32 protein-coding genes and 1 pseudogene are annotated in these 44,196 nt (G+C 71.8%); 11 read left to right on the forward strand and 22 right to left on the reverse strand.

Translation table 11 applies throughout. From position 1 onward, the window contains the following. Nucleotides 1–693 (forward strand): hypothetical protein (locus ACFTZL_RS03750; RefSeq protein ID WP_382577834.1); only part of this gene is annotated, 693 nt, incomplete at its 5' end. Then, nucleotides 681–932, forward strand: coding sequence for a twin-arginine translocase TatA/TatE family subunit (locus ACFTZL_RS03755; protein WP_382577837.1), 252 nt, complete (start codon nt 681–683; stop codon nt 930–932). The genes ACFTZL_RS03750 and ACFTZL_RS03755, both read left to right, overlap by 13 nt. Nucleotides 933–967: 35 nt before the next feature. On the opposite strand, the gene htpG is transcribed toward ACFTZL_RS03755, so the two are convergent. The 4 genes from htpG to ACFTZL_RS03775 form a co-directional block, all read right to left on the reverse strand. Beyond that, entirely contained in the window at nt 968–2,866 is a 1,899-nt protein-coding gene (htpG, locus tag ACFTZL_RS03760; protein WP_382577840.1) for a molecular chaperone HtpG, read from the reverse strand. Nucleotides 2,867–2,952: 86 nt separating this feature from the next. Then, nucleotides 2,953–3,642 carry a class F sortase gene (locus tag ACFTZL_RS03765; RefSeq protein ID WP_382577843.1) on the reverse strand — a complete coding sequence of 230 codons (690 nt, stop codon included), beginning with the start codon at nt 3,640–3,642 and terminating at the stop codon, nt 2,953–2,955. Between the two features lie 134 nt (nt 3,643–3,776). Continuing rightward, the gene (locus ACFTZL_RS03770; RefSeq protein WP_382577846.1) at nt 3,777–4,352 is read right to left on the reverse strand and encodes a hypothetical protein; all 576 of its coding nucleotides are present in this window, start codon (nt 4,350–4,352) and stop codon (nt 3,777–3,779) included. A gap of 266 nt (nt 4,353–4,618) precedes the next feature. After that, nucleotides 4,619–4,906, reverse strand: a complete 288-nt coding sequence (locus tag ACFTZL_RS03775; protein ID WP_382577848.1) for a DUF3040 domain-containing protein — start codon at nt 4,904–4,906, stop codon at nt 4,619–4,621. Between the two features lie 336 nt (nt 4,907–5,242). Between ACFTZL_RS03775 and ACFTZL_RS03780 the strand changes: the two genes are divergently transcribed. Further along, nucleotides 5,243–6,208: a HAMP domain-containing sensor histidine kinase gene (locus ACFTZL_RS03780; protein ID WP_382577850.1), complete on the forward strand. Its 966-nt coding sequence runs from the start codon at nt 5,243–5,245 to the stop codon at nt 6,206–6,208. Next, nucleotides 6,205–6,864, forward strand: a complete 660-nt coding sequence (locus ACFTZL_RS03785; protein WP_359895586.1) for a response regulator transcription factor — start codon at nt 6,205–6,207, stop codon at nt 6,862–6,864. The genes ACFTZL_RS03780 and ACFTZL_RS03785 overlap by 4 nt, the downstream gene beginning before the upstream one ends. Before the next feature lie 20 nt (nt 6,865–6,884). On the opposite strand, the gene ACFTZL_RS03790 is transcribed toward ACFTZL_RS03785, so the two are convergent. The 3 genes from ACFTZL_RS03790 to ACFTZL_RS03800 form a co-directional block, all read right to left on the reverse strand. Beyond that, nucleotides 6,885–8,144, reverse strand: a complete 1,260-nt coding sequence (locus ACFTZL_RS03790) for a cation:proton antiporter (protein WP_382577854.1) — start codon at nt 8,142–8,144, stop codon at nt 6,885–6,887. Between the two features lie 246 nt (nt 8,145–8,390). Then, a complete protein-coding gene (locus ACFTZL_RS03795) occupies nt 8,391–9,872 on the reverse strand; it encodes an arabinose isomerase (protein WP_382577856.1) in 1,482 nt (493 codons plus the stop codon). A 32-nt stretch (nt 9,873–9,904) separates the two neighbouring features. Then, a complete protein-coding gene (locus tag ACFTZL_RS03800) occupies nt 9,905–11,161 on the reverse strand; it encodes an MFS transporter (protein WP_382577858.1) in 1,257 nt (418 codons plus the stop codon). A gap of 208 nt (nt 11,162–11,369) precedes the next feature. Between ACFTZL_RS03800 and ACFTZL_RS03805 the strand changes: the two genes are divergently transcribed. Beyond that, a complete protein-coding gene (locus ACFTZL_RS03805; RefSeq protein WP_382577911.1) occupies nt 11,370–15,347 on the forward strand; it encodes a glycosyl hydrolase in 3,978 nt (1,325 codons plus the stop codon). On the opposite strand, the gene ACFTZL_RS03810 is transcribed toward ACFTZL_RS03805, so the two are convergent. The 6 genes from ACFTZL_RS03810 to ACFTZL_RS03835 form a co-directional block, all read right to left on the reverse strand. After that, a complete protein-coding gene (locus tag ACFTZL_RS03810; RefSeq protein ID WP_382577861.1) occupies nt 15,344–16,363 on the reverse strand; it encodes a LacI family DNA-binding transcriptional regulator in 1,020 nt (339 codons plus the stop codon). The genes ACFTZL_RS03805 and ACFTZL_RS03810 overlap by 4 nt on opposite strands. A 115-nt stretch (nt 16,364–16,478) precedes the next feature. Beyond that, complete coding sequence (locus tag ACFTZL_RS03815; RefSeq protein ID WP_382577863.1) at nt 16,479–17,246, reverse strand: carbonic anhydrase; 768 nt, start codon at nt 17,244–17,246, stop codon at nt 16,479–16,481. A 156-nt stretch (nt 17,247–17,402) separates the two neighbouring features. After that, nucleotides 17,403–17,894, reverse strand: coding sequence for a pyridoxamine 5'-phosphate oxidase family protein (locus ACFTZL_RS03820; protein ID WP_382577865.1), 492 nt, complete (start codon nt 17,892–17,894; stop codon nt 17,403–17,405). A gap of 62 nt (nt 17,895–17,956) precedes the next feature. Further along, entirely contained in the window at nt 17,957–19,138 is a 1,182-nt protein-coding gene (locus ACFTZL_RS03825; protein WP_382577868.1) for an exo-alpha-sialidase, read from the reverse strand. Next, nucleotides 19,135–19,926 (reverse strand): HpcH/HpaI aldolase/citrate lyase family protein, encoded by a 792-nt coding sequence (locus ACFTZL_RS03830; protein WP_382577871.1) that lies wholly within the window; start codon nt 19,924–19,926, stop codon nt 19,135–19,137. Before ACFTZL_RS03830 ends, ACFTZL_RS03825 begins: the two co-directional genes overlap by 4 nt. Nucleotides 19,927–19,958: 32 nt before the next feature. Further along, complete coding sequence (locus ACFTZL_RS03835) at nt 19,959–20,939, reverse strand: aldo/keto reductase (protein ID WP_382577874.1); 981 nt, start codon at nt 20,937–20,939, stop codon at nt 19,959–19,961. Between the two features lie 346 nt (nt 20,940–21,285). Between ACFTZL_RS03835 and ACFTZL_RS03840 the strand changes: the two genes are divergently transcribed. Continuing rightward, entirely contained in the window at nt 21,286–22,182 is an 897-nt protein-coding gene (locus ACFTZL_RS03840) for an endonuclease/exonuclease/phosphatase family protein (protein ID WP_382577877.1), read from the forward strand. Between the two features lie 8 nt (nt 22,183–22,190). Here the strand turns inward: ACFTZL_RS03840 and ACFTZL_RS03845 are convergent, their stop codons facing one another. The 7 genes and pseudogenes from ACFTZL_RS03845 to ACFTZL_RS03875 all read right to left on the reverse strand — a co-directional run bounded on the left by ACFTZL_RS03845 (nt 22,191) and on the right by ACFTZL_RS03875 (nt 37,129). Beyond that, nucleotides 22,191–23,303, reverse strand: coding sequence for an ABC transporter substrate-binding protein (locus tag ACFTZL_RS03845; protein ID WP_382577880.1), 1,113 nt, complete (start codon nt 23,301–23,303; stop codon nt 22,191–22,193). Between the two features lie 37 nt (nt 23,304–23,340). Then, complete coding sequence (locus ACFTZL_RS03850) at nt 23,341–24,852, reverse strand: aromatic amino acid ammonia-lyase (RefSeq protein ID WP_382577914.1); 1,512 nt, start codon at nt 24,850–24,852, stop codon at nt 23,341–23,343. 113 nt (nt 24,853–24,965) lie between these two features. Further along, on the reverse strand, nt 24,966–26,459 hold the full coding sequence (locus tag ACFTZL_RS03855) for a tryptophan 7-halogenase (protein WP_382577883.1): 1,494 nt from the start codon (nt 26,457–26,459) through the stop codon (nt 24,966–24,968). Next, complete coding sequence (locus ACFTZL_RS03860) at nt 26,456–34,504, reverse strand: SDR family NAD(P)-dependent oxidoreductase (protein ID WP_382577885.1); 8,049 nt, start codon at nt 34,502–34,504, stop codon at nt 26,456–26,458. Before ACFTZL_RS03860 ends, ACFTZL_RS03855 begins: the two co-directional genes overlap by 4 nt. 82 nt (nt 34,505–34,586) lie before the next feature. Further along, the gene (locus tag ACFTZL_RS03865; protein WP_382577888.1) at nt 34,587–35,108 is read right to left on the reverse strand and encodes a DinB family protein; all 522 of its coding nucleotides are present in this window, start codon (nt 35,106–35,108) and stop codon (nt 34,587–34,589) included. 491 nt (nt 35,109–35,599) lie between these two features. Continuing rightward, nucleotides 35,600–35,739 (reverse strand): annotated as a pseudogene (locus tag ACFTZL_RS03870) (aldo/keto reductase); the annotation flags it as partial. 4 nt (nt 35,740–35,743) lie between these two features. After that, nucleotides 35,744–37,129 carry an LLM class flavin-dependent oxidoreductase gene (locus tag ACFTZL_RS03875; RefSeq protein ID WP_382577891.1) on the reverse strand — a complete coding sequence of 462 codons (1,386 nt, stop codon included), beginning with the start codon at nt 37,127–37,129 and terminating at the stop codon, nt 35,744–35,746. Nucleotides 37,130–37,394: 265 nt separating this feature from the next. Here ACFTZL_RS03875 and ACFTZL_RS03880 point away from each other — a divergent pair, with 265 nt between their 5' ends. The 4 genes from ACFTZL_RS03880 (at nt 37,395) to ACFTZL_RS03895 (ending at nt 41,033) form a co-directional block, all read left to right on the forward strand. Then, complete coding sequence (locus tag ACFTZL_RS03880; protein WP_382577893.1) at nt 37,395–37,856, forward strand: LLM class flavin-dependent oxidoreductase; 462 nt, start codon at nt 37,395–37,397, stop codon at nt 37,854–37,856. A gap of 389 nt (nt 37,857–38,245) precedes the next feature. Next, the gene (locus ACFTZL_RS03885; RefSeq protein WP_382577896.1) at nt 38,246–39,193 is read left to right on the forward strand and encodes a glutathione S-transferase C-terminal domain-containing protein; all 948 of its coding nucleotides are present in this window, start codon (nt 38,246–38,248) and stop codon (nt 39,191–39,193) included. A gap of 178 nt (nt 39,194–39,371) precedes the next feature. Next, the gene (locus ACFTZL_RS03890; RefSeq protein WP_382577899.1) at nt 39,372–40,466 is read left to right on the forward strand and encodes a hypothetical protein; all 1,095 of its coding nucleotides are present in this window, start codon (nt 39,372–39,374) and stop codon (nt 40,464–40,466) included. A gap of 141 nt (nt 40,467–40,607) precedes the next feature. Beyond that, nucleotides 40,608–41,033, forward strand: a complete 426-nt coding sequence (locus tag ACFTZL_RS03895; RefSeq protein WP_382577901.1) for a hypothetical protein — start codon at nt 40,608–40,610, stop codon at nt 41,031–41,033. Nucleotides 41,034–41,063: 30 nt separating this feature from the next. Here ACFTZL_RS03895 and ACFTZL_RS03900 read toward each other — a convergent pair whose 3' ends face one another. Together ACFTZL_RS03900 and ACFTZL_RS03905 are read right to left on the reverse strand one after the other, a co-directional pair. Beyond that, complete coding sequence (locus ACFTZL_RS03900; protein ID WP_382577903.1) at nt 41,064–42,416, reverse strand: flavin monoamine oxidase family protein; 1,353 nt, start codon at nt 42,414–42,416, stop codon at nt 41,064–41,066. Between the two features lie 58 nt (nt 42,417–42,474). After that, nucleotides 42,475–43,263: a 2-keto-4-pentenoate hydratase gene (locus ACFTZL_RS03905; protein ID WP_382577906.1), complete on the reverse strand. Its 789-nt coding sequence runs from the start codon at nt 43,261–43,263 to the stop codon at nt 42,475–42,477. 409 nt (nt 43,264–43,672) lie between these two features. Between ACFTZL_RS03905 and ACFTZL_RS03910 the strand changes: the two genes are divergently transcribed. Then, nucleotides 43,673–44,196, forward strand: a 524-nt coding sequence (locus ACFTZL_RS03910) for an MFS transporter (RefSeq protein WP_382577908.1), incomplete at its 3' end; no start/stop codon positions are given.

Genomic DNA, 44,196 nt, shown 5'->3' on the forward strand with positions numbered 1-44,196 from the left:
GGCCGCACCAGCAACCGACCGGGAGACCATGTGGCCGAATCGTCCCGCCTCCGCCCCGAGGACCGCGCGGATTTCGAAGCGGTACTGCACCTGGCGCTGAACACCGCGGACATCCGCGGTGCCCTCGGCGCCGACCCGACCGGCCGGACGGCCGCGCGCCTGCGCGCCCACACGCTGGCCCACGCCGACGACATCGCGGCGGCGGCCGGCGAGCCGTACCGCGCCTATCTCGCCGTACGGCGGGCGGCCCGGCACGAGGCGCGGGGCCCGCTCGGCACCGGCAGCCTGCTGCCCGCCCTCGCCGTGCTCACGCCCCTCGTGGCGGCCACGTCCGCCGGGGTGCTGCTCCTGCTCGGCGGCATGCTCCAAGTGGCCGACGCCCCGGGGCCGTTGCCCGGATCGCTCCTCGCGGCCGGCTGGACCCTGGCGCTCGTGGCGGCCCTGACCGGCCTCCTCGCCCTGGCCGCGCTGCTGCGCACGGCCCTGGGCCGACGCGGCGTACCGACGGCGGGCCGTGTGGAGCACGCCCGGCTGGCCTGGCGGCAGGCACTGCTCGACCTCGGCATGCTGCCCCACCTGCGCGGGCAGCTTGCCCCGCGGCCCGAGGCGGCGATGACGCCGAGCTCCCCGCCCGATACGCTCGCGCCGTGCCCGGCCCGGGCGGGAAAGGACAGGACACCATGTTCGGACTGAGCGAGCTCGCGATCATCCTCATCGTCGTCATAGCCGTGATCGGAGCGAAGAAGCTCCCCGAACTCGCCCGCTCGGCCGGCAAGTCGGCCCGCATCCTCAAGGCCGAGGCCCGCGCCGCGAAGGACGAGGAGGCCGGGTCGGACACCGCGCCGCGGGTGGTCCAGGGCGAGGTCGTCCCTCCGGGCACCGGAACGACCCCGCCCGGCGCGCGGGCGGCGGGCGCCCCGGACCACCCCTGATCCGTCCTGCGATCCGTCCGTGATCCGTCCCGTGGCTACAGCGTGCGCTCCAGGCGGTCCGCCACCAGCTTGACGAAACGGGCGGGATCCTTGGGCTGACCGCCCTCGGCGAGCACCGCCAGCGTGTGCAGCAGCTCGGCGGACTCGACGAGGCCCGAGCGGTCCTCGCGCTCCTTGTACGCCTGGTTCAGGCCCTTCACCAGCAGGTGGCCCGGGTTGAGCTCGAGGATCCGCTGGGCGCGCGGCACCTCCTGGCCCATCGCCCGGTACATGTTCTCCAGGGCCGGGGTCAGATCGTGCGCGTCCGAGACGACACAGGCGGGAGAGACGGTGAGCCGGGCCGACAGGCGCACCTCCTTGATGTCCTCGCCGAGCTGCTCCCGCATCCAGCCGAGCAGCCCGGCGTAGTCCTCGGCCTGCTTCTCCCGCTCCTCGTCGGCCTTCTCGTCCCCCTGGGCGTCCAGGTCGATCTCGCCCTTGGCGACGGACCGCAGCCGCTTGCCCTCGTACTCGCCCACGGCGTCCACCCACACCTCGTCGACGGCGTCGGTGAGCAGCAGGACCTCGATGCCCTTGTCGCGGAACGCCTCCATGTGCGGGGAGTTCTCGATGCTCTGCCGGGACTCGCCGGTGAGGTAGTAGATGTCGTCCTGGCCGTCCTTCATCCGCTCCGCGTACCGGGCCAGGGTGGTCGGCTCGTCGTCGGCGTGCGTGGTCGCGAACGAGGAGACGGCGAGGATGGCGTCGCGGTTCTCGGAGTCGGTGACCAGGCCCTCCTTGAGGACGGTGCCGAACTCGCGCCAGAACGTGGCGTAGCGGTCGGCGTCCTTGGTCATGAACTCCTTGACCGTGGACAGGACCTTCTTGGTCAGCCGGCGCTGCATCATCCGGATGTGCCGGTCCTGCTGGAGGATCTCGCGGGAGACGTTGAGCGAGAGGTCCGCCGCGTCGACGACGCCCTTGACGAAGCGCAGGTACGGCGGGAGCAGCTCCTCGCAGTCGTCCATGATGAAGACGCGCTTCACATAGAGCTGGATGCCGCGCTTGAAGTCCCGCGTGAACAGGTCGTGCGGGGCGTGCGCGGGGACGAAGAGCAGGGCCTGGTACTCGAAGGTGCCCTCCGCCTGGAGCCGGATCGTCTCCAGCGGCTCGCGCCAGTCGTGGCTGATGTGCTTGTACAGCTCGTGGTACTCGTCGTCGGACACCTCGTCGCGCGAGCGCGCCCACAGGGCCTTCATGGAGTTCAGCGTCTCGGGCTCGGGGGCGCTGTCGCCGTCGCCCGCCTCCGGGACCATCCGGATCGGCCAGGTGATGAAGTCCGAGTACCGCTTGACGATGTCCTTGATCTGCCACGGCGAGGTGTAGTCGTGGAGCTGGTTCTCGGGGTCGGCGGGCTTGAGGTGGAGCGTGACGGACGTGCCCTGGGGCGCGTCGTCCACCTTCTCCAGCGTGTACGTGGCCTCGCCGCGCGACGTCCAGCGGGTCCCCTGGCTCTCGCCGGCCCGCCGGCTCACCAGTGTCACCTCGTCCGCCGCCATGAAGCCGGAGTAGAAGCCGACGCCGAACTGGCCGATGAGCCCCTCGGCCCCGGCCGCGTCCTTGGCCTCCTTCAGCTCCTGCAGGAACGTGGCGGTCCCCGAGTTGGCGATGGTGCCGATGAGCTGCCCGACCTCCTCGTACGACATCCCGATGCCGTTGTCCCGCACCGTGAGGGTGCGGGCCTCCTTGTCGACATCGATCCGGATGTGCAGATCCGACACGTCGGCGTCGAGCGAGTCGTCCCGCAGCTTCTCCAGACGCAGCTTGTCGAGCGCGTCGGAAGCGTTGGAGACGAGTTCCCGCAGGAAGACATCCTTGTTCGAGTAGACCGAGTGGATCATCAGCTGGAGGAGCTGACGCGCCTCTACCTGGAACTCAAACGTTTCGGTCGTCATGGTTCGCGTATACCTCACAGGTCCCACAGTCGCCTGAACTCGTGGCAGCAACTGTAAAACACCAAGTCAGGCCGCAGACCCTGAAGTCAGACGAGGTGGGCGAAGACCACCAGGTTCTCGGTGTAGTCCCGGGCCTTGCGGTCGTAGGTACCCGAGCAGGTGATGAGCCGGACCTGGGCCTCGGCCGTGTCGCCGTACACGCGCTCGCTGGGGAAGCCGTCCTTCTCGTACGACTCCGCTCCGTCGACCACGAAGGTCGCCAGGCGGCCGTCGGCTCGCGTCACATGGAACCGGTCCCCCTTCTTCAGCTCGCTGAGCCGGGCGAACACGGCCAGGGACGTCGCGGTGTCCACGTGCCCGGCGATGATCGCGGTGCCGGTCTCTCCGGGCGAGTGGCCCTTGGCGTACCAGCCGACGAGGTTGGTCTCGTCGGGCGGCGGGGGCGCGAGCTGACCCGAACGGTCGATGGCGAGGCCGGTGAACGGCGCGTCGACCGCGATCTTGGGGATGCGGAGGCGGACCGGCCGGGACCGGGGCAGACGCGGTCGGGCCTTGGACGATCCGGACCGGTGGATCTCCGCGGAGGTGGAAGGCACGGCCGGCGGGGCGTGCGGCGGGCCCGCGGTGTCGGACGACTCATCGCCGCCGCCGACCAGGCACAGGGTCAGGACCAGGGCGGCCACCGCCCAGAAGGCCGTCACGGCTGTGCGGAATCGCCGTTTCGACTTCTGCGGCTCGGGGCCTGGGTCGGCGGGGGTAAGGGGGCTGGCTGCCATCGGGGACCACCTCATTCGGGCACGGCAGCGCGTCGGGCAGGGCAGCGGGCACGACACGCGTGGACGACGAGCCGGGCCGCCGCGACGCGAGGGGCACGTGCGGCGGCCACGGCGGCTATGTGGTCAGGCATGGGTCAGGCCACGCCCCGCGAGCCCCTCTGGCGTCGCAGCGCGTACAGGCCGGTGCCGGCCACCGCGAGCACGGCGAGACCGCCGGCGGTGACAGCCGGCCCGGCCAGCGCGCCACCACCGGTGTGGACACCGCCGCGCGGCTTGTCGTGCCTGCCGTCCTCGTGGTGCCTGCCGTCCTCGTCGTGCTTGCCGTTCTCGTCGTGCTTGCCGTTCTCGTCGTGCTTGTCGCCCCACTCCTTGTCGTTCTTGTCGCCCCAGTCCTTGTCGTGCTTGTCCCCGTAGGGGTCGTCGTGCTTGTCGCCCCAGGGGTCCTCGCCGCGCTCGCCGTCCTTGTAGGTGTCCGGGTCGTGCTTGGGGTTGTCCCAGTCGTCGTCGGCGTTCACCGCGGCCAGCGCTCCGCCACCCGTGTGTACCCCGCCGCGCGGCTCGTGGTGTCTGTCGTCCTTGTGGTGCTCCTTGCTGTTAGAAGTGGTGTCGTGGTCCCGGTCACCCATGGCCTCGGCACAGGCGGTGGGTGCGGCGATCGCGAGGGCCGCCGTGGCGGTTGCCGTCGCGAGCAGAATGCGGGCAGAGCGCATCGGTAGTCCTTCCGTCGCGGGCCGGGCAGCTGACTCCTCGCCAGCTCAGGAGACCCGGCCTCGACGTGAACCACCGTCAGTCATGCCGGGCCGTCCCACCATCCAGGACGTTCACATGGGTTACGACCGCACTCTGACGGCGGCATTCTCATGGCCCTGGTCGGCCTGTTCCGGATCGGCGGGGACTCGGTGTACGTGGGGCCGCCGAGCCCGCGGGAGCGGCCTCCGGGATACGGCTGTCCGCTGCCACACCGCTCAGGGTGGCGTCACCGCCTCCTGGGGCCCTGACGCCCCAGGCGGCTCGGGTCCGGGTCGACGAGCTGGGCCGACATGCCGACCAGGACCAGCCCGGCCGCGATGAGGAGCCCCTGGGCCAGGGCGATGCCGGAGCCCAGGACGGCCACGCCGAGTGCCAGTCCCCACCAGGCTCCGGTACGCCGGTACTCCCGGGGCCGGGCCGGGCGGCCGGATCGCAGGGCCCGGGCGAACCTGGGGTCCTCCCGCTCGAGTCGCGCTTCGAGGTCGACGAGACGTTCGTCTCCGGACTGGGGCACGGCTTCTCCTTCCCGGAACCCGACAGCGCTTCGAGGCAGGGCACGGCCGAGGCCATGGCAAGTCCTGGGGTGTCGGGCCACGTGACGGTGCGGAGGGAGACGGCCCGCCGATGCGCTGCCGGCCGGTCTCACCGGGGCTTCAGCTTCTCCCCCCTCCTGCGGCTTCCGCCATCAGGCCCCACCCTCATCCTTCCCGGTGGCCGCACTGTACGAACGCCGTGCCGGGGAGCCGGTGTTCGCCTCGAGGATGGGTGGTGTCACGGATGGCGTCGGGGCCGGGCAGCGCACACGCTGGAGGGATGACGGAGGCTGACAGGTCGGTGGAGGCGGTACGCGGTGCCCTTGTTCTGGCGGATCTTCCTGCTGAACGCCCTCGTGCTGATCACGGCGACCGCGCTGCTGCTGGGGCCCGTGACCGTCTCCACGCCGGTGCTGCTCACCGAGGCCGCGGTGCTGACGGTGGGACTGGCCGCGATGCTCGTCGCCAACGCCCTGCTGCTGCGGGTCGGGCTCGCCCCGCTCCAGCGCCTGACGCGCGCCATGACGACGACCGACCTGCTGCGTCCGGGGCGGCGTCCGGCGGTCGGCGGCCAGGCGGAGGTCGCCGAGCTGATCACGACCTTCAACACCATGCTCGACCGGCTGGAGGACGAGCGGGCCACGAGCAGCGCCCGGGTCCTGTCCGCCCAGGAGGCCGAGCGGCGCCGTATCGCCCAGGAGCTGCACGACGAGGTCGGTCAGACCCTCACGGCCGTTCTGCTCGAACTCAAGCGGGTGGCCGGTCATGCCCCGCCCGATCTGCTGGAGGAGCTGCGCCAGGTGCAGGAGACCACCCGGGCCGGTCTGGACGAGATCCGTCGTATCGCCCGCCGGCTGCGCCCCGGTGTGCTGGACGAACTCGGTCTGGCGAGTGCGCTGAAGTCCCTCGCCACCGACTTCGGCGGGCCCTGTCTGTCCGTCCGGCACCGCCTGGACGCGGATCTGCCGCCGCTGGGCCCGGAGGCCGAACTCGTCCTCTACCGGGTGGCGCAGGAGGGGCTCACCAATGTCGCCCGGCACGCGCACGCCCGGCACGCCGAGCTGGCCCTGCGGCGGACCGCCACGGGCGTGCGGCTCTGCGTCCGTGACGACGGCCGGGGCACCGGTGACGCGCCGGAGGGAGCCGGCATCCGCGGCATGCGGGAACGTGCCCTGCTCGTCGGCGCCGACCTCAGCCTGGGCCCCGGCCCGGAGAAGGGCACCGAAGTACGCCTGACCGTCCCCGTGCCCGTACGCGATCCCGACCGGAACGGCCGACCATGACCGACTCCTCCCCCACCCGCATCCTGCTCGCCGACGACCACGCCCTGGTGCGGCGGGGTGTCCGGCTGATCCTGGACGCCGAACCCGATCTCACCGTGGTCGCCGAGGCGGACGACGGTGCCGAGGCCGTCGCCCGGGCCCGCGAGCACCGACCGGATCTGGCCGTCCTCGACATCGCCATGCCCCGGCTGACGGGGCTCCAGGCCGCCCGGGAGCTGTCCCGGACCTGCCCCGGGACACGGATCCTCATCCTGACCATGTACGACAACGAGCAGTTCTTCTTCGAGGCGCTCGGTGCCGGTGCCTCGGGCTATGTGCTCAAGTCCGTCGCGGACCGCGACCTGGTCGAGGCGTGCCGGGCCACCATGCGGGGTGAGCCCTTCCTGTATCCCGGTGCCGTCGACGCGCTCGTCCGCGACTACCTCGACCGCGCCCGGGAGGGCGGCGCACCGCCCTCCCGGGCCATCACCGACCGCGAGGAGGAGATCCTCAAGCTCGTCGCCGAGGGCCACACCTCGCAGCAGATCGCCGAGCTGCTGGTCATCAGCCCCAAGACGGTGGAGCGCCACCGCGCCAACCTGCTCCAGAAGCTCGGCCTGAAGGACCGTCTGGAGCTAACGCGCTACGCCATCCGCGTCGGCCTGATCGAGCCCTAGAAGCCCTGAGGCCGAGACCGCTATCGTTCGGCCTCGGCGGGCTGGGGAGCGGACGGTACGGGGTCGGCTTGGGGCTCGATGTCGTACGCCGGGGCCGTGCGGCCCGGCAGGAGGCCCTGGGCGGACCGGAGCGCGCGGGCGAGCAGGGAGGAGCGCCCGGCGGCGATGGGGCCGAGGACCGCGAGGACGAGGACGTATCCGGCGATGAACGGGGCGAGGCGGTTGTCGAGTCCGGCGCTGGCGGCCATGGCGGCCAGGATCAGCGCGAACTCCCCGCGGGCCACGAGGGTGGTGGCGATCTCGGCGGCGGGCTCGGTGCCGTAGCGGTACACGCGGGCGACGAGGAGTCCGGCGATGATGTTCATGACGACGGTCAGCGCGGCCGCCGCGGCGACCGGGCCGACGACGGACAGGATGTCACCGGGGTCGATGGAGAGTCCGAAGGCGAAGAAGAAGATCGCCGCGAAGGCGTCGCGCAGCGGATGCACCAGTTCCCGGATGCGCGGGCCGGAGGAGGTGCCGGCCAGGATCAGGCCGACCATGAACGCGCCGATGGCGTCGGCGACTCCGAGGACCTCGGCGACTCCCGCCACGAGGACCGCGGCGCCCAGGAAGCTGATGACGAGCAGTTCGCTGTCGCGGGTCACGATCAGGCGCCCGGCCAGCTTCGTGCCGTAGCGGGCCGCGGCGGCCAGGACCAGCAGGAAGCCGAAGGCCTTGCCGCCCTGGAGGACCATGTCCCCGAGGCCCTGGGCACCGCTGATGACCGGCTGGAGCGCGGCGAGGTACAGCGCGAGGAAGATGTCCTCGACCACGATGACGCCCAGGATGAGACGGGTCTCCGGGCGGCCGATGCGGCCCAGATCGATGAGGATCTTGGTGACGATGGCGGACGAGGAGATCCCGAGGACACCGGCGAGCACCAGCGCCTCCCGGACACCCCAGCCCAGGGCGAACCCGAAGGCCAGACCCGCGCCGACGTTGAGCAGCAGATAGATCCCGCCCGCGGTCAGCAGGCGCCGGCCGCCGCTCTTGAGGTCGTCGAGGTGGAACTCAAGGCCCAGGTAGAACAGCAGCAGCACCAGTCCGAGCGCGGAGAGCATCTCGAAGTCGTGTGCGTCCTCGACGATGACCAGACCCGGGGTGTGCGGGCCGAGCAGGATTCCCGCGAGCATGAACAGCGGAATCGTCGGGAGTCCGATCCTGCCGCCGAGGCGGGCGAGGAAGGCGGCGGCCAGGAAGGCACCGCCCATGGCGAGGAGGCTGTCAGCGTGTCCCACGGGTCACCGCCTTCGTGGGAGCGCGGTAGGCGGATCGTTTCACCTTGCGGGGATGGATAGGGGCTCCTCCTTCGAGGGGGGGGCTCTGAACGGGCAGCGTCGTCCGCCTCTCGGCGCATACCGAGGCCGCGGCCATGACAACCGGCACGAAAGCCTCGGCGACGCTGCCAGCCTCACACGCACACCGGTGGCGTCACCATCGGTGCCCGCACCCATCTCCGGGCGGGGACGACACCCATCTCCCCGTCATACGCCCCGGTGCTCGATGCCGAGCAGGCTCGCCGCCGCCCGGAAGTCGGCCGCGTGGTGGCCGACCGCGAGGGACCAGTGGTGGCCGACGCCCGTGGCGCTCCACGCGTCCACCCATTCGCCGGGATCGCGGCCGAAGTCGACACGGCTGGTGGTGTTGCCGATCTCCAGCAGCGGTCCGGGGACGACGGTGCCCTCGGACGTGACGAAGGACAGGCTGCCATCGGCGTCCTGGGCGAGGCCGAGCAGGGTGACGGGCCCGTGCCGGACGTCGAACTCGACGCTCACGCCCCAGCCGCGTTTGCCGTGGTAGACGCCGAGTCCGCGCAAGAGGGGGTCGCGGGCGCTGACGGCGAGGTGGGCGGGTCCGTCGTGGCCCATCTCCACGACGCCGTCCTCGAAGTCGAGGGCCTGGATCTCGGTGAAGGAGCCGCCGGCGCCGACGCTCTGGGAGGCGAGCTGGGCGACGCTGGTGCGCAGTTCGTACTCGCCGGCCGCGGGTACGCCCCGGGCGGTGAGCAGGGAGGCGCCCAGGATCATGCCGGCGCCGAGCCGCTCGTGCAGTTCGCCGTCGAGGCCGCGGTGGTAGTAGGCGAGGGTGTCGAGCCCGAAGTCCTCGACGAGGCGGTCCAGTGCGACCGACACGGTCGCGCCCCAGGCGAAGTCCTCGTCCACCACGCTGTCGTCGAGGGTGAAGACCTGCCGGGCGAGTGCCATGCGCTCCCGGGTCTCCGCGTCGGTCACGCGCTCCACCCGGTGCCGCAGGTCGTCGAACTCCAGCACCTCCACGTGCGAGCCGAACGTCGTGGCCAGCAGCGTCGGATCGGTCTGCACGTCGAGCATGCCGGGGTAGACGTGCCCCATCAGGCCGTGCCGGGCGTGCCGGAGGGCGGCGCGGATGTGCGCGGCCCGGATCCACTGCTCGATGCGCCGCCACGCGGACTCCTGGCGCAGCCATCCCGAGACCGACCGGAAGGGGATGCCGGCGCGCCGGAAGACGTTGCCGACCTCTGGGACGGAGCACTGGGCGCAGTAGGCAAGCCAGTCACCGGTGCCGAAGGTCGCGTGGCTCATCCGCTCGCTCGGCTGGAGGTCGATGACCAGGACGGGCGTGTGCGAGCGCTGGGCGATCGGCAGCACCATCGAGGACGTCAGATACGTCGTCAGGAACAGCACGATCAGATCGCAGTCGGCCCGGCGCAGCAGCTCGGCGGCCTGCGCGCCCTCCCGCGCGTCGGAGACGAATCCGGCGTCGGTCACCTCCGCGTCCATCCCCCGGAAGCGCTCGGCGACATAAGCGGCCGACTCCTTGAGCTGTGGGAGGAGCCCGGGGAACTGCGGCCAGTAGGTGCCCAGTCCACCGGCGACCAGTCCGATCCGGGTGCGGCGCCGGGCGACCGGCGGGAGCAGGTCGTGCAGGGCGGCGGTCCCTACGGCCGTGCGGGTGCCGTCCGGCTCGGTCTCCGCGGTCGTTGCCATGGTCGGTGCTCCTTGTCAGGGTCTGCTGCGGCTCAGGGGCTGGGGACACGCAAGGCAGATCGGTCACGCACCGCACCGGAGGAACGCGGTACCAGGACGCGGATGATGAAGACGCCCGCGAACGCCGCCACCGTCATACAGGCGGTGATCGTCCAGAGCAGGACGGCCGGGCTGTGGTCGGCGAGGGCGGGGGTGAAGAACGCGGCGACCGCGAAGACGCCCCGCGACAGGGCGTAGGTCAGGCCCTGTGTGGTGCCCCGGGTGTCCGCGGGCAGCGTGAGCTGCGACCACACCTTGTAGTTGGCCTCTCCGGCGAAGGGGTGGGAGAGCTGGTAGAGGACGAAGAAGACGAGCATGCCGACGAGCGCGCCCGCGGTCAGGGACGCGATGACGAAGGCGAGGATCTGCACCACCGCGGCCACGTGGAACAGCCGGTCGCGCCAAGGGGTGTCGGCGACCCGGACGAAGGCAATGGTCAGCAGCACCCCGATCGGGATGAAGGCCAGGTTGATCCCGGTGGCCAGGCTCTGCGAGGCATCGCTGACGGTGACGAGCAGATAGGTGCCGAACTGGCCGAAGGTGTTGGCCCCGAGGCCCCAGGTGACGTAGAAGACGAAGGTCGCGGTCATCGGCAGCAGGGCGGCGCGCTTCCACAGGTTCTTCAGGGAGATACCCTCCGGCGCTGCCTCCGTTCCGGTCCCTGACGGCTCGTCGGACAGCTTCAGACGGGATCGGAGGGCCCAGGTGACGAGGGCGGCGACGGCCAGTTGCCCGGTGATGAGCCGGGCCCCGGTCATGCCCGTGGTGGACAGGACGAAGCCCAGGAAGATGGCGACGGCGATGCCCAGCATCCACATGACCTGGGTGAAGGCGACGAGCCTGCCCCGGGCCCAGGAGGGCGCGGCGTCCGAGACCACGGCCAGGGACGTCGGCAGGTCGGCGCCGGCCGCGAGCCCCGCGATGAGGACACCGATCAGCAGCGTGATGTCGTCCGGGGCCAGCGTGATGACGATCGCGCCGAGGGCGAAGCAGAAGATGTCCCAGTTGTAGACGCGGCGGCGGCCGAACAGGTCGGCGAGCCGTCCCCCGACGAGGGACCCGACGGCGATGCAGCCGGTGACGATCGCGCTGATCGCACCGGCCATCCACACGCCCATGGCGTAACTGTCGCGGTAGATGGCCAGGTTGACGGAGATGCTGACGATCAGCCCGGCATCGAGATAGGAGGCCATGCCCGACAGGGCGGCGGCCTTCCAGAGCTGTTTCGGGATGGGGCGGGTACCGGCCATGATGCGACTCCGTCGTCTGGTGACATCGCGTTTCCGGGGGCCTGGTCGCAGCGAATATAGGGCGAGAAAAACGTTGCAACAAGATGTCGCGCGCAGATGCGTGACATGCCGTCGGCCTCGTCGCCACTGTGCGCGGATATGGCGTCACCGTGCCAGGTCCCCTACGGTGAAGGTGGCCTAAAAACGTTTCAGGGGAAGGACGATGTCCGTGATCTCCCCCGCGCTCCAGCGCCTGTTCGACGACCCGCCCCGCGACTTCGGCCCGACTCCCCTGTGGTGGTGGTCGGGTGCGAAGGTCACCCGTGAGCGCCTGGCGTGGCAGTTGCGGGCGTTCGCGCAGGGCGGTGTCCACAACCTCGTCGTGATCAACCTGGCCCCGGCCGGCCCGACGTTCGGTGCCCGGGCCGACGATCCGGCGTGGTTCGGCGAGGAGTGGTGGGCGCGCTTCACCGACGCCTGCGAGATCGCCGCGGAACTGGGCACGCGCCTGTGGTTCTACGACCAGATCGGGTTCTCAGGCGCCAATGTGCAGGGCGGAGTGACACGGCGTCATCCCGAGGCGGCCGGCCGCGCGCTGCGCTGTCATGACGTCATCGTCGCCCGGGGCAGGGTCGCCGTCAGTGATGCCGAGACCCCGCTGGCCGCCTACACGCGGCAGGGCCGGCGCCTCGATCTGGCCGCGGACGGCCCGGGCCCCGTGGGCGTCGCAGCCGCCGACGGTACAGAGGTGCGGCTCGTCACCACCGTCGCCACGGCGTTCGACTACCTCGACCCGCACGCCGTGGACCTGCTGATGGACACCGTCCACCACGAGTACGACCGCCGTGTGCCCGAGTACCTGGGCACCGTCATCGCGGGCAGCTTCCAGGACGAACTGCCGGGCACGAACGCGTGGAGCCACCGCTTCGCCGACGCGTTCCGCGCCCGGCGCGGCTACGACCTGCTCGACCACCTTCCGGCCCTGTTCGGGACGAACGCCACCGTGCCGGACGGAGAGATCCGCGCCGACTACTACGCGGTGCGCGCGGCACTCACCGAGGAGGCCCTGTTCCGGCCACTCGCCGACTGGCACCGCGAGCGCGGCCTGCTGCTCGGCAGCGACCAGAGCCACCCGGCCCGCGCGGGCTGTCCGGCGCAGTCGACGCAGATCTACACCGACTACTTCCGGACCCACCGCTGGTACAGCGCCGCAGGCAGCGACCATCACGGTGACGCCAAGGTGCACTCCTCCATGGCCCACCTCTACGGCCACGAGCGGGTGTGGATCGAGGCGTTCCACTCCTCCGGCTGGGGCGGCACGCTGGAGGACACCTACCACTGGCTGCTGCCGTTCCTGCGCAGCGGCGCCAATCTGTACAACCCGCACGCCAGTTACTTCGGCACGGCGGGCGGCTGGTTCGAGTGGGCGCCGCCGTCCACCGACTGGCGCCAGCCCTACTGGAAGCAGTACCCGGCGTTCTCCCGGGCCGTGGCCCGAATCTGCTCGATCATGTCCTGGGGCGGCTATGCGGCCGACGTGGCGGTCCTGCACCCGACCGCCACCATGCAGGCGCTCATCCCGCTGGACGCGCCGGTCCAGCACTTCGGCGACGGCCGGCTGGGCGACGGCCATGCCGATGCCGACGAGACGCAGCGCCACTACCTGGACCTGTGCGGCACCAACAACTGGCTCGCCCCGCACGTCGGCACCCTGGACCTGCACGGGATCTCCTTCGACGTCGTCGACGACGACTCGGTCCAGCGCGCCAAGGCCACCGACGGCTCCCTGCGCATCAGGGACCTGGCCTACAGCGCGGTGCTGCTGCCCTCGGCGAGCGTGCTGGAGGAGGAGACGGCGCGGCGGCTGGCCGAACTGCTCGACGCGGGTGGGCGAGTCGTGGTCGTGGGGCGTCCGCCCGGGACGGCCGCGGGCCGGTCAGGTGACGACGCGGTGGTGGCGGCCCTGCTGGCCCATCCGCGGCTGGAGCGGGTGCGCGACCCGGAGGCAGGTGCGGCGGCGGTGGCGGGCGCGGCCGGGTACGCCACCGGTGAGGTGCCGCTGCTCGTCAGGCGGCAGGGGAACGAGGCGGCGGCGCTGGTCACGGCGGCCTTTCCGGAGATCGGCGCGCATCCGCTGCGAACCGGCGCCTCCCCGTCGGGCCTTGCCGTCGGCACGTCGTCCGTCACCGTGCGGGCCGAGGTCGCCGAGGCCGAGGTCTGGAACCCGGCGACCGGCTCCCGCCGTCCCGCGCGCGTCACCGTGTCCGACTCCGCCGACGGCGCCGTCTCGACGATCGAGGTGCCGCTGGACGGCGCCCCCGCGGCCCTGGTCGTCTGGCGTGAAGGCCGCCCGGCGCCGACGCCGCCGGAACGGGAGTCGCCCGTCCGTGTGCTCGACATCTCGGCCGGCTGGCACGGCCGGCTGATCCCCACCCTGGACAACACCTGGGGCGATCTGGCACTGCCCCCGGGATCGTCCGTGGACGAGCCGCAGATCTGGACCATGGAGTGGACCGAGGGCGCGGTGTGGGAGCGGACCCGGGCCACGTACGGCAACCGGGTCCGTGTCCTGCCCCCGGTGCCCGTCGGCCAGGTGCCCGAGCCGCTGGACGCCGACCGCGCCGAACGAGTCCTGGCGGGCGAGCTGCCTCTCGTGCCGCCTGACGCGGGCTGGGACGTCGCCGTGTACTCGTCGAGCCGGGGCATCCCGGAGCCGGGCGGGCTGCTGGGCCTCAAGGGGCTGGTGAACGAGGAGTTCGTCCGCGTGCCCGTGCCGGTCGGCGCGACGGCGGCCAGGGTCCGGACGATCGTGGAGACCGATCACCGGGGGCCCGCCGCACTGCATGTCGGCGCGGAGGCCGGCAAGCGGGTGTGGTGGAACGGCGAGCGGCTGGACCCGGACGACGGAGGGCACGTGGCGTCCGCCCGGATCACGGTGGCCCGCGCCCGGAACGTGCTCGAGTACGAACTGTCCGACGCCCAGAGCCGTCCCTCGACGATCTCGGCCGAGGACGGCACACCGCTGGGCAGCTTCTTCTGCCTGTCCGCGCCGGACGGGCTCGGGCCGCGACCGCGGTTCATGCGCCCGCCGGAGGGTGTGCGGCCGGACGGCCGGGTGACGTATCGCGCGCGGCTGCGGGTCCCGGGCGAGAGCGCGCGGGCGGTGCTCGTGGTGGGTGCCGCCTCGGCTGTCACCGTGCTGCTCGACGGGGACGTCGTGGCGCGGCAGGAGAAGGTGGAGTACTACGAGGCGGACTGGGGCGCCGTACCGCAGTTCTTCCGCCACGAACCGGCGCTCGGGGCGGGCGAGCACACCCTGGAGGTCGTGGCCGACAGTGCCGACGCCCGGGACGCGGTGTTCGTCGACCTGGTGGTGCGATCCGGGGCCGAGGTGACGGCCCTGGTCAGCGGCGCCGGCTGGGAGGCCGGAACGGGCGGGTGGCGGGGGCGGACCGTCGAGGACGAGCGCAGGCGGGGCGAGCTGCGGCACTGCCACGCCGCGGTACGGCCGCACCCGCTGCCGGACGCCGGGTGGCTCACCGGCCGTCCGGTGCTCGCCGGCACCGTATGGCCGTCGCGGTCCACCGACGATGTCCACGCGGCCCCGCAGCGCTTCCGGTTCACCGTCCCGGCGGGCACGGTGTCGCTCGACCTGCCGCTGGCGCTCCCCGCGAGCGTGCGGGTCGGGGACGGACCACAATCCCCCCTGGACGGGCATCGGCTGACACTCCGTCAACCGCTTTCCGCCCCCACGCCGGTCGAGGTGGTCACCGAGCCGACGGCGGTCCTGCGGGGCGGTTCCGCCTGGCGCGGACCGGTGCGCGTGCGGACCGTACCGGCGCCGATGCCGCTCGGCGACTGGCGTGAGCTGGGGCTGGGCAGTTGGAGCGGCGGCGTGACGTACGCGCGTGCGCTTCGGGTGCCGCCGGGGGCCGATCCCGTGCTGGATCTCGGGCGGGTACGGGGCAGTGCGGAGGTGTCGGTCGACGGGGAGTCCACCGGTGAGGCGTTCTGCGCGCCGTACCGTTTCCCGTTGCGCGGTGCCGCCGGGCGTACCGTCCGGGTGGAGGTGACCGTCCGGGGCACGCTGGCGCCGTATCTCGCGGAGGCCACACCGACCGCCTGGGCGTTCGACTCCCAGCTCTCGTCGGGGCTGCTGGGCCCGGTGACGCTGAGGGTGCCGTCCGACGAAGGCAGCGGACCCTAGTCGTCGGAGAGAGGACGGGTGGAGTCGCGCAGGACGAGGCCGGGGGCGAAGACGCGGGTCTCGTGGAGGTGGTCCGCGCGGGCCTCGATCTCGTCGAGCAGCATCTCCACGGCCGCCCGGCCGAGGTCCTCCACCGGCTGCCGGACCGTCGTCAGGGTCGTCGCCCCGAAGCTCGCGACGTCGAGGTCGCCGTAGCCGACGACCTGCACGTCCTCGGGGATGCGCACCCCCCGCTCGGTCAGTCCCCGGCACAGGCCGGCCGCGAGGAAGTCGTTGGTGCAGAACACCCCGTCGGGCAGGTGCTCGAGTTCGCGCGCTGTCTGTGTGCCGTACGCGACGGTCATTCGCTCGGCGACGACCTGGTCCAGCCGTGCCTCGCGCCGGCTGCGGACGGCCTGCCGGGCGCCCTGGTACCGGTCGGCGCACTGGCGTATGCCGCGTTCGCCGTTGACGACGAGGATGTCGCGCGCCCCGCTGTCGAGGAGGTGCTGTACGGCGATGCGGCCGCCCGCGATGTCGTCGACGGAGGCCGAGCAGCCCTCCCGGTCGGGCATCGCGCGGTCGGCCAGGACCAGCGGGATGCCCCGCTCGCGCAGCCGGGCCAGCCGCCCCGGGTCGGCGCTGAGCGGTACGACGACCACGCCGACGGCCCGCTGCTCGACGAGCATGCTGAAGTAGCCCTGTTCCCGCTCCGGGGCGTCGCCGCTGTGGCAGAGGACGAGGGAGTAGCCGTGGTCGTAGGCCGCGTCGGCCGCGCCGCGTGCGATGCGCGCGTAGAAGGAGTTGGTCACGTCGGGCAGCACGAGCCCGATGGCGGAGGAGTGGCCGGTGCGCAGGCCCGCTGCTCCCGGGTGGGGGACGTAGTCGAGCTCGGCGACCGCGACGCGGACGCGCTCGGCGGTCCGTGCGGTGACGCGCTCGGGCCGGTTGAGCACGTTCGACACCGTGGACACCGAGACGCCGGCGGCTGCCGCGACGTCCTGGATGCGGGCGGGGCGTGCCGGAACGGCGTCCACCCCCTCGCTGTTGCGGCCGTGCGACCAGGCACGACGGCGGCCTCCATGAGCGCCGCAAGTATAACGTGACCGGGCGTAGAACGTTTTTCTCCGCCCGGTCTCCGTCGTCTCCGGATCAGGCGGAGGGCGCGCCGGTGAGGACGTCCACCCGGCCGGTGTCGAGCGAGTAGTAGGCGCTGACGACGGCCAGGTCGCCCTTCTTCACCATCGGGGCGAGGTCCTTGTTGGAACGCAGGTCGGCGGCGGTCTGCTTGATCTGGATGCGGGTCATGGCGTCGACCGGGTCGGCGTGCTTGCCCTTGGCTGTCTCCTCGTACGCCGGCTCGAGGGCGTCGGCGATCGACTGCAGGTTGCCGGGCAGTTGCTTGCCGTCGCGCAGCGCCTCGTACGCCGCCTTGACGGCACCGCAGCGCTGGTGGCCGAGGACCACGATGAGCGGGGTGCCGGACGTCATCGGCCCGTACTCCACGGAACCGACGACGACCGGTCCCACGACCTGTCCGCCCGTGCGCATCACGAAGAGGTCGCCGAGCCCGGTGTCGAAGAGCAGCTCCGGCGGCACCCGGGAGTCGATGCACGACAGGATCACGCCGTAGGGCTTCTGCTCCTCGGCGACGAACTGGCGCCGCTTCGGGTCGCGGTCGGGGTGCTGGAGGCTGCCGTCCACCCAGCGCTTGTTGCCGTCCATCAGCCGCGCGAACGCCGACCGGGGCGAGTCCGGTCGCGCGGCGGCGACGGGAGAGGGGGACGTGCTCGCGCCCGCGGCCGTCCCCTTGGTCGTGGAGTCCGTCTTCGACGAACAGGCGGTGAGCAGAGCCGCGGTGGTGGCAGCCAGCCCACCGGTGAGTATGGCCCTGCGCTGTGGTGTTCCGGCGGTACCCATGGAGCCGTCCCCTGTGATCGCCGCTCCCCTGGTGGGAGCCGGTGATGCCACTGTTGCGGGCGGCCGGTTAGCGCCCGTACAGCGCTGATGCAGCGCAGGGGAAGCCCTGATCCAAAACGCGGGGAGTGAGAGCTTCGGACGCGGGGTGACCCTCGGTCACAGGCGGACTGTCGTCCGGTGCTCGTAGTCCAGCCCGTGTTCGGCGCAGCGCCCCTCCTCGCGGGGGCAGATCATCGAGTATTCGCTGACCCGGGCCCGGTACACCCGCCACGGCGCGGGCGGACACACCTCCTCCTGGGCGAAGGAGCGGCCGCCGCGTCCGGCGGGGCCGGGAATCACCCGCAGGCCCTCCACGGCCTCCTCGCCCTGGAGTTCCTCCGCCGTGGCCTTCAGATACAGGGCGAGGGGGCCGGCTGTGCCCACCGGGGCCCGGGAGTCGTGGAGGACGATGCCGATCCGGGGCTCGTGGGCGATGTTGCGGGAGTGCGTGACCTCGGGGGACGAGACCCAGTACAGGTCTCGTCCGTCCCCGGTGGAGTAGAAGACGGGTGACGCCCAGGGGGCACCGTCCGCGCCGACGGTGGCCAGCACCATGTACAGGTTCCGCTCGATGATCGCGCGTGCGGCGCCGCGGGTGTCCTCGCTCATGCGTTCCCCCATTTTCCGGCAGTTTCGGTCGGATGGAGGTCACTCTAGAAGCGCGTGCCGGGTCAGGCAGGGAACTCCCGCTTCAGCCAGTCGCCGTCCAGACGGATGTGTTTGATGGTGCGCCGGTGGTGGGTGTAGGCGATGTGGAGGGTGCCGTCCGGTGTCTGGGCGAGGGAGGGGTAGGACAGCTCGCGGTTGAGGCCATCGCGGGAGTTGTTGGTCAGGCAGTGGCCGTCGCCGGTTTCGAGGTCGTGACGCAGCGGCCATGTGCGTCCGTCGTCCGGGGAAAGGGCCAGGGAGAGCGGGGCGCGGGGGGCGCCCCAGAACGCGTCGCCCGTGGGGGCGGCGGTTGCCGAAGGTGTCCCTGCCACTCCCCCGTCGTCGATCTCGTCGTACAGCGAGACCCTGCGGGCGACGGCATCGGCCGCGCTGCTGTGGTTGTAGACCAGGGCGAGCCTGCCGTCGGCCAGCACGGTGTACTGGATCGAGGAGTTGTTGTTCGGCAGGTCCAGGGGGTGCGGTTCGGTCCAGGTCTCGCCGCCGTCGGACGACACGCTGCCGTGTACGGCGTCCGCGCGACGGCTGCGGAAGAGGGCCAGGAGTGAACCGTCGGGCAGTGGGCGGATGTTCATGTGGACGAGGCCGGTGCTGCCCGGGACGGGGCGTTCGCGCCAGGTGCCTCCGCCGTCGTCGCTGATCATGACGGAGCTGGTGTCACGGTCGCCCGACCAGGAGGTGCCGGGAGTGGCGACACAGCGGAAGACGGGGAGCAACAGCCTTTCACTGGACGGCACTTGGACGACCGGTTGGCGTACGAACACGCCGCCCTGCTCGGTCGCCGGGAACAGGACGCGGGCCGGGCCCCAGGTGGCGCCCTCGTCGTGGCTGACGCGCAGCCGGACCTCGGCCGTGTCCTGATGGCCGGCGCGCTGCGCGGTGTGCAGGAGCCAGAGCTCACCCGAGGGAGCGGGGAACAGGAGCGGGTTCTGCTCGGAGCGGGTGTCGTCGGCGGAGAGCCGCACGGGGAGGGACCAGGTGTCGGCGCCCTGGGCGAGGCGGGAGAACCACACCGAGATGTCGGCGACGCCTTCCTGGGTGCCCCCGAACCAGACACAGCCCAGATCGCCGCCGGGCAGGACGGTGAGGTTGGCGGCGTGGTTCTGCACGGCGGGGGCGGCCAGGTGGGTCTCGGTGCGGCCCGGCTGGTCGGGGTGGGGGCGCAGAGTGCCGTCGGAGGTGGTCATCGGGCCTCGCCCGCCTGACGTGCGGCGGTCAGATGGCCGGCGGCCGCCTGTTCCAGGTGGATGAGGTCGCAGGACACGGTGGCGAAGGTGTAGCCCTGGGCGAGGCGTTTGGCCGCGTTTGTGCCGTCGGGGTTGTGGATGCCGGCGGCGATGCCTGCTGCTTCGGCGGCTTTGCTGATGCGGGTCAGTGCTTGGTCGAACTCCTGCTGTACGGAGGGGTCGGTGGAGGTGGCGCCGCCGAGTGCGAGGCGGAGGTCGGAGGGGCCGACGTAGATGCCGTCGAGGCCGTCGGTGTTGCAGATGGCTTCGACGTTGGCGAGGCCGTCGGCGGTTTCGATCATGGCGAGGACGGCGGTCTGGGCGTGGGCATCGGCCGGGTTGGGTCCGATGCGGAGCTGGGCGCGCATGGGTCCGTAGGAGCGGCGGCCGAGTGGGGGGTAGCGGACGGCTGCGACGGCGTCGGCGGCGTCCTGCGGGTTGTCGATCAGGGGGACGATGACGGCGGTGGCGCCGGCGTCGAGGGCTTTGCCGATGTAGGTGGGGTCGTTGGCTTCGACGCGCACGATGCCGACGGCGGTGCTGTCTTTGGTGTCGGTGGCCAGGAGGTTGTTGAGCATGCCCTGGTAGCCGAAGAGTCCGTGCTGGGCGTCGAAGGCGAGGTAGTCGTAGCCGAGGCGGGCCAGGCGCTCGGCGGCGATGGGTGAGTCGAGCAGGGACCAGTAGCCGATGAGCTGCTCGCGGGCGCGCAGGGCGGTGGTGAACTCGGCTGGGGTGCGGCCGGTTGCCATGAGGAGGGTCTCCCTAGCTGGTGGGGGTGTGGTCAGCGGTTGTAGGCGGGCATCGGGCCGCGCAGACGGGCGCCGACCTCGTCACAGGCGGCCAGCACCTCGGCGGGCAGCGGACCGTCGCCAGCGGTGGCGATGTTGGCGAGCAGCTGCTCGACCTTGGAGCCGCCCAGGAGCAGTGCGTCGGTGGAGGGGCGCTCCAGCAGCCAGCGCAGGGCCAGAGCGGTCAGCGGCAGGCCCGCGTCGGAGGCGATACGGGTGAGGTCGGTGACGGCACGGAACAGGTCCTCGTTCCAGTACCGCTGCCTGTACATCGCGGCCAGCCTGGAATCACCGAAACGGCCGCTGTCCGGGGCCTGTTCGAAGGTGTGGCGGCCGGTGAGCAGGCCGCCGCCGAGCGGGTTGTAGACCATGGTGCGCAGGCCGCTGACGGCCGCGTACTCGACGTACTCCTCCTCGACACGCCGCGCGAGGAGGTTGTGCAGCTGCTGGGCGATCACCGGGCGCGGGGCGCCCACCTCGTCGGCCGTGCGGGCGAGTTCGCAGATCTGCCAGGCCGCGTAATTGGAGACGCCGAGAGCGAGCACTTTGCCCTCGGCGACGAACTCGGCGACGGTCGCCAGGGTTTCGGCCAGCGGCGTCGCACGGTCCGGCTGATGCAGATAGAACAGATCCACGTGATCGGTCCCCAGCCGCTTCAAACTGCCGTCCAGCGCGGCGCGCAGTCCGGCCGGCGACAGGGGCGCGTGATCGCCCTGGTCGGGATGCGCGATACCCGCCTTGGTGGCCAGCACGATCCGCTCCCGGCGCCCCGGAAGCAGCTCCCCCAGCAACCGCTCACTCTCACCACCCGCGTAACCGTTCGCGGTATCCACGCCCGTGATACCCGCATCAAGCGCAGCGTCCAGCATCGACGCGGCCGTCGAGCGGTCCACGGTGTCGCCGAAGGTCATGGTGCCGAGCACCAGCCGCGAGAGCGGGACGGGGACGTGCGGGAGCTGGATGCCGACAGTCACGGCGTTTCCTTCCGGGGCGGGTGGTGCGAGCGGGGCCGGGACGGGGCATGGGCGGGTGCTGCCTCGTGACGCGTGGCTGTCGGACGCCGGATGTGCGTCTGAAGTGCGCCTGGTGCGCGGAATGCGCAGGTGGCGTCGCCGTCCCGGGGTGACAGGCGTCGACGCCGGGGAAACGCTCGCACGGCTGCGCGAATCGCGCAAGGGTTCTCGCGCGCTTCGCGCACCACGGCCGCGTCGGCTGCGGCCTGCCAGGAGGCGCGTGCGCGCAGCCCGAGGGGGAGGGGTGAGGCGCCTGCTGAAGGATCAGAAGCACGTGTCGCTCACAGCCCCGTCCCATAACCTCTGCATGGAGACGTCGGATGCCGCATGTATCCGCATGGAGGAGGCGATGGTGCTCGTAAGGGGTACACGGTTGCTCGCGGGCGCCGTGGTCGCGGCATGCATGGTGCTGGTCGGACCCAGTGCACCCAGCGGTGCCCTCTTCGGCAGGTCCGTGCCCGTCGATGCCGTCAGGGATGTCGTACCGAACCGGGTCATGACGTGGAACATCTGTAACCCCTGCGATGCGAGCAACGTCGGCCGGGCGGCGGAGATCGCCACGTACGCGCCTCAGGTCGTCGGCATGCAAGAAGCGTGCGTGCGCGACGTCGAGAGGATCCGGGAGTATCTGAAGAGCCTTCACGGGCTGGAGTACCACGTCGAGTACGGGACGGTGCTTCAGGATTGGGGCCGCTGCGGGGGAGCGCCGTGGAATCCGGGGGCCTTCGGCCAGGCGGTCCTCTCCGCGGCACCGATGACGGACACCGTCGAGGTGGAGTACCCCGACGGAGGATCCGAGGACCGTGGGTACATGGCCGTCACCACCATGGTGGGCGGCCAGCCCGTCCGGGTCTTCAACACCCACCTCGCCCAACGACGTCAGGAAGCAGTCCGAGCGGACCAGGCCCGCGTGCTCGCCGCGGACGTCGCCCGGCACGACCGCGCGATCGTTCTCGGCGACTTCAACGCCGTGCCCGACGCTCCTGAACTCGCCCCGATCTGGGCACTGGCCGCGGATACGGATCCCGGTTGCCGTCCCTCGTCCGCCGGCACCTGCAAGCCGACCACCGACTGGCGCAGCAAGTTCGACTATGTCTTCCTGCGAGGCATCGCCGCGCTCAAGCACCGAGTGCACACCACCCCGTACTCAGACCACGACCTGCTGCACACCGACGTGGATCCGACCTTCAGCGAGGGCCCCTGACCAGTCCCTCAGCCGGTGTGAAGGATCCGAAAGCGATCGGGTTCCGCTGGATCTCGATCGACGACCTGGATGGGTGGCCCGGCCCATTGCCAGACGCTGATGCCCGGCGTGCGGGTGAACCGGATCCGCCCGCGGGTGCCTTCGACCGCGACACGCGGCCAGGATTCGGCGATGCGCCGCGGGTCCGTGCCGTGCGAACGCAATACGTCGGCGAGGACGGCGATCGTGTCGTAGCCCTCGAAGGCGACGAAGGAGGGCGCTTCGGCCAGCCGCTCGCGGAGGGTCGTCCCGACTCGTTGGCCGAGAGGGCTGAGGCGCTCGGGCAGGTAACGCAGGAACGGGATCCCGGCGCCGTCGTCGCCCAGCGACTCCGCCCATTCGGCGAACTCCGGTTGTCCGGCTGGAGCACCGATCAGAATCTCGGCGAGGCGCCGGTCGCGTCGGACGGACCGGACGATCGGCACGGCCGGCTCCGGGTGGCCGACCAGCAGGAGGAGGGCTGTCGCGCGATGGTCGACGAGTGCGTCGCTCACGGCCGTGGGGGTGAGGGCGCTCATGTCGAGTTCGATGACGGTGCCGCCGCGTGGAGCGAGACAGTCCCGCAGTATGCGGGTCCCGGATGCCCAGTAGACACTCGGCTGGGTCGCCACGGCAATACGGGTGTGGCCCGCGCCGAGGAGGAAGTCCGCGTAGACCTGCCAGCCGTGGGACTGCGGCGGGGAGAGGCGCGCGACCCATTCCGTCGGCTGTTCGGTGAGCACGTCGAGAACCGCCGACGAGCAGAGGAACGGCAGGCCGACGGCGTCGGCCCTGGTGGCAGCGGCGCGAGCGACGACGCTGTGATACTCGCCTGCCACGGCCGCCACGCCCAGGCCGGCCAATTCGGCTACGGCCGCGGCGGCCTTCTGCGGATCGGCGGCGGTGTCCCGGACCGCCAGTTCGAGTGGTCTCCCGGCGATCCCGCCGGCGTCATTGACCTCGGATACGGCCAACTCGAGTCCGGTGAGCAGGTGTCGGCCCGCCTCCGCCCAGCCAGGACGAGTCAGCGGAACGAGCGCACCGATCCGGACGGGTGATCCGTCAGGTCGCTCCGCTGCGGGTGGCGACGGTGGCGTGCTCATGCGTGGGCATCTCCCATGTCTCGGCCGCAGAAAACCCTCACGCGCCCTTCCTCCAGATGTCCGTGAACCGGTCGAGCAGTGCGGCCGCCGCCGTCACATCGTCCGTGAGCGGCCGGTCGGCATGGTTCTCGTCGAGCACCGATCCGGCGAGTTCCAGCGCGTGGGTCACCGGAAGCCCCGGCTCGGGCCTCAGGCCGCGCTGGCGCAATGCCCGTACGGCGGCGACGAGTTCACAGCCGACGACGAGACGGTACGCGCCGCAGGCGCGCAGTGTCTGACGTGCGGCCAGGGAGGCGAAGCTGGCCTGTTCCTCGACGCCGCGTGAGAGTACGGCGTGGCCGAGCGACGCGGGCGCGGAGAACGCCCGCAGATCACCGAGTGCGGCCCCGGCGGCGTACTCCAGGATCATCACGCCGGACGAGGCGGGCTCCTGGTCGGAGAGGAAGGGGCGCAGACGGGTGTAGGTGGGCTCGTTCAGGGTCGCGAGGCGGGAGGTCGACAGGCGGGCCACCTGCGCCAGTGAAAGCCTGAAGTGGTCCAGAGCGAGGGCGAGTTGGGCCTGGTAGAAGCCGCCGTGGTGGTAGGCGGCCATGTCCTCGGGAAAGATGAGCGGGTTCTCGGCGGCCGCGTTGATCTCGACGGCGACGACCTCTTCCAGGGCGTCCGCCGCGTCGTGGGCCGGGCCGTGGATCTGGGGCAGACAGCGGAAGCCGTACGGGTCCTGGAGACGGTCCAGCGGCGGCGTCGGACGATCGGCCGCGCCGATCAACTCTCGCATACGGCGGGCGACTTCGGAGCATCCGCGGTGCGGCCGGGCGGCGTGTACGGGGGCGGCGTAGGCCTCGTGCGAGCCGTCCGTGGCCAGCAGTGACAGCGCGGCGACGACCTGCGTGGCCTCCAGCAGCCCGCGCAGTTCGTGCAGGGCGAGAGCCGACTGGCCGAGGGTGAGGGCGTTGCTGCTGATGAAGGCCAGCGCGTCGTTGTTGTCGAGCGGCAGAGGCTCCGGCGGGGTGCCCCCGCGCCAGGGATGCTCCCCTGCCAGGGCCAGCCCCGCCTGCGCCAGGGCCGCGATGTCGCCGGTGCCGACGGAGCCGAACTCGTTGACGACCGGGTACGCCCCGCTCTCCAGCGCCTCGCACAGCGCCGTCACGACGGTGGGCCGCAGCCCCGCGCCTCCGGCCAGCAGTTGGTTGGCCCGTACGGCGAGCATCGCGCGTACCTGACGGGCGGGGAGCTCCTCACCGATGGCGCCGGCGTGGCTGCGCAGGAGCCGCAGACCGTGTGCGGCGTCCGCGCCGGTGGGTACGTCCTCGTTCCGTTTGGCGCCGACGCCGGTGGAGCGGCCGTAGACACGGCCGGTCGCGGCGATCTGCCGGGCGGCGTTCCAGGACTCCTCCATGCGCCGCATCGCCTTGCTCAGGGGTGTCGGCCGCGCGGTCCCGCGGGCGAGCCGCGCGACGTCCGCCACACCGAGACCGGTGCCGTCGAGAGCGACGAGAGCCGAGCCGTGGTCGACACCCCTGGGAGTGTCCACAATCTGAGACGAGATCAAACCCGAGCACCCCTCGATCCAGACAGTTGGCCGCTATTCACGCACCAAGAACTCTGCATGAGGCTATACATTCGGGCAAGGGGTATCTCACGGCGGTGACCACGTGATTCCTACGGCGCGGGGTCGACCCAGGACAGCCCGTCCTCCGACGCCACCAGACCGCCCGGCAGCAGCGGCGTCTCGTCCTCCAGCGGGCCGCCGAACAGCCCGCGTTCCTGCAGCACGGTCCCTTCCTGGAACACCTGCCGGAAGGTCTCGGACTCGTAGAGCGGATTGCGCAGGTCGTCGGCGTCGGGAAGGCGGCGCACGGCTCGCTCGAAGTCGTCGGCGACCGCGGTCAGCCGTTCGCCCGCAGGTCCGGCCCCGGTCAGCGACGCGTCGCCGGACGCCAGACCGCCCACCAGCTCGACGAACGCCTCCAGTTCCGTCGTGCCGATATGGGTGACCTTGCGCGCCTTCCAGAAGTACGACCGTTCGTCCTGGTGCATGTCGTAGAAGGAGACCAGGAACTCGTGGAACAGGCTGTACTCGTGCCGGTAGCGGGCCTCGAACTCGGCGAACAGCCGGTCTTCGTCCAGGGTTCCGGCTAGGCAGCCGTTGATGGACCGGGCGGCGAGCAGTCCGCCGTAGGTCGCGAGATGGACCCCGCTGGACAGCACCGGGTCGACGAAGCACGCCGCGTCTCCGACGAGCGCCATGCCGGGCCGCCACAGCTCTGCCTTCCAGTACGACCAGTCCTTGCGGACGCGGACCTGGTCGTAGGGCGCCTCCGTGGCCTGCGGGACGCCGTCGAGGAGGTCGCGTATCTCCGGGCAGGCGTCGATCAGCCGGCGCCAGGCGGTCGCCGGGTCCCCCTGGACGGCCTCGGCGTTCTCGCGGGCGACCACGGCTCCGACGCTGGTGAGGTCGTCCCGGAGCGGGATGTACCAGATCCAGCCCTCGTCGAAGGCGGCGCAGAAGATGTTGCCGTCGTTCGGTGCCGGGAGCCGCGCGCCGCCGGCGAAGTAGCCGAACACGGCGATGTTGCGGAAGAAGTCGGAGTAGATCCGCTTTCCGCCGACGTGCGGGTGGATCCTGCTGCCGTTGCCGGAGGCGTCCACGACGTACCGGGCGGCGGCCTCGCGGATCTCGCCGTCGGGGCCGGTCCAGCGCACCCCGCGGACCCGCTCCTCGTCGGCGAGTACGCCGGTCACACGGCAGCCCTCCCGTACGTCGACCCCGACCCGGCGGGCGTTGTCCAGGAGGATCGCGTCGAAGCGGGACCGCTCGACCTGGTAGGCGAACGAGGTCGGGTCGGCCAGCCGGGGCGACAGCGCGAAGGAGAACTGCCAGGGGTCCCGGTTGCGGCCCCAGCGGAATGTGCCGCCGCGCTTCGGCTTGAAGCCCGCCCGTGCCATCTCGTCCTCGACACCGAGGATCCGGCACACGCCGTGCACGGTGGAGGGGAGCAGGGACTCGCCGATCTGGTACCGCGGGAAGGTCTCCTTCTCGACGAGGAGGACACGATGGCCGTGCAGGGCGACGGCCGCAGAGACGGTCGACCCGGCCGGGCCGCCACCGACCACGATGACGTCGAAGTCCTGCGGGGGATGGGCCGGACTCACTGGTCTCCCTTCGTCGTGCGCGCCTCGATCCAGGTGCGGATCGCCGACGCGGTGGTCTCCGCGTGTTCCCGCATCATCGTCAGATGGTCTCCGGGGACGTCCGCGACCTCGTGTGCCGCGGGCCAGGACGTCCGCCAGTGGTCCGCGTCGGCGGAGGCCGCCATGGCGGGTGTGGGCCGCAGCGCGCGCACCAGGAGCGTGGGCGTGGCGACCGGCTCGGGGTCCCAGTCGAGGAAGATCCGGTTGTAGGCACCGACCGCCGCCAGGGCGCTGTCGTCGTCCCCGGTGAAGAGGGGCCGTCCGTTGTCCTGCGGCGGTGGGGCGCCCAGGGACAGCAGCCAGTCCTTGCCGCTGTTGTCCGGCGTGATGTGGTAGGTGTCCAGCAGCACCAGACCGGTCGGTGCCCGGCCCATGCTCTCCAGCCGGTGGGCCACCAGATGCGCCACATTGCCGCCCGCCGACCGTCCTACGACCACGAAGGGCCCGTCCCCGACGTGCCGCAGCACGTTCTCGGCCTGCGTACGCGCCAGCGCGGCACGGTCCTCCGGTACGGCGGCACCGGCGCCGATCCCGGGATGCGGGAACTCCAGAACGCCCAGGTCCCCCTGGAACGCGCGGTGGAAGCGAGGGAAGTCCCCGCCGTCCGACGCGAGCGAGGGATGGTAGGCCGGGAAGTAGACGACCGTCGGCCTTCCGGAGCCGGAGCTGCCGTGCGAGCGGCGGATCGGGGGCAGCGCGTGCTCGCGACCCTGGGCGGCCGGGAAGGTGGGCAGCGCCCAGGACGCGGTGACGAGCAGGTGCATCGCCGCCACCGGTTGGCCGGCGGCACTGACCGTCCGGAACAGGGAGGAGAGGGTGTACGCCTGTCGCTCGGCCCCCGCGGACCCGACCGCCTCCGTGGCCTCCGTGACCTCGGGGGCCGCAGCGGCGGCCGGTTCGCCGTCCAGCAGGCCGAGCAGATGGCGTGCCAGTTCGTCGGCCGTACGGTGCTCGAACACCACCGCGGCCGACAGCCGGAGCTTCAGCGCGATGCTGAGCCGGTTGCGGATCTGCACGGCGGTGAGCGAGTCGAACCCCAGGTCGGCGAGGGTCTTGCCGGCCGGGAGCGCGTCGGCGTGCGGATATCCGAGCACCGCGGCCACGTCGGCCCGCAGCAGCTTCACGAGGGCCGCCTCCCGTTCACCGGGAGGTACGGGGGCCAGCCGCTTCCGCCAGGCTCCCGGCTCCAGCATCTGCCCGGAGGACCCGGAGGACCCGGAGGACCCGGAAGACCCGGCGGAACCGGAGGGCGTCCCCGCGACGGTCGGCCGATTCTGGCGGACGAGCCCGCGCAACGGCGGTGGCAGGTGCCCCGCATCGGACCGCAGCGCTGCCCGGTCCAGCAGGATCGGCGCCAGGACCGGCTCCGTGGAACGCAGCGCGGCGTCGAACAGGGCCAAGCCCTGCTGTGTCGACAGCGGCACGAGCACGTCAGGTGCCTGTGTGCGCCGTGTGCGCTGTGGGTGCTGGGAGGGCTGCCCCGCCGCCATGCCGTCCGCGTGCTCCCACGGGCCCCACGCCAGCGACACCGCGGGAAGCCCCTCGGCGGCGCGGCGCTGGACGAGGGCATCGAGGAACGAGTTCGCTGCCGCGTAGTTGCCCTGGCCCGCCCGGCCCAGCAGACCGGAGACCGAGGAGAACACGACGAACGCCGAAAGTTCCATGTCCCGGGTCAGTTCGTGCAGATGCCAGGCCGCGTCGGCCTTCGGCCCCAGCACGGCCGCCATCCGCTCGGGCGTCAGCGAGTCCAGCACACCGTCGTCGAGCACCCCGGCGGCATGCACCACGGCGGTCAACGGCGGCTCGCAGCGCTTGACCACCTCGCCCAGGGCGGCACGGTCGGCCGCGTCGCAGGCGACGACGGCGACCCGCGCTCCCAACTCCTCCAGCTCGCGGCGTAGTTCCGGGGCCCCGGGTGCCTGCGGCCCACGGCGTCCGGTCAGCAGCAGATGCCGTACGCCGTGCTCGGCGACCAGGTGACGTGCCAGCTCCGCGCCCAGCGCGCCGGTGCCTCCGGTGATCAGCACCGTGCCGTTCGCGTCGAAGGGAGCCTTGGCGCCTGAGGCATCACCGGCCGCGGTCAGTCGCGGGACCGTCACCTGCCCCTCCCGCACTCGCAGTTGCGCCTCACCCGTGGCGATCGCCGACGGCAGCAGCCGCAGCGACTCGGGCCGGCCGTCCACATCCACCAGGACCACACGGCCGGGCAGCTCCGACTGCGCCGCACGCACCAGCCCCCAGACCGCCGCACCCGCCAGGTCCGGCACCGGCCCGGTGGCATCCCGCGTCACGACCACCAGCCGTGAGCCCGCCGTGCCCGGATCGCCCTGCCAGTCCTGGAGCGCCTTGAGTACGCGGCCGGTCAGCTCGTGTACGGCGGAGAGCGGATCGGGGCCGGTGGCACGGGCGATCGCGGTGACGGCGACGACTTCGGGGTTCACGGCGCCGGGCAGGAACTCGGCGAGGTTCAGCTCGTCCGGCCCGCGTACCACCCAGGCGCGCTCATCGGCGTCGCCGGAGACATCGAGGGCGGCCCACTCGGGGCGCAGCAGAGCCCTCCGTACGATGTCGTCTGCCATGTCGGCCCGGTCGGCCGGGAGTTCCCTGGTGGCCAGCGAGTCCACGCGTGCCACGAGTCGGCCCGACGGGTCCGCCAGGGTCAGCGAGACCGTGTCCGGGCTCGTCGGCGTCACCCTGACCCGCAACTCCGTGGCTCCCGAGGCGTGCAGGCTCACGCCGCTCCAGGCGAACGGCACCCGGACCGTGCTGGTGTCCGCGGGCGTGGCCAGCAGTGGCGCGTGCAACGCGGCGTCGAACAGCGCCGGGTGGAGTCCGAAGCGGCCCGCTTCCGAGGTGTGCGAGGCGGGCAGCCCCACCTCCGCGAAGACGTCGTCGCCGCGCCGCCAGAGCGCGCCGACCCCCTGGAAGGCAGGCCCGTAGGCGAGCCCGGCGTCGGCGAGGGTGGCGTACGCGCCGGTCAGGTCCACCGCCTCGGCGCCCTGGGGCGGCCACTGGGTCAGCTCGTCCTGCGCGGCGCGGCCTCGGCCAAGCCGGCCCGTGACATTCCTGGTCCATGAGGCGTCCTCGGCGGACTCCTCCGGCCGGGAGTAGACGTCGACCGTCCGCCGGCCCGAGTCGTCCCGCGCACCCACCACGACCTGGACCCGTACCCCCGCGGAACCGGGCAGGTCGAGCGGCGCCAGCAGCACCAGTTCATCGACCGCGCCGCAGCCCACCTCGTCTCCCGCCCGCACGGCCATCTCCACGAACACCGTCGCCGGCACGATGACCCTCCCGGTGACGACATGATCCGCGAGCCACGGGTGGGTCGCGAGGGACAACAGCCCGGTCAGCACCGTCCGCTCGGTGTCCGGCACCGGGAACGCCGGGCCCAGCAGGGCTCCGCCGTCGGCCGCTGCCGGGCCTGGCGCGTCCAGCCAGTACCGCTGCCTCTGGAAGGCGTACGTCGGCAGATCCACGCGGCGCGCGCCGGACCCCGCGTACACCGTCGTCCAGTCGACAGGGGCCCCGGCCACATGCAGCCGTGTCACGGCCGACAGCAGCGTCTCCGGCTCGTACGCACCGCTTCGTGTCGCCACGGCGAGAACGGAGCCGGTCGTGAGCGCGTCGGGCAGACAGTCGGTGGCCGCCGTGGTGAGGACGGGCCCGGGCCCGAGTTCCAGGTAGGCGGAGATCCCGTCGTCAGCGAGCCGGCGCACGGCGTCGGCGAAGCGCACGGGCAGCCGGGCGTGCCGCACCCAGTACTCGGGCGAGCACAGTTCCGCGGGCTCGGCGGCCCGGCCCGTCACGGTGGAGACGATCGAGATGCGCGGCGGCCGGAAGGTCAACTCCCCGGCCACGCCCAGGAACTCGTCGAGCATCGGCTCGACCAGGGGCGAGTGGAAGGCGTGACTCACCCGCAGCCGTACGGCCCTGCGGCCACGTGCCTCGAAGCCGGCCGCGACGGCGAGCACCGCGTCCCGCGCGCCCGAGATCACCACGGAGCGGGGCCCGTTGACGGATGCGACGGCCGCCTGCGGCCCGAACTCCGTGAGCGCGGTGATGACTTCCTCCTCGGTCCCGTCCAGCGCCACCATCGCGCCGCCGTCGGGCAGTGCCTGCATCAGGCGGCCGCGAGCGGCGACGAGCGTCGCGGCATCGGGCAGATCGAGTACGCCCGCGACATGCGCGGCCGCCAGCTCGCCGACGGAGTGGCCCACCAGGCGGTCGGCTCGCACACCCCACGACTCGAGCAGTCGGAACAGCGCCACCTCGAAGGCGAACAGCCCGGCCTGGGTGAAGTCCGTACGGTCCACCAGAGCCGCTTCCGGTGAGCCCGGCTCGGCGGACAGCACCGCGCTGAGCGGCTGGGGGAGACGGCCGTCCAGGTGCCGGCAGACCTCGTCGAAGGCCTCGGCGAACACGGGGAAGGCGGCGCGCAGTTCGGCACCCATCCGGGGGCGCTGGGCGCCTTGCCCGGTGAACAGGAAGGCCGTACGGATCTCCGGGTCCGCCAGCCCTCGTACGACTCCCGGTGCCTCCCGGCCCTGCGCGAACGCGCTCAGCGCGTCCAGCGTCCGGGCCCGGTCACCGGCCGGCACGAGCGCGCGATGGGGGAGGGCGGAGCGCGACACCGCCAGCGAGTGGGCGACGTCGGCGGGCGACAGGCCGGGCCGGTTCGCCACTTCGGCCGCGAGCCGGCGGGCCTGGGTGCGCAGGGCGGGTTCGTCGGCGGCCGAGAGCAACCATGGAACGGCGGCGGAGAGCAGCCACGGCACGGGCGGCACCGCCACCGTCTCGGGGGAGGCCTCCGTCGTGTTCCTCTCCGGCGCCTCCTCCAGAATCACATGCGCGTTGGTCCCGCCGATCCCGAAGGCCGACACCCCCGCACGCCGTGGCCGGTCCGAGGCCGGCCAGGGCCGGGCGTCGGTCAGCAGCTCCACGCGGCCGGAGGACCAGTCGACATGAGGTGAGGGCGCGTCGGCATGCAGGGTCCGGGGCAGTTCGCCGTGCCGTAGGGCCTGCACCATCTTGATGACGCCGGCGACTCCGGCCGCCGCCTGCGTGTGCCCGAGGTTGGACTTGACCGAGCCGAGCCACAGTGGCTGCTCGCGGTCCTGTCCGTACGTGGCCAGCAGGGCCCCCGCCTCGATGGGGTCGCCCAGCCTGGTGCCGGTGCCGTGGGCCTCCACCGCGTCCACGTCAGCAGCGCGCAGCCCCGCGTCCGCCAGCGCCCGTGCGATCAGCCGCCGCTGAGCCGGACCGTGGGGCGCGGCGAGCCCGTTGGACGCGCCGTCGGAGTTCACCGCGGAGCCGCGGAGTACGGCCAGGACCGGATGGCCGTTGCGCCGCGCGTCGGACCACCGCTCCAGCAGGACGAGGCCCACGCCCTCGCCCCAGGCCGTACCGTCGGCCGCCGCCGAGAACGACCTGCAGTGCCCGTCCGGCGACAGCCCGCGCTGCCGGCTGAAGGCGAGGAACGGCTTGGGCGTCGCCATCACCGTGACCCCGCCGGCCAGCGCCAGCGAGCACTCGCCCGAGCGCAGCGCCCGCGCCGCCCAGTGCAGCGCCACCAGCGAGGACGAGCACGCGGTGTCGACCGTGATCGCGGGACCGCGCAGACCGTAGACGTACGAGATCCGCCCCGAGGCCACGCTGCCCGCCGAGCCCAGCCCCAGGTGCGCCTCCAGTTCGTGGGAGCGGCCGAAGCGGGCGGAGTAGTCGCCGTACATCACACCCACGAACACGCCGGTGTCGCTCTCACGCACCGAGGCCGGATCGATTCCGGCGCGCTCCCACACCTCCCAGGACGTCTCCAGGAGCAGCCGCTGCTGCGGATCCATCGCGAGCGCCTCGCGCGGCGAGATCCCGAACAGCCCGGCGTCGAACTCCGCCGCCCGGTGCAGGAATCCGCCGTGTCGCGTGTACGACGTGCCGATCCGGTCGGGATCGGGGTCGTACAGGGCGTCCAGGTCCCAGCCGCGGTCGGTCGGGAACGCCGAGATGGCGTCCCGGCCCTGCGTCACCAACTCCCACAGATCCTCCGGGGAGTCGACGTCACCGGGATACCGGCAGCCCATGGCGACGATCACGACGGGATCGTCGTCGGGGGACCGGTCCTGTGCACGGGGCGCACGTGGGTGGTCGTCAGGCTCGCCCTCGAACAGCGCCACGCGCAGGTACCGGGCCACCTCGATTGGTGTCGGGTGGTCGAAGACGAGCGTCGACGGCAGGCTCAGGCCGGTCAGCTCGCCGAGCCGGTCCACCAGCTCGACGACGCCGACGGACGTCATACCGAGATCGGCGAAAGGGCTGTCCGCGTCGGGCAGATCGCCGGGCGTGTGCCGGCAGACCTCGGCCGTTTCGGTGAGCACCGCTTCGCGGAGCGCGCGCTCCCAGTCGTCGGGCGAGAGGGACAGGAGCCGCTCGCGCAGGGCGGTAGGGGCGGTGCCGACCGTGGCCGGAGCCGGGACGGCCAGCGCGTGCCGGGCGATCTTGCCGGACGCGGTGCGCGGGACGGCGGCGATCTCGTGGATCTCGGCCGGCACCTTGTAGTCGGCCAGCCGGGTGCGGCACTCGGCAAGCACCTGCCGTGTGTCGATCCCGTCCGGACCCGGGACGACGAAGGCGACCGGCACCTCGCCGAGCACGTCGTGCGGCGCACCCACGACGACGGCCTCGGACACGCCCGGACACTGCGCGAGGGCCTGCTCGATCTCCGTCGGGTGGATGTTCTCGCCGCCGCGGATGATCAACTCGCTGACCCGGCCGGTGAGCCGGAGATGACCGTGCTCGACGCGGCGGCCGAGGTCGCCGGTGCGGTACCAGCCGTCCCGCAGCGCGGCGGCCGTCGCCTCGGGCTGCCCGTGGTACCCGGTCATCAGGCTCGGCCCGCGCACCCAGACCTCGCCCTCGGCCCCGTCCGGGACGTCCTCGCCGCCGCGCGGGTCGACGAGGCGTACGTCCATGCCCGGGACGGGCACCCCGCAGGAACCGTCGACTCCGGGCCCGTCGGGACGGTTCACCGCGATCATGCCGCAGGTCTCGGTACTGCCGTACGCGTCGAGCAGCGGCGCCCCGAGCGTCTCCTCCACGGCCGCGCGCAGAACGGGACCGCTCGGCGCACCGGCCACGACGCACATCCGCAGCGCCTGCGGGAGTTCGCCCGCCGAGTCGACCAGTCGGTGATACGTCGTCGGCACGCCGGCCAGCATGGTGAAGGGACCGCCGAGCCCCTCGTGCGCCGTGAGCAGCTCCTGCCGCAGCCCGCCCGGCGGGAGCAGCTCACCGGCGATCCGGGCGCTCGCGCCCACAGCGGTCACGCCCAGGATCGCCAGCGAGTGGCTGAAGCTGTGGAACAGCGGAAGCGGCCAGAGCAGCCGGTCGTCGGGCGAGAGGCCGAAGATCGGGGCGTAGCAGGCGGCCACGGACCACAACGCGGCCCGCTGCGTGGACAGCACGCCCTTGGGCCGGTGCGTGGTGCCGGAGGTGTAGAGCATCCAGGCCGGATCGTCGAGCCCGAGCAGGTCGATCTCCGCGGACGCGCCGCTCTCGACCGCGCTCAGGAACAGCGCGGCGCCGTCCGGGACCGGGCCGGTCCCGGTGACCAGGACGACCAGGCGGTCGTACGGCGGCCCCAGGCGTCGCAGTTGTGCGAGATGCGCGGCGTCGGTGATGACGAACTCGGCACCGCTGTCCTGGAGGAAGTGGGCCAGCTCGGCGTCGGAGGACCGCGGATTGAGCGGCACGCCGACCATCCCCGCCCGCAGCACGGCGAGGCAACTCTCCACCATCTCCACGCAGTTGCCGAGGCAGATCGCGACGCGGTCGCCGCCGCGCAGTGCTGTCCGGGTCGTCAGGTACGAGGCCAGCGAGCGGGTGCGTCGCTCCAGTTCCGCGTAGGTGACACTGCGCGAGGAGTCGGAGTAGGCGACCCGCCGCGGGGCCACCTCGGCGTGCTGCCGCAACAGCTCCGGCACCGGCCGGATCAGCTTGTCACGCCCCATGTCTCCGCCTCCCAAGTCCTGTGCGGTGCAACGATGTTGACCTTACGGGACCCGGGGGCGGTGCTCTGGTCGGCGCTCCGGATCAGCCGTGGCGCATCGTGTCGCCGGGGACGTCGCTGAGGATCTGCTCGCGAAGGATCTCGGCGTGGCCGCAGTGCTGGGCCAGCTCGCGCAGCGTGTGGAGGTAGACCCAGCGCAGGGGCAGCGGGCCCCGGCGGTTGCCTTGGAGGAGGTCGTCCAGCGTCAGCTTTTCCGTGGCTCGGCGGGACGCCGCGCACGCCTGCTGATGGGCATCCTGGACCGAGGCGATCGTGTCGTCGTCGTGGAGGTCGAACGACTCGTCGGGCGAGCCGGGAATGCCGATCTCGCTGCGGGGCCGGCAGGTGATCGCCTCATCGAACCAGACCTTCTCGACGAACGTGGCGTGCTTGACCAGGCCGAGCAGGGTGGTCTTGGACGGGACCAGCGACCGGCGCGCCTGCTCTTCGGTCAGCCCGTTGAGACTGTCGTGCAGCGCGGAACGATGCTCATCGAGGAAGACCTCGAACTGATCGCGGAACGGCGCGTGGAAAAGGGTGGGTTCTGTCGTCGACTCGAAGACCATGACCGCAACGATAAGTTGCCCGGCCTGGAGAGTACCGCGGTTATCGGACCGGACACGGTGCCGAGTGGTTCTCCCACCGTCTCCGGGTTCTCGCCGACCGGAGCCACATAGTCGAGGACACCGCGTGCGGCGTCCTCCCCGAGCGTGCGGGTGGGCCACCTGCTCCCCGTGGAAGCCCCCGAAGCCGTGGCGACACTGCTCGAAGGCTTCCTCACGTCTCTTCAGCGCTGACCACGCGGAGAAACGCCCGCCGCACAGGTTCAGGACTGCCGCGTGCTTTGGTCGGCCCGGTGCGGTCCAGGCTCGGCGGCGTCCGGTCGGCGTGGCGCAGGATGGCGTGGACGGTCGCTCGGGAGGGCGCCGGACGGAGGGCCGCGTTGCGCAGGGCGACGGCCGCAGGGTGCGTCGGTCGCCGGCCCATCCGGCCGGCCTGACGGGCGGCCCGGGCCACGGAAGAGATCCGCGGGCTGGTGACGACGGCGCTGCGATGAAACGCGGTCGTGGAACCTGGTGGCCGGCGCGATGTTGTCGCGCCGCCCACCGGCCAGGGCCGTGCCGACGATGGTCTCGGACTCGCCCGCGGAGTACACGTCCCGGTGGCGACGCAGTTGATGCCCGGGTCCAGGGCGTGGCGGTCACCCCGCCGTCAGGGCGACGCCGATATGGCCCTCGCCGGAGCCGACGGTGTCGAACAGCCGGTTGGCGGGGCGCGGGAGACCGTAGTGCGCTCGCAGGGTGGAGCCGCTGTACTCGGTGCGGAACAGGCCCCGTTCCTGGAGTATCGGCATCACCCGGTCCACGAATATCTCCAGGCCGGAGGGGAGCACGGCGGGCATGATGTTGAAGCCGTCGGCCGCTCCGCTGTCGTACCAGTGCTCGATGGTGTCGGCGACCTGCTCCGCCGTACCGGCGAAGGTGCGATGGCCGCGGCCGCCGCCGAGCCGCCCGATGAGCTGACGCACCGTCAACCGCTCGCGCCTCGCCAGTTCGACGACGAGGGTGTAGCGGCTCTTGGCGCCCTGGATCTCGTCCTCTCCGGGCAGGTCCTCGGGGAGTTCAGCGTCGAGGTCCAGCGCTTCGGGGTCGAGCTTCAGCGTCTGGGCGAGCTGCCGCTTGGCGTACTCGGGGACGATGAGCCGGTCGAGCTCCGCGTCCAGCTCCAGCGCCTCCGCCTCGGTGTCGCCGATGACGGGGACGATGCCGGGCAGGATCTTGATGCCGTCCGGGTCGCGGCCGAGCAGTCGCGCCCGCTGCCTGACGTCCTTGTAGAAGGCGATGCCCTCCTCCAGGGTCTGCTGCGCGGTGAACACCGCCTCCGCGTACCGGGCGGCGAAGTCCTTGCCGTCCTCGCTGGAGCCGGCCTGGACGAGCAACGGGTAACCCTGCGGCGGGCGCTGGACGTTCAGCGGTCCCTCGACCCGGAAGAACTCACCGACGTGGTCGATTCGGCGCACCCGCTCGGCCAGGGCGTGCACGCCGCGCTCCTTGTCGGCGACCACCGCGTCGTCCGCCCAGCTGTCCCACAGCTTGGTGGAGACCTCGACGAACTCCGCGGCCCGCCGGTAGCGGTCCTTGTGCAGCGGCGTGTCGTCCAGGCCGAAGTTGCGGGCCGCGTCGGCGCCCGCGGTGGTGACGATGTTCCAGCCGGCCCGGCCGCCGGAGACATGGTCCAGCGAGGCGAACCTGCGGGCCAGGTTGTACGGCTCGTTGTAGCTGGTGGAGGCGGTGGCGATGAGGCCGATGTGCCGGGTTGCCCCCGCCAGCGCGGTCAGCAGGACGGTCGGCTCCAGCTTGGCCGCCGGCCGCCTGCCGGGGTCGCCCATCAGCACCGGGCTGTCGGCGAGGAACAGCGAGTCCAGCTTGCCGCGTTCGGCGATCCGGGCGAGGTTCTTGTAGTGCTCGATGTCGCCGTTCGCCTCCGCCGGGCTCTCCGGGAGCCGCCAGGAGGCCTCGTGGTGTCCGGTGGACATGAGGAACGCGTTGAGGTGCAGCGGCTTGCGGCCGCCGGTCGTACGTGACATGGGGGTGTCGTCTCCTCGAGATGTGGTGGGCCGGTGCTGCGCCACACCGAGGGCGGCGAGCAGCAGGAAGCGCTCAAGCCTGATGACACGCAGCGGAGCACACACGCTTCAGGTCGACATGACCTCGCGTCGTCAGGTTTGCGGAACGCTGCATGGCCCGAAAAGTAGCCGAGCCACCAGGAAAAGGAAGCCTCGTTACAAGGCGGTCATGAGCTTGTCATGCGCGAACAGGAATGCCGGTCGCGAGCAGGCCGGTTGCCCTGGTATGGCCATCGGAGTAGCGCTTCCCCTTCACCACGAGATCGACGGCACGGTGCGGCTGGCGCGGGAAGCCCACGAGGCCGGACTGCGTTCCGCCTGGTTCGGGCAGACCTTCGCCTACGACTCACCCACACTGGCCGCGATCGTCGGCCGCGAGGTACCCGGACTGCACGTCGGGACCTCCGCCATCCCCGTCTTCGGCCGCCACCCGCTGCTCATCTCCAGTCAGGCCCAGACCGCCCAGGCGGCGACCCGCGGCCACTACCACCTCGGGCTCGCGCTCGGCGCCAAGTACACCCGGGCCGTCGACCAGGCTGTGATCGGGGACGAGGAGGTCGTCGCCGCCGAGATCGCCCGATACCGGGAGGCCGGGGCGACGGAGGTGGTCTTCACGACGACGGACCTGGGCACCGAGGCCGACCGACACCGCACCTGGAAGCTGCTCGGAGAGCTGGCGAACGGCTGAGGCACCGGGCAGGGGAAGAGGCAGGAGGGAGGGGGAGGCGCCGGGGCATGTGCAGGCCCTCTTGACGTGGCGGGAAAGCCGCCTGACACTCCAGAGCAGAGATTCCTAGTGCATCGGTAGGAAATGATGGAGCGACTGGAGCCGCCCGCCGACCGCGCGTCGCGCGCGGGCCGGTGGTCTCTGCTCCTCACCTCCCGCCGGCACATCGATCTCCTGCGCGTCTGCAGCGCGGCGAGCCCTCTCCGCTGAACCGGCGGTGCCCCACCGGCACCGCACCTCCGCCGCGCACGGGTATGCGCCGACGCCGCCGCGCACCCGTCCCCTTACGTGCGCCGCCAGCCCGCCGCACCGCCGAGAACCACAAGCCGGACCCGGACCCAGGGAGACACATGCCCGCCGCACCCCTGACCACCGTCCCGTCCCTCCCCTCACCGCCGCCGTTCCGGGGCAGGATCGGCTGTGACGCCAACAGCGGCTACTACGCCGTGCCGCGCCGCTACCGTCTCCACCTCTCGCTGTCCTGCCCCCACTGTCTGCGGATCGCCATCACCCACAGCCTGCTCGGCCTGGAGGACACCCTCCCGGTCGTGCTGCTGCCGGCCCTCCCCGACCTGCCCGACGGCGGACACTCCGCCCTGAGCCCCTTGTACGAGGCCAGCTCGCACCGGCATCCCGGACCAGCCCTCGCACCGGTGCTGAGCGACACCTGGACCGGGCGGATCGTCACCACGCACTCCTCGCACATCCTCCGGGACCTGGCCCGGTGCTTCGGCGACGACGGCACCGACCGGCCCGTCCTCTACCCGCACGGCGCGGAGGAGGAGATAGAGGCCGTCGAGCGTCTCTGTGACTACCGCATCAACGAGGCCGCACAGCACGCCGGACAGGCCGACACCGACGACGCGGCGCGCCACACCGCCCTCAGTTCCCTCCTCCGGGTCCTGGGCTCGCTGGAGTGGCGCCTCGCCGACCAGGACTTCGTCCTCGGCGATGAACTGACCGCCGCCGACGTGCGGTTGTGGGTGGCCCTGGTCCAGCTCGACACCGTGCACCGACTGCACCTGGACGCCGCCGCGGTCCACCGCATCGCCGACCATCCGCACCTGTGGACCTACGCCCGACGGCTCGCCGCCCACCCCGCCTTCGGCCGCCATCTCGACCTGGACGGCATCGCCCGCAGGCACCACGCCCATTGCCGAGGGCTGGAGGCGGCGGGGGCGGCGGTACAGATCCTCGACTGGGCCGTACACATCGCGGACGGGCCCGCTCGGCAGGACCCGAACGGCTTCACGGAACCGCAATACGCCCTCCACCTTCGTCCGCCCAACTCCGCCTAATCTGCGACCACATGGGGCCCGCCATACCGGAACATGGCGGGCCCCGTGCCCTTCCCGGGAGGGCTGGTGATCACGTACGGCCCCGGGCTGACCGACGCCGAGGCCCGCGACCGCCGCCTCATGTGAGGATGTGGCCATGGCGTGTCGGAGGGGACCCGGAAGGCGGCCGGTCGGGCTCATGGCCGCGGCGATGGCGGCGCTGGCACTGACCGCCTGCGGCCCGGGCGGCACCGACGACGCGTCCTCCGGGGGCCGCGAGACGACGTACAAGCGCGTCATCGAAGACCCTCACCCCCGCCCCGCCGACGTCATCGAGGCGGCCGGCGCGCCCACCGGCGTGGTCCGCGCGGACGACGGCTCGCTGCTCTTGACCTACGACGCCGGCAACGTCGAGGACGACGAGGGACCGGCCGCCACCGCCTGGCGCATCGTCGGCCCCGACGGCCGTACGGTCGCCGAGCACGCGGAACACACGGACGCGGAAGCGGCGCCGGCCACGTTCAAGGGGGTGCGCGGGGGCTTCGTCCGGGTGCCGCCGGGGGAGGGGGCCGAGGGAGCGTACGCCCTCGACGTACGAGGCAAGCGGCACAAGGTCCTCGTCACCAACACTGCGCAGCGCACCCGCCCCGGCGACATCCTGCTCGCCGAGCTGGAACCGACCCTCGTCTACCGCCCCGCCACGCGCACCGTGGCGCCCCCGGCCGGAGTGCCGGACGACGCCATCCGCCTCGCCGTCGACGAGCGGGGCACGATCTGGAGCCTGAACCAGCCCCTGACCGAGGACCCCGACCGCGTCGTACGGCAGCGCGACGGGCGCACCCTGGGCTCCACGGCCGTCCCGAAGCCGTACGCAGGTGGCACCCTGGCGGCGCGGGGCGGCACCGCGGCGCTGTCCCTCACCCGGGGCGAACGCGTGCGCGGCCTGCTGATGACGACGGACGGCGGCGGCCACTGGCAGACGGTCCTCGCCGCCGGCATTCCCTGGAGGGACCTGACGCGTGGCCCCGAGTCGCTGGTCCTGGAGCTGCTCGCGGACGGGCGGCTGCTCGTCGGCGAGGAAGGCGGCCGCTACTGGCTCGCCGCCGACCGCACCAACAGCACCTTTCACGAACTGAGGACGCCGGCGACCTTCACGTCACTCACGGCCGACGGCACGACTCTCTACGGCATCGCGGACGCGACGACGGCGACGTACGACCTGGTGAAGGGCGAAGGACTCTGGATCTCGCGCGACGGCGGACGCGAGTGGCGACGCCTTGACCGACGCGGATAGCGACGGTCTCCGCGAGCGGCTCTCCTTGCGAGCAGCTCACGCGTTTGGCGGCCCTTCGCGAGAAGTGACTGCCGGGAGCGGTCGAGGATTGACGACATACGCGGCAGAGCACCTGGCCGCTACGCCTGAGGAGGCATGTACATGCGCCGTGCAGGTTTCGTCGTCGCCGCCACGACCGCGCTCACACTGGGGACCGCCGGCCAGGGCTGGGCGGAGACCACCAGTGGCGACTTCACCACGAGTTGGGGAGACCGGACCCACATCCAGATGACCTGGGTCGACCGGAACTCCTTCCACAACGGCGCCCTCGCCGTCGCCGACCAGACCTGCGACGACCGGTCCGTCTACGCCACCCTCACCATCCAGACCGGAACCGGCGCCGCCCACGCCCTGAGCGACAACCACAACACCGACGGCTGCGGCACGACCACCGACTTCCAGAACATCGCCGCCACCGACCCGACCGGCATCAAGAGCCTCACCATGACCCTGTGCCGCAGCGCACCCGGAACGCCGGCCGAGTGCGAGACCGGGTACGTCGCCGCGAACCCGTACTACGGCTCCTGATTTCGGGCAGGCGTTGGCGTCGAGGCGAAGTCACCCACTGCTCAGATCGGCCCGGATCCGCCGGGCCACGCGGACCCCGCTCTCCACCGCGCCGTCGATGAAACCCGCCCACAGGTTCGCGTAGTCACTGCCGGCGAAGTGGAGGGCTCCGGTGTTCTCCTGTTGGGTCCGGTGGTAGCGGGTGAGTTGGCCCGGTTGCTGGATCAGCCAGGTCTCCTGGGAGTAGGGGTCGGCCATCCAGTCGTGTCCGCCGGTGTCGAGGACTTCCAGGTCGTCTCGCCATACCTTCAGGGCCGCGTCGACGGCCTTGGGGTCGTTGACGTCGATACGCGACGCATCGGCCCCGAAGGCGACCAGGACCGCGTCGTCCTCGCCGAGGTACTCGGTGCGGACGACCGACAGGGGGTGGTGCTGTGAGGAGTAGGCGAAGAACGGCTTGATGGGGCCGCGGACGCGGATCCACGCCTTGGCGCCGCGGGAAGCTGTCTTCTCCAGGCTGGGGTTGAGCTTGCCGTCGGGGAGAGCGGGGGTGATGTCGAGTTGGTGCAGGGTGTTCAGCGGAACGGTGATCACCGCGCGTCGGGCGGCGACGGTCCTGCCGTCGCCGTAGGTGATCTCGGCGCCGCCGGCGTGGTGGCGAATGGAGCGGACCGGGGAGTTCAGCCGGATCTCGGCCTCGGCCTCGGCCGCGATGGCCTCCACCAGGCTTCGGGTGCCACCGGCGAGCCGGAAGATCGCCGAAGCCTCGTGCATGAGGTGCCAGGAGCCTGCCGTCGCGGCCGTCCAGCGCAGCGCGGCGGTGTAGGCGCAGTGGCCGAGCGGAGCGTTGAAGTGGCCTACCCAGGCTGCTTCGTTGGCGTTGCGCTCGTCGACCGACAGCTCCAGCCGGTCGAGTACCTCCTGCAGATTCAGCCGGTCTGCCTCGGTCAACTCCGGCACGGTCAGCGGCTCGTCAGGACGCGGGATCCACGTCATGGTGTCCTGCAGCAGCCGCGTCATGCCGGGATCGATGAGCCGCATGAAGTCCTCCGGAGTCCCGCGGCGCACCTCGTCACCGGCGAGCCAGTAGGTCTCCTGGGCCCGGGGACCGCGAGTGACGGCCAGTCCGTAGCGGGTGACCTCGGCCCAGGCGTGCGGCTGGACCCAGTGGAGCCAGGTACCGCCGATCTCCAGGTCCCGCCCGAGGCGGTGGTCGGTCCAGGTCCGGCCGCCGATCCGATCGCGCGCTTCGAGAACGACGATCCGCAGCCCCCGGCGACTGAGCTCGCGGGCCGCCACGAGGCCGGCGACGCCGGCTCCGACGACCACCACATCCGCCTGCTCGACCGCGTTCTCGTCGACGCCGTCCGTCCGCTCTTCGCGGAGCGCTGCCTGCTCGATCATGAATCTCCTTCTGTTTCCGCCCCGCTGGGCTCGAACCCCTGCCGGTGATGACTGGCGGTCAGCCGCCTGAGACGTCGAACTCGACCGTTCCCCACCCCTCGAACGTGCCCGACCAGCGACCCGCCTCGTTCATCGGCACCGCCTGGAGGCAACTGCCGGGAAGGAGCACTTGGTCCGCCTCGAAGCCGATGCCGTAGTCGGCGAGCCGGTTGCACACCCACGCGGCCGCGGCGAGCGGGTTGCCGAGAATGTTCTTGGTGTTCCCCTCGACGACGGGGCGGCCGTCCAACCGCAGAACACCCCGGGTGTCACTCAGGGAAAGGTCGGTGAGCCGGCGTGGAGTGCCACCGAGAATGACCGCTCCGGTCGAGCCGTTGTCGGCCAGGGTGTCCGGAAGGCCGATCGCCCAGTTCTCGACCCGGGAGTCGATGATCTCCACGGCAGGCACGACATGGTCGACCGCGTTGATGACATCGGCGACCGTGACGTGCGGGCCACGAAGCGGCCGACCGAGAAGGAAGGCGGGCTCCAGTTCGACGAACGGGGCGATGAAGCGCTCCCGGTCGAGCGTGGTGCCCTCGTAGGCGAACGACGACGCCAGCAGGTGGCCGTAGTCGGGCTGGTCGAGGCCGAAGGCGTCCTGCATCACCTTCGCGATGTTCCCCAGCTTGTAGCCGACGACCAGGTCACCACCGGCGACGGCCGCCTCCGCGTTGATCCGCTGGACCTCGAAGGCGCTGTCCGCGTCGAGGCCGGGCCAGGTCGTCGTCGGGGCGGTGACCGCCTTGACGTTCTCACGCGCGGTGCGCAGCAGCTCGGCGATCTCGCGCAGTTCGGACGTCTGCATACGTTGTTTCTCCTTGGCCGGGGGCACCGCGTCATGCGTCAGCGCGAACGCCTGTATCCATTTAACGAACGTCGCGTTCACTTTCTACCGGACAGTGGGCCGCACCCGTAGCCCGGCTGTCAAGACCCGTGCACGGCTCCTCATCCCCTGCACCGCCAGCGTTGGCAGCATGTCCGCAGCCTTGACGGGTCACTTCGTTCGTGCCACTCTTCCCAAAATTTTGGTCGGAGTGCTCACTATCCGAACACCCTCTGGTGAGTGGCTTCAGTACGCCGGCACCACCCGTGCGACGCGTGCCCACTGCCGCGTCCGCCCCCCTCTTCTGACAGCCGCGGCGTCGCACGTGACCCCTCCCCGCCGCGGTGCGGACGAGCCCGGCCGCAATGTTCACCTCAGGAAGGACTGAAGCGTGACCACCATCCGCAACGCCGAACCGGCCGTGACGAGGCCGACCAGGCCGCCGGTCGACAAACGGCGCTTCATGGCCAGGATGACCGGCGTGATCGTCGGCGGCATGTTCATCGACGGCTACATCCTCGGCATCATCGGCACGGCGATCGGCGCCGCCTCCGACGAGCTCGGCATGTCGCTGCTCTGGGAAGGCCTGATCGGAGCGTCGGCCCTGATCGGCATCTTCATCGGCGGACCGCTCGGGGGCTGGCTGGCCGACAAGTTCGGCCGCAAGCCGCTCTTCACCATCGACCTGGCCCTGTTTCTCGTCGGTTCGGTTCTGCAGTTCTTCGTCGACTCGGCCTGGCAACTGTTCGTCGTCCGCCTGCTCATGGGCGTGGCCATCGGTGCCGACTACTCGGTGGGCTGGCCGCTGCTCGCGGAGTTCGCCCCGGCCCGCCGGCGCGGGCGGCTGATGTCGTTGAACGAGGTCGCCTGGTATCTCGGCTTCATGGTCGCCTTCTGTGTCGGATACACCATGAG

Source organism: Streptomyces sp. NPDC056948 (assembly GCF_042674225.1).
Taxonomy (GTDB): Bacteria; Actinomycetota; Actinomycetes; order Streptomycetales; family Streptomycetaceae; genus Streptomyces; species Streptomyces purpurascens.

Bases quoted from the DNA above. Each gene is read 5' to 3' on its own strand.
- ACFTZL_RS03755 (WP_382577837.1), top strand. From the start codon at position 681: ATGTTCGGACTGAGCGAGCTCGCGATCATCCTCATCGTCGTCATAGCC.
- htpG (WP_382577840.1), bottom strand. From the start codon at position 2,866: ATGACGACCGAAACGTTTGAGTTCCAGGTAGAGGCGCGTCAGCTCCTC.
- ACFTZL_RS03765 (WP_382577843.1), bottom strand. From the start codon at position 3,642: ATGGCAGCCAGCCCCCTTACCCCCGCCGACCCAGGCCCCGAGCCGCAG.
- ACFTZL_RS03770 (WP_382577846.1), bottom strand. From the start codon at position 4,352: ATGCGCTCTGCCCGCATTCTGCTCGCGACGGCAACCGCCACGGCGGCC.
- ACFTZL_RS03785 (WP_359895586.1), top strand. From the start codon at position 6,205: ATGACCGACTCCTCCCCCACCCGCATCCTGCTCGCCGACGACCACGCC.
- ACFTZL_RS03795 (WP_382577856.1), bottom strand. From the start codon at position 9,872: ATGGCAACGACCGCGGAGACCGAGCCGGACGGCACCCGCACGGCCGTA.
- ACFTZL_RS03800 (WP_382577858.1), bottom strand. From the start codon at position 11,161: ATGGCCGGTACCCGCCCCATCCCGAAACAGCTCTGGAAGGCCGCCGCC.
- ACFTZL_RS03815 (WP_382577863.1), bottom strand. From the start codon at position 17,246: ATGGGTACCGCCGGAACACCACAGCGCAGGGCCATACTCACCGGTGGG.
- ACFTZL_RS03820 (WP_382577865.1), bottom strand. From the start codon at position 17,894: ATGAGCGAGGACACCCGCGGCGCCGCACGCGCGATCATCGAGCGGAAC.
- ACFTZL_RS03825 (WP_382577868.1), bottom strand. From the start codon at position 19,138: ATGACCACCTCCGACGGCACTCTGCGCCCCCACCCCGACCAGCCGGGC.
- ACFTZL_RS03830 (WP_382577871.1), bottom strand. From the start codon at position 19,926: ATGGCAACCGGCCGCACCCCAGCCGAGTTCACCACCGCCCTGCGCGCC.
- ACFTZL_RS03840 (WP_382577877.1), top strand. From the start codon at position 21,286: ATGGAGACGTCGGATGCCGCATGTATCCGCATGGAGGAGGCGATGGTG.
- ACFTZL_RS03845 (WP_382577880.1), bottom strand. From the start codon at position 23,303: ATGAGCACGCCACCGTCGCCACCCGCAGCGGAGCGACCTGACGGATCA.
- ACFTZL_RS03860 (WP_382577885.1), bottom strand. From the start codon at position 34,504: ATGGGGCGTGACAAGCTGATCCGGCCGGTGCCGGAGCTGTTGCGGCAG.
- ACFTZL_RS03865 (WP_382577888.1), bottom strand. From the start codon at position 35,108: ATGGTCTTCGAGTCGACGACAGAACCCACCCTTTTCCACGCGCCGTTC.
- ACFTZL_RS03875 (WP_382577891.1), bottom strand. From the start codon at position 37,129: ATGTCACGTACGACCGGCGGCCGCAAGCCGCTGCACCTCAACGCGTTC.
- ACFTZL_RS03880 (WP_382577893.1), top strand. From the start codon at position 37,395: ATGGCCATCGGAGTAGCGCTTCCCCTTCACCACGAGATCGACGGCACG.
- ACFTZL_RS03885 (WP_382577896.1), top strand. From the start codon at position 38,246: ATGCCCGCCGCACCCCTGACCACCGTCCCGTCCCTCCCCTCACCGCCG.
- ACFTZL_RS03890 (WP_382577899.1), top strand. From the start codon at position 39,372: ATGGCCGCGGCGATGGCGGCGCTGGCACTGACCGCCTGCGGCCCGGGC.
- ACFTZL_RS03895 (WP_382577901.1), top strand. From the start codon at position 40,608: ATGCGCCGTGCAGGTTTCGTCGTCGCCGCCACGACCGCGCTCACACTG.
- ACFTZL_RS03900 (WP_382577903.1), bottom strand. From the start codon at position 42,416: ATGATCGAGCAGGCAGCGCTCCGCGAAGAGCGGACGGACGGCGTCGAC.
- ACFTZL_RS03905 (WP_382577906.1), bottom strand. From the start codon at position 43,263: ATGCAGACGTCCGAACTGCGCGAGATCGCCGAGCTGCTGCGCACCGCG.